This window comes from Arthrobacter sp. UYCo732 (genome assembly GCF_040547265.1).
Lineage (GTDB): Bacteria > Actinomycetota > Actinomycetes > Actinomycetales > Micrococcaceae > Arthrobacter.
Window position 1 is genome coordinate 54,591 of sequence record NZ_JBEPPJ010000013.1, and the last position, 53,958, is coordinate 108,548.

Here is a 53,958-nt window from a genome sequence, read left to right on the forward strand (position 1 = left end):
TGGAGTGAAGCGCATCGGATTCCTGTCCTTCGGCCATTGGACCGACCACCCAGAGTCCGGCACGCGTAACGCGTCGGACGCGCTGTTGCAGGCGATAGACCTAGCGGTCGCGGCCGAGGAGCTGGGGGCGGACGGCGCCTACTTCCGCGTCCACCACTTCGCGCAACAGTATGCCGCCCCGTTCCCGCTGCTCGCTGCGATCGGGGCACGGACCAGCCGCATAGAGATCGGTACCGGCGTGATCGACATGCGCTACGAAAATCCGCTCTACATGGCGGAGGACGCCGGCGCGGCCGACCTGATCTCGGGCGGCCGACTGCAGCTGGGCATCAGCAGGGGTTCGCCCGAGCAGGTCATCGACGGGTGGCGCCACTTCGGCTTCGCCCCCGCCGAGGGCGAGTCGGACGCCGACATGGGCCGCAGACATACCGAGCGTCTGCTCGAAGTGCTCACCGGCGAGGGCTTCGCGGCGCCCAGCCCGCGCCCGATGTTCCCGAACCCTCCGGGCCTGCTACGCGTTGAGCCGCCCTCGGAGGGCCTGCGCGAGCGCATCTGGTGGGGTTCCGGCTCGAACGCTACGGCCATCTGGGCGGCGAAGCTCGGCATGAACCTGCAGAGCTCCACGCTGAAGGACGACGAGAGCGGCAAGCCCTTCCACGTCCAGCAGGCGGAGCAAATCGACCTGTACCGGCAAGCCTGGAAGGAGGCCGGGCACGAACGTGAGCCGCGCGTCTCGGTCAGCCGCAGCATCTTCCCACTGACGGACGAGCGCGACTGGCAATACTTCGGCCGCGACCGCCACAGCTCCGACCAGGTGGGCAATATCGACGAGAAAACGCGCGTGGTCTTTGGTCGGTCCTACGCGGGCGCCCCGGAGGAGCTGGCCGCGACGCTGGCCGACGACGAGGCGATCGCCGCGGCAGACACCCTGCTGCTCACGGTCCCGAACCAGCTCGGTGTCGACTACAACGCCCACGTCATCGAATCGATCCTCAAACACGTGGCGCCGCAGCTCGGCTGGCGCTGACCCCTGGTGGCATTCCCCACCGAAAGGCACAACATGAATCGAAGTTATCGGAGCAGCCGGCAAGGCAGGGCACGCCGTCGTCACAGAGGCCTTCTCGCGCGGCCACGAAGCCATCGCGATTGTCCGCGACCATGCCAGGGCCACCGAAGTGCTCGGCCCGGACATCCCCGTCCTGCTCCGGGACGCCTTCGACTTGAGCGTCGAGGACCTGACAGGATTCGATGCTGTCGTCAATGCCTTCGGTACGGCACCCGACCACGCGCCCCAGCACGTCGACCTTGCCCGCCACCTGGTGGAAGGCTTCCGCGGCAGGTCCTCCCCCGGCTGGTCTTCATCCTCGGAGCCGGCAGCCTGACCATCAGCGACGATCACCATCTCTTCGTAGAGGACATCCGCAATATGCCCGGCGCGGAGGCCTGGATCTCTATCCCGGAGAACCAGCTCAAGGAACTCGAATACCTGCGTGCCGTGGACGACGTCGACCGGGTCGGGCTCTCCCCGTCAGCAGTTTTCGCGCCCGGCGAGGCCCGCTAGGTAGTCCTGGGCAAGGATGAACTCCTCGTCTCCGAAGATGGCAGCTCGCACACCACCTCGGGCACCATGGCCGTAGCCATCCTGGACGAGATCGAGCAGCCCGCGCACCGCAACCAGCGCTTTACCGTCGGCGACCGCTGATCCACCCGCTTCGCCAAGATGCCGGCAGACTGCCCCGGGAGCTGCCGGTGAATGAGCCGCTCGGACGGTTGATGTCCATCGAGCTGAGCGGTGTATGGAATATGCTACTGCTCCCAAACGCGTCGCTACGCTACGGATGGGTAGTAGAGGGGGCTGTGGGGGAAGGGCCGGTGAAAATCCACGGGCAGCCACTGCAGCCTTGTTGCCGGGTGCCTTTCAGGTGTTTTCCGGACTTATGGGCGTCAACTCGCCGCCGAAGGCGGAGCCGGCTTGTCTGGAAAAACGGGCAGCGAGGGATGGCCACTCTTTCAAGACTGCAGTTGATTCGTTGAGACAATGACATAACCTCGGATAGCGCCTCCGGTGAACCTCTGGTGGTGCAATCAAGTCGCCTTGTCAGCATGGGAATCGCTGGGCGGGCTCGGCTGTCTGGTGCCCCCGGCCTGACATGCGCGGGGATTCCAGCACGTTCCCACGGCCAGGGGATAGGGTTGGGAACAACAGAAGGGGAAGTGTCTGATGGAATACCAGAACCCACAACCCGAGGCGGGGGTCGAGCGCCAGCTTGGTACGAGCCAGCTTGCTGCCAGCCACATGCGCGTGCCCGGGCACGGCCGCACCGTAATCGCTGAAACTGCCGTGGCAAAGGTCGCCGGGATTGCTGCCCGCGCGGTGCCCGGCGTCTATTCCCTGGGCTCCGTTCCGTCCCGCGCGCTGGGGGCCATCCGGGATGCGGTGGGCAGCTCGGACCATGCTGCCGGTGTCCGTGCCGAGGTGGGCGAAACCCAGGTGGCCGTGGACATCAGCCTCGTGGCCTCCTATGGCACACCACTACATTCCCTCGCTGACCAGGTCAGGTCATCCGTTTACCGCGCCGTCGAGGAACTCGTGGGCCTGCAGGTCATCGAAGTGAATGTCGAAATAACCGATGTCTTCGTGGCGCCGCCCCCGAAATCGGCTCCTCCCGCGGGCACCGAGAGAGAGGCGCTGCTGTGAACCTGACTGTTGTGGGCATTGCCGTGGGTGCGTTCGTGGCCTTCATGTCCTTCCAATTCGGGCTGTGGGGCTTCCTGATTTCGCTCCTCTTTATGGCCATCGGTGCCCTGCTGGGCCGCGCTGCAGAAGGGAAACTGGACTTGCGCGGCGTCCTGGACGCCATCATCGGCCGGCGCTCCTCATCGTGACCGCAGCCGCACCCCTCCTTCCGGCACAAGTGCAGAACGGTCACAACCGCATCAGCACCAAGGCCCTGACCAGCCTTGCCAAGGCAGCGGCCGCCGACGCCCTCGGAGTGGAGGCCCATGATGTCCGCGCGGACTGGTCGGACGACGACGGCCTGCTCGCTTTGGCCCTCGTCTCACCGATCAGGATTCCGCCACTGGCAGTCGTGCTCAGGGACCCCGGCAGGGTCGCTGCCTTCGGCGGATCCATCTGGGACAGGACAGTGGAGGCCAAACGCAGGATCCTGTCCACCGTCACAGCCCTGAGCGGCGCGCGCCTGAGCAGAGTGGACATCCGGATCAGCGGAGTCAAGCCAAGCGAGGGAGGCAGAGTCCAATGAACCACAAGTTAGTTGATGAGGACCACGCAGGCCCGACGGAAACAGGCCCGGCGCCCACCGGGCGTCAGCCGGACATGCGCCGGGTGGTGTACCGGGAGACGCATTCATCGCGTGCCGCTGTGGCGGTTGTGGCGGCCGTCCTGGTGATGTTACTTGCTGGTTATGGGCTTCTCGAATCGGCCGTGCACGCCATCGGGCAACCGGCTTGGCTGATCGAACCCCAGCTGGCGGCGGAGCGAATCGTTGCCCTTCCGGCTGGCCTGCCGCCCCTGTTGCTGGGTGCCGGTGGTGCTGTGATTGCGATGGTTGGCCTGGTCTTCGTGCTTAACGCCGTGCTGCCCGGCCGGCGCGCACGGCACGTGCTCAACGGTGGCGGTTCTTCGACGGTTGTGGTGGTGGATGACGAGGTCATCGCGTCGGCCCTGGCTCGCAGTGCCCGGCTTGCCGCCAACGTCACTCCGGAACAGGTCATGGTGGTGGTGTCCCAGCGCCAAGTCATCGTTAATGTCCGTCCTACCTCGGGTGTTCCTTTGACCGAAAACGCGGTGCTGGCCGCCGTCCAGGACGAGCTCCATGAGATGTCGCTGGACCCGTTGCCGGAAGTCCGCGTGAACATATCCACTGCCGGGGTGATTGGCGCGTGACCAGCACACCGTCGCTCCTAAACCGGATCCTGATCGGGCTCCTTGGATTCAAGCTGCTCGCTGGGGGCATCGTTCTGGTTCTCTTGGCCACGGTTCCCGCTGTCGCAACCTGGTGGCACGGGTGGTCGGGGGCCGCCTGGGCTGGTATGAACCAGGCCTTTAACGGCACCCGCTTTCCCGGCCGCCCCGAAAGCTGGTTGTGGATTGTGGCGGCGCTTGCACTGGTGGTGCTCATCGGGCTCATGGTCGCCTGGATCGCCCAGCAGGGCAAAGGCCGGAGCAACCTCTTGGTGGCCGAATTCGATCCGGGTACCGTGCCCGGAGACGTGCGGATCAGCGGCGGCGTCGCCGAGCAGGCCTTGAAGCATGCGTTGGCCGAACGGCCGGATCTGGCCGGGGCCACGGTGGCAACTTATGACGTTCAGGGCAGCCCCGCCCTAAAAATCAGGCTCCAGCCTCGCCAAGGCGTGGCGCCGCACCTTCTGGCGGCAGAAGTCGCGGCCCTGGTGACGGGCCTCGACGCGGTGGTGGGGAAACGGACGCCTGTCCTGATCCACATCGGCGCCGGGGCCCGGACACGGTTCAGCCGCGCCGAACGCGTGCGCTAGCGTGCAGGCCCGCACTTCCGTCTCGCCCAAAGGACGCCGCGACCCCTAGAGATCGGGCGTCCTTTGGTTTCGGCGAAGTTGAACACGCCGGCTGACGACACTGCCGCGGAGGTTGGGAGTCAGGTAGGCCGCACTGTTCGGCGGTATCTCGACCACAGCCTCGCTGGGCCCTGGCCCGCTCGTGAGAGCCACCGTAAATTCGGCGGGGACCGACACCGCCGAAGAACCCATATTGCTGAGGACCAAGACGCTGCCGTTGTTGAAAGCCAGTACACCGTTGGCCGGTTGATGAAGGTCGGCCCATTGGAACGTTCCGGACCCTAGGCCGTTGGCGGAGCGGAAGGCGAGAGCCGAGCGGTACAGCTCCAGGGTGGAACCGGCGACGCCGTCCTGCCGGTCCGCAGCAAGGTCCCTGAAGGACTCTGGCTGGGGCAGCCACGGCGCGGCCGGACCGACGGCGTCACGCCCGCCTTCACGAGTGAAAGCCCCCGCGAACCCATAACCGATTTCCTCTGAGTTCCAGGGAAGAGGAACCCGGCAGCCGTCGCGGCCGACTTCCACGCCGTTGGTACGGAAGAAAGTGGGATCCTGCCGGGCTTCGTCGGGCAGCGAGGTGTGCTCAGGGAGGCCCAGCTCCTCGCCTTGGTAGATGTAGGCGGAACCCGGCAACGCAAGGGAAACCAGCGTAGCCGCGCGGGCGCGTGCCAGTCCTAAGACCGCGTCCGGCTGCTCATCCGCGGCGGCAATGCCCTTCGGGAAGGTGGTGGGATCCTTCAGACCGAACCGGGTGCTGTGGCGGACGGTGTCGTGGTTACTCAGCACCCAGGTGGAGGGCGCTCCGACAGAGGCGTCGGCACGGAGGGAATCTTCGATTGCTTCGGCCATGCGTTCCGCGTCCCACCCGGCGAGGAGGAAATCGAAGTTGAAGGCCTGCTGCATTTCGTCCTTGCGGACATACCGGGCCAACCGTTCCGCCGGTTCCACCCATGCCTCGGCAACCATCATCCGATCGCCGTCATAGGCGGCCAGTACACGGTTCCAGTCGCGGTATATGTCATGCACCCCGTCCTGGTCGAAGAACGGTGAGGGAGGGTACTGCGGCGACACGGCGCGGTGGGGTTCCTGAGCTTCTGTATGCCCGCCCGGGGCGTCGCCCGGCGGCATATGTCGCTTGTCTGAGGCCTCCCCGGCGCCTTCCACCATGGCGGCTATGCCGTCCCAGTCCGGTAATCCAGCGTCCTTAACCAGTCCATGGGCAACATCCACACGGAAGCCGGCCACACCACGATCCAGCCAGAAACGCAGCACAGAACGCATCTCTTCCTTGACCTCGGTGTTGTCCCAATTCAGATCCGGTTGCCTGGTATCAAAAAGGTGCAGGTACCATTCGCCCGGGCCGCCGTTGGCTTCGGTAATCCTGGTCCATGCGGGTCCGCCAAAGATTGATCTCCAGTTGTTCGGGGCCAGGTTTCCGTCGCCGGCGCCCAGGACTTCATCGCGACCCTTCCGAAACATGTACCGGTCCCGCTCGTCGGATCCGGGAGGTGCGGCGAGTGCTTCGCGGAACCACTCGTGTTCGTCGGACGTGTGATTGGGCACCAGGTCAACGATGACTTTCAAGTCCAAGTTGGCTGCTGCCCGGAGCATTGCGTCGAAGTCGGCCAGCGTCCCGAAGAGCGGGTCCACCTGACGGTAGTCCGCGACGTCGTAGCCGGCATCCGCTTGGGGAGACTTGTAGAACGGTGACAGCCAGATGGCATCTACACCGAGCCGTTGGAGATACGGCAGTCGAGTCGTCACCCCCCTGAGGTCACCCATTCCATCGCCGTTCGCGTCGGCGAAAGAGCGGGGGTAAATCTGGTAGATGACGGCACTCGTCCACCAAGTCATAGGGGACGAGCCTGCATGGGAGGCGGAACTATTTGCCAAGATATCCTTTCCGTAAACATTGTGTGTAAACGCTTGCATTTCTCACAGTAACCTTACTAGTGTGATGCACACCACTTCAATTGCACCACCGATTTGCTCGAAACTCAGCGAGGAGTCTCCTACATGAAATCCCCTAAGTTCCTTCTGCCCGCCGCAGCGGCCGGCATCCTGGCATTAACCCTCTCCGCCTGTGGCGGGGGCGGTAGCACCGGCGGTGGAGGCGGCGGCGGCGACGCCGAGCAGGGCCTCGACGGCCGCGGCCCCATCACCTACGTACAAGGCAAGGACAACAGCAACGTGGTCCGCCCCTTGGTCGAAAAGTGGAACGCCGCGCACCCGAACGAGAAGGTCACCTTCAAAGAGCAGACCGACCAGGCCGACCAGCAGCATGACGACATCGTGCAGCACTTCCAGGCGAAAGACGCTGGCTATGACGTCGTCGATGTCGACGTGGTCTGGACAGCCGAGTTCGCTGCCAAGGGGTGGCTGCAGCCCCTCAAGGACAAGATGGCGATCGACACCAGTGCCATGCTCAAACCGACAGTCGAGAGCGCGACCTATAAGGGAACGCTGTATGCGGCCCCACAGACCTCCGACGGAGCCATTCTCTACTACCGCAAGGATCTGGTTCCCACCCCACCGAAAACCTGGGACGAAATGATGGGCATGTGCTCCATCGCCAAGGCAAACAACATTGGCTGCTTTGCGGGCCAGTTCAGCAAGTACGAGGGTCTGACAGTCAACGCTTCGGAAGCCATCAACTCCTCGGGTGGCTCCGTGCTGGACAAGGACGGCAAACCCAGCCTGAACACCAGTGAAGCCAAGACGGGGTTGGAAAACCTTGCTAAGGCATATGCCGACGGCAACATACCGAAGGAAGCCATCACCTACAAGGAAGAGGAGAGCCGGCAGGCATTCCAGGACGGCAAGCTCCTGTTCCTGCGCAACTGGCCCTACGTCTACAACCTGGCCGTCACCGAAGGATCCTCCAAGGTGAAGGACGTCCTGGGCATGGCTGCTCTCCCGGGCAAGAACGGTCCGGGTGCCTCGTCGCTCGGCGGCCACAACATGGCTGTCAGCGTCTACTCGAAGAACAAGGCCACCGCCCTCGACTTCCTGAAGTTCATGACCTCCGAAGAAACTGAAAAGTTCTACGCCACCCAGGGCTCGCTGGCCCCCGTTCTGGGTTCGCTGTACGACGACCAGGCCCTCGTCGCCAAGCTTCCGTACCTTCCAGTATTGAAGACTTCCATCGAGAATGCCGTGCCGCGTCCGGTGACGCCTTTCTACCCGGCGGTCACCAAGGCCATCCAGGAAAATGCCTACTCTGCCATCAAGGGGGAGAAATCCGTGGAAACTGCTTTGTCAGACATGCAAAAGTCCATCGAATCCGCTAGCGCGGGACAGTAGTCAGTCATGGCAACCGAATTGGGCCCGACGCCGGTAAAGTCACCGGCGTCGGGCGGTACCCCCGTCCATCGCGGACTTAAAGGGGTTGGGGAGGACAACAAGATCCTGAGCCAGGGAAAGTGGGCTACCTGGCTTCTTGCTCCGACCATCATCGCCTTGGCCGTCGTGATTGTTTACCCGATCATCAGCGCAATTGTGATGTCCTTCCAAAACGATGCCGGGCTCGATCCGGTTACTGGACTGTTCACCGCCGGCGGCCCGGCAGGTTTCCAAAACTACGTCAACTGGCTTGCCCAGCAGTGCGCGGCTCCCGGTGGCGGAACAGTTGCATGCCCGCCTGGAACCCTCGGTGGCCAGTTCTGGTCGGCCACGGCCACAACGTTCTTCTTCACGATTGTGACCGTAACGCTTGAGACGATACTCGGTTTCTGGATGGCTCTCATCATGGCGAGGACATTCCGTGGCCGCAGCCTGGTCCGGGCAGCAGTCCTGGTTCCTTGGGCGATTCCCACTGCGGTTACTGCCAAGCTGTGGCTGTTCATCTTTGCTTTCGAAGGCATCGCCAACAAGCTGTTCAACACCACCATCCTTTGGACAGGCAGTGAATGGCCAGCCAAATGGGCTGTAGTCATCGCAGACGTCTGGAAGACCACGCCCTTCATGGCGCTGCTCATCCTTGCCGGCCTGCAAATGATTCCCGCCGATGTTTATGAAGCCGCCAAGGTTGATGGTGCCACCACCTGGCAGAGGTTCCGGATGATCACTCTTCCGCTGGTAAAACCGGCGCTCATGGTTGCTGTCCTCTTCCGCACACTGGATGCTTTGCGGATGTTCGACCTTCCGTACATCCTTACGGGAGGAGCCAACAACACCACCACGCTGTCCATCCTGGTCATTAACCAGATCAGGCAAGGGTTCAACGCGGCGGCAGCATTGTCCACGATCACCTTCATCATCATTTTCCTGGTTGCGTTCATCTTTGTGCGCTTCCTGGGGGCGAACGTCGTGGAACAAAGCGGCGCCACGGGTAAGGGGAAGAAATGAGCGCCGCGACAGCCGCGACCGACCTCCGGGCGCAGCAGGACAGAGGCCGGAAGGCTGCCCAGAACAAGGAAAAGTGGGCACAGGGCCGCACATACATCAGCGCCGTCGTCGTCCTGATCTGGTGCCTGGCGCCGGCATATTGGATGGTGGTCACGGCCTTCCGCGACGTGGGCTTCACCTACGACACCTCGATCCTGCCGACGCATGTCACGCTGGACAACTTCAACACCGCTTTCGACACGTCCTTCGGCAACCACTTCGGGCAGGCACTGCTCAACAGCGTCTTCATTGGCGGCGTGGTCACGGTGGTGTCCCTGCTGATCGGTGTATTCGCCGCCTACGCATTGGCCCGCCTGAACTTCCGGTTCAAGTTCCTGGTGCTCGGCTTTATCCTGGGTGCGTCCATGTTCCCGGGCGTCGCCCTCATCACCCCGCTGTTCCAGCTCTTCACCAACATCGGCTGGATGGGCACCTACCAGGCGCTGATCATCCCGAACATTTCCTTCGTTCTGCCTCTGACCGTCTACACCATGACCTCCTTCTTCCGCGAAATGCCGTGGGAGCTCGAGGAGTCCGCACGAGTGGACGGCTGCACCCAGGGCCAGGCGTTCCGGAAGGTGATCCTGCCCTTGGCCGCGCCGGCTATCTTCACCACGGCAATCCTGGCGTTCATTTCCTCCTGGAATGAATTCCTGATCGCCAGCCAGTTGTCCAGTGATGCCACCCAGCCGGTAACGGTTGCCATCGCAAGCTTCGCTGGCGCCCAACCGAACCAGATCCCTTACACGGCCATCATGGCCGCGGGAACGATCGTTACTATTCCGTTGGTGATTCTGGTGCTGGTCTTTCAGCGCAAGATCGTTGCCGGCCTCACCGCGGGTGCCGTCAAATGAAAGGTGCGGCTGCGGACGGCGAGCAGAATCACGGGCTTTTTCGCAGCGAACACCGGCGGGCCCGTTCCGGAGAGGATTTCGACATCATTATCGGATTCCTGGGCTTCTGGGCGGTGGTCTTGCTGGTGTTAACCGTCTGGATGGAGGTCACCGCCCAGCCGGCCCTCGGCTGGGCGTTGGGCCTGCTGGCTTTGCTGGTGGCACTTTATGGAATGGTCCGGCTCCGCCGACGCCTGCCCTCGAGAACCGCCACGCGTAAGAAATAAGGGCTGATCGAGGGCTCAGGGCTGGACAGAATAAACTGTCTTGCTGCAGGCGTAACAGCAGGCAGCAAGGATCTGGCAACGCTGGCGAGGGGGGTACCGTGGCACGCATTACGGAGAGGGCGCAACGTGGCGGCCACAACGGCGTTAGCATCGAGGACGTAGCAGCAGCCGCCGGGGTATCCACGGCCACAGTGTCCCGGGCCGTGCGCGGGCTGCCAAGGGTCTCGCCCGCCACCCGGGAAAAGATCCTCGACGTGGCGGAGGCCCTGGGCTACGTGGCGTCCTCGTCGGCGTCCGGATTGGCCACCGGCCGCACTAGGACCATGGGCGTCCTGGCTCCTTTTGTGAGCCGGTGGTTCTTTTCCAAAGCCATTGAAGGTGCGGACCGCGAACTTCACGCCAGGCAGTACAACCTGTCGCTCTTCAACCTGGGCGGGCACGGCAGCAACCGAGAGCGTCTTTTCAGCAAGACCATGGTCTACAAACAGATCGACGCCCTGCTGGTCCTCTGTATGGCCCTCACGCCCGATGAGTTGGACCACCTGCAGAAAATCGACATCCCGCTGATTGTGGTGGGCGGCCACGTGGAGGAGTGCGCGTATATAGGGATCGACGACTATGCTGCGTCGTCCACGGCCGTGCGGCACCTGATCGACCTCGGCCACCGGGACATTGCGTTGCTGCACGGTGACGACGAAACGGATCTCAACTTCGACGCACCCCGTGTGCGGATCCTGGCCTTCAAGGAAGTGATGGCCGCCGCGGGGCTCCCCGTCCGGCCCGAGTGGGATGAGTGGGGAGACTTCACACTCCGCAGCGGCCAGGAGGCATTCCGGCGCCTGTGGACCCGGCCCGGCCCCAAACCCACCGCCATCTTCTGCGCCTCCGACGAGATGGCCATGGGCGTCATCTTTGAAGCCGCCCGCGCAGGAGTCCGGGTGCCCGAGGACCTTTCGGTGGTGGGAATCGATGATCACGATTTCGCCGAGGCGATGGGCCTGACCACCGTGGGGCAGCGGCCCGACGAACAGGCCGAGCTGGCCACTAAAATGCTCCTCGACGAACTGAACGGTACGCCCGGCGCGGTACGCTCCGCCGTCGCACCCCACAAGCTCATCGTCAGGCGCACGACGGCGCCGCCCCCTTCCTGAGGAAGCTCACCCCGGCCGCGTTGAGGAAAGTTGTGGTCAGGAGGCGCGGGCGAGTTGCCGGATGGGAATCCAGCGGGAAGCCAGCCGCCGGTAAGCTGCGGCGGCACCGGTCATGTCGCCCTCGGCGAGGCATTCGATGCCCAGCCGGATGTCCATCGGTGACTCGTCCGGGTAGACCTTGTCCGCGACGGCGCCGTAGTCGAGTTCAACCATGGAATTGACGTGGAACAACTCGAGCCACTCGGTCAGTTGGGCGAGATCGTCCAGCATGTCCAGGTCAGGTGCGGCCAGGGCCAGGTTGGCCACAGCGTAGCGTGCCCGCTCCATGGCATCCGTGATGGAGGCCCACACCCTGACGGTGAGAATACGGCCCCCGGATTCCACCACATCCTTATGGTCACCCTCGGCGAAAAGCGAGAACCAGCTGAACGGAATGCCCCATGTGGAGGCGCGGCTATGGACCCGGACACTGCCGTCGCGGGCCTTGACCTGGTCGATCCGTTCCTGGTGTTTGTCCCGCTGCTCCTCAGGAATCAGCATTTCAGCCAGGGGCCCGTGGATGCCCTCCATCAGCGCGTTGGCGGCGAGTCCGGCGCGCAGGACCAGCTGGCTGGGGCAGTAGAGCAAAACACGCCCCGGGCCAGCACCTGCGCCGGCGGCGGCAGCACCGGCGTCGGACGCTCCAGCCTGCGCGGCGCCGCGGGGCGGGATGCCGGGAGCGCTGGTGACGCGGACCAGGTCAGTCCGCCCGGTCGGAAACGGGTCCCCGCCCGCGCGGGTGATCCGCCCAAGCGAAGCCAGCAGCTCGGCGTTTTCGACGGCGGCCCGTGAGGAAGGGCGCGCGCCGGCCGCCCGGATGGCCTCCCGATGTCCCTCGGGGAAGGCAGTCAGTGGCTCGTAGACCCGGAGCGTGGAGGAAAATGGCAGGCCGGCCTGGCCCCGGTAGAGGTTTCCCGTCATGACAGTCTCCCTTCCGGGGCCCCGGCGGCGGCCATCAGTCAGCCAGCTCCACCAAAACGGGCGCGTGGTCCGAAGCGCCCTTCCCCTTGCGCTCCTCACGGTCGATGGAGGCTCCGGTGACCCGGGCGGCCAGGGCGGGGGAGCCCAGCACGAAGTCGATGCGCATGCCCTCCTTCTTGGGGAACCGCAGCTGCGTGTAGTCCCAGTACGTGTAGACGCCAGGCCCGGGCGTGTACTGGCGCGCCAAGTCCGTAAACCCGGCGTCGGCGAACGCGTGGAAGGCCTCGCGCTCCGGCGGGCTGACGTGGGTGTAGCCCTGGGAGAGGAACAGGTCGATGTCCCACACGTCCTCATCCAGCGGGGCGATGTTCCAGTCGCCCATCAGGGCAACCTGCGCATTCGGGTCTGCTGAAACCACGCCCTGGGCATGGGTTTTCAGGGATTCAAGCCACTTGAGCTTGTAGGGCATGTGTTCGTCGTCCAACGAACGGCCATTGGGCACGTAGAGGCTCCAGACGCGGACGCCGCCGCACGTGGCAGCCATCGCGCGGGCCTCCTGCACGGGGTCCTTGCCTGCCTTGCCGAACGCGGGTTGGTCCAGGAATGTGCGCTCCACGTCCGCCAGGCCAACCCGGGACGCGATGGCTACGCCGTTCCACTGGCTGACGCCGAAATGGGCCACCTCGTAGCCCATGCGTTCGAACAGCTCCCACGGAAAGTTCTCGTCCTTGCATTTGGTTTCCTGGATGGCCAGGACGTCGCAGTCGCTGCGTTGCAGCCAGGCCTCGACACGGTCGGCGCGGGCACGGAGGGAGTTCACATTCCAGGTAGCAATCTTCACAGTCCCTAACTTACCTTGGCTCTGCCGGTGCGGGGAAAGCCCAGGTGCACGGTCCGCGCGGCCGAACGTCAGTCCTTCAGTCCGGGGAAATCAGCCTCGGAATACTCGATTCCGAAGCCGGTGGCAGGCTTTCCTGCAGCCGCCTTGACGCCGGTGCCGTGCCTGGCTTCCTCGCGGTGCCGCAGTTCCACGCGGCGGATCTTGCCCGAGATGGTCTTGGGCAGCGCCGCGAACTCCAGTCTGCGGATGCGCTTGAACGGTGCCAGGTGTTCACGGCAGTACCGCAGGATGTCCTCGGCCAGCTCCGGCCCCGGCTCAAGCCCGGCCACCAGGACCACATAGGCCTTCGGTAGGGAGAGTTTGAGCGCGTCCGGTGAGGGTACTACGGCCGCCTCGGCCACCGCCGGGTGCTCCAGGAGCACGCTCTCCAGCTCGAACGGTGAGAGCCGGTAGTCCGAGGATTTGAAGACGTCATCGTCCCGGCCCACGTAGGTGATGATTCCCCGCTTGTCCCGGCTGGCCATGTCACCCGTGTGGTAGTAGCCGCCACGGAACGCTTCGGCGGTCCTCTTTGCGTCCCCGTAGTAGGACTTCATTAGCCCCACGGGCCGGTGGTCCAGGCGCAGGCACAGCTCGCCGTCGTCCGCTTCCTCCCCGGTATTCGGATCCACCAGCACCACGTCGTAGCCGGGAAGCGGCTGCCCCATGGCGCCGATGGTGACGGGCTGGCCCGGCGTGTTGGCCACCTGGACAGTGCTTTCGGTCTGCCCGAAGCCGTCACGGATGGTCTGGCCCCAGGCGCGCTTCACCTGGTCGATCACCTCGGCGTTCAGCGGCTCACCGGCCGAGACCACTTTGGTAGGCGGGGTCTTCAGCAGCTTCAGGTCCGCCTGGATCAGCATCCGCCAAACCGTGGGCGGGGCGCAGAAGCTGGTGACGGCCTCGCGGTCCATCTGCTCCATCAGGGCGCGGGCGTCGAACCGTTCATAGTTGTAGACAAAGACGCACGCCTCCGCGATCCAGGGGGCAAAGAAGTTGGACCACGCGTGTTTGCCCCAGCCTGGCGAGGCGACATTCAGGTGCACGTCGCCGGGTTCCAGCCCAATCCAGTACATCGTGGACAGGTGCCCCACCGGGTAGGACGTGTGCGTGTGCTCCACGAGTTTGGCCTTGGACGTGGTCCCGGACGTGAAGTACAGCAGGAGGGTCTCGTCCGCCCTGGTGGGGGCGCCGGGCGTGAAGGTCACCGGCGCCGTTGTCGAATCCGCGTACTGGAGGGCTACAGTGCTACGGCTTGGTGCGGCGGCGGCGCGACCGCCGCCGATTTCAATCAGGCGGTAGGCGCCGGGTACGTCGGCAAACTTCCCGATGTTGGAATGCCCGACGGCGGCCCAGCCCGCCTCGCCGCGCTCCACCCGTTCGGCCAGGTCTGCGGGCCCCATCAGGGTGGTGGTGGGGATTAGGACGATGCCGAGCTTGATGCCGGCAAGCATCAGTTCCCAGAGTTCCACCTGATTGCCCAGCATGACGATCATGCGGTCGCCGCGGCGCACGCCCTGGCTCTGCAGCCAGTTGGCAACCTGGTTGGAACGCGAGGCGAGGTCGGCGAAACTCCTGCGGGTGTCCGAGCCGTCCTGCTCCACGATCAGCAGCGCCGGGTTGTTGGCTTTCGAGGGGTCGGCGGCGATCTGGTCAAACCAGTCGAGGGCGAAGTTGAACTCCGTGAATCGCGGCCACTGGAATTCGCGGCGGGCCCGGTGGTAGTCGGAGCGGAGGGCGAGCAGGTGGTCCCGCGCCGCCCGGAAATCATCGGTCACTGACATGAGGGACACCTTTCACCGCGTGATGCACATCACTGATAGCCAGCCATGTGCAATATACTAGGACATCCAAGGGTTTGGAAGACTGAAGGGACGCAGACTGTGCAGTCGCAAGGACGTGAGCATGACGTGACAGGCCCCCCGCCATTTCCCGATGCCGATCTGATGTACATCGTGGACCTCCTTCCGGCCGTCGAACGCGAGCGGTACCTGGACATCCGGTCGTTCCTGCAGTCTATGGTGCGGCCGGCGTCCATCGACTACTGGAACCGCGAGGAATTCCCTTTTGGGCTGCTGGCGGAGATGGGCAAGCGTGGGCTCGGGATTTTGCAGACCGATGGCACGTCGAAGCTCTTCAAGGGCTTGATGTATGTCGAAGTGGCCAGAGCCGATGTATCGCTGTCCGCCCTCGTGGGAATCCACAATGAACTGATTGTGGGCATGATTGACGCCCTGGGCTCTGAGGAACAGAAGCAGCGGTGGCTGCCCGGCCTGGCCGCGTTCAACCAATTGGGCGCCTTTGCCCTGACGGAACCGGAGCACGGCTCGGACATCGCCGGCGGGCTTGAAACCTCCGCGCGGCTGGACGGCGGCGAGTGGGTGATCAACGGCGCCAAACGCTGGATCGGTGCCGGCACCATCGCGGACTTTGCGCTGGTGTGGGCCCGCGACCAGGCGGACGGGCAGATCAAGGGCTTCATTGTGGAGACTGAGCGGCCCGGTTACCGGGCCACCAAGATTGCCAATAAGATCGGCCTGCGGATCATGCAGAACGCCGACATTGTGCTGGACAACGTCAGGATTCCGGCGTCCAACATGCTGCCGGGCGCCACGGACTTCGCTAAAGCCAACGACCTCCTGCGGGATTCCCGCGCCTGGGTGGGATGGCAAGGTGCTGGTATCCAGCTGGCCGCGTTCGACATCGCCCGTGCCTACTCACTGGAACGCCGGCAATTCGGCAAGGAGCTGGCGCGCTTCCAGCTGGTCCAGCAGCAGTTGGCGGAAATCCTGGGCAACGCGTCCGCTTCACTGGCACTGATGGCGCAGCTCGCCCGGATCCAAACGGACGGAAAGCTGGAAATGGTGCAGGCTGCCATGGCGAAATCCACCTGCACCCGACTGGCTCGTTCCTCGGTGGCCATGGGCAGGTCGCTGCTGGGCGGCAACGGGATCAGCGCGGATTACGAAATGGGCAAGCTGTTTGGCGACGCGGAAATACTTTATACCTATGAGGGCAGCTACGAAATCAATTCGCTGATTGTGGGCCGGGCAGTAACCGGGAAATCGGCATTCGTCTGACGGCCGCTTCCGATCTCATCAAAGTGATGGAAAGTCGCTTAACAAAAAACTGCCCTGACCGTGCTTCGCAGCACGGTCAGGGCAGTTAATCAGAACCTTAAAGCGGGCGGATGTTCTCTGCCTGCGGGCCCTTGGGACCTTGGGTCACATCGAATTCGACCTTCTGGTTCTCATCCAGCGAGCGGTAGCCGCTGCTGGCGATTGCGGAATAGTGCGCGAAAACATCGGCGGACCCGTCGTCCGGAGCGATGAAGCCAAAGCCCTTTTCAGCGTTGAACCATTTAACTGTGCCTGTTGCCATTGCTAACTTCCTTTGTAACCCTTTTCTGGTCCTGCTCGGACGGCAGGCAGACGCGGAGCCTGTGGTCCGCTCTCTCAAACCTAGGGGGTGAGAGGTGGGCGTGCAATAGCTGCGGTCACTAACTATTCCGGCTGTAACGTGCGGAAACGCAACTGACGGCCGTGAAAGCAGCTTGACGGCGGGGCGTTGGTCCATCTTTTTGGCGCGCATATCTGGTCTTCAAGGCATGGTTGACCGGCACTTTGACTGCAACGCGGGGTCAGATACGGCCCATTAATCCGTCCGGAAACGGCCTTATCTGACCCCGCGTTGCTTTTTAGACGGTCTCGAGGACGCTGACGTAGTTGGCGATGCCGACGCCGCCCATGTTTTGCACTGCGGCGCGGCGGGGGTTGGCGAGTTGCATGTCGCCTGCGGTGCCGGTGAGCTGCATGGCGGCGATGACGTGCTGGGAGACTCCGGTGGCGCCTACGGGGTGGCCTTTGGCTTTGAGTCCGCCGGAGACATTGATGGGCAGCTTGCCGTCCTTGAACACCCAGCCCTCGGTCACGGCATTTGCGCCCTGGCCGGGTTTGGTCAGGCCCATCGCCTCATACATCAGCAGCTCGGCGATGGTGAAGCAGTCGTGGACTTCGGCGAAATCGAGGTCTTCGAGCCCGACGCCGGCCATCGCCAGTGCGCGCTGCCAGGACGCGCGGGTGGCCGCGAAAGCCGTGGGGTCCCGGCGTTCGGCAGGAAAAAAGTCATTCGCGTGGCCGAAGCCGGCGAGCCGGACCGGCGCTGTGGCCCCGCCGGTTGGTGAGCTGGAGAGCACGACGGCGGCGGCGCCGTCGGACACGGGGGAGCAGTCGGTGCGGCGCAGGGGATCGGCGACCATGGGGTTCTTGTCCGAGACGGTGCGGCAGAATTCCTCGCCGAGGTCCTTGCGGAGCTGGGCGTAGGGGTTGTCCACGCCGTTGCGGTGGTTCTTTGCCGCGATGGTGCCGAGGACGTCGGAGACTGATCCGTAGCGCTTTTCGTAGTGCCTGGCGACGTCGGCGAACAGGCCCGTGAAACCGGTGGTGGATCTCTGGCCGGCCATGTCGTAGTCGGCACCCAGCAGGGCAGCGCCCACCACGTCGGCGCCGGCATGGGTCATCTTCTCTGCCCCGATCACCAGGACCGTCTTGGCCGTACCGGCGAGGAGGGATTTGGTGCCCTGCTGGAACGCGGCGGATCCGGAGGCGCACGCGTTTTCCACCCGGGTGGCCGGGACGTTGGCCAGGTCCGGGCAGACCTGCAGGGCCAGGGAGGACGGGAACGCCAGGGGCATCATGCCGGAGTTGAACTGCCCCAGGTAGATCTCGTCGATCTGGCCCGCCTCGATCCCGGCGTTGCTGATGGCTTCGGTGGCCACCAGGACGATCAGGGACTCGAGGGTCTCGTCCGTGAGTTTGCCGAACCGGCTGTGGCCCCAGCCGGTGAGCAGGACATCCTTGCCGAACTGCTCCTGCAGGCTCATGCCGTGGCTCCTTCGAGGGCAGTTTCTTCGATGCCGGGTTCGTCCAGGGCCACCGTAAAGGCTGCCTCCGTCTTTTCCCGGATCTCTGCCACGGTGACTCCCGGGGCGACGCGGGTGAGTCTAAGCTGCCGCCCAGCGCCGGATGCCCCGCCGCCTGCTTCGGGTTCGTGCTTCACCAGGTCAAACACAGCGAGGTCGCTGATGATCCGGTCCACGCAGTTCAGCCCGGTGAGCGGCAGCGTGCACTCGGTGACGATCTTGGCGGTGCCGTCCTTGGCGTTGTGTTCGGTCAGCACCACCACGCGCGGGGTACCGGCGACGAGGTCCATGGCGCCACCCATGCCCTTGACTATCTTGCCGGGGATGGTCCAGTTGGCGAGGTCGCCGTTGCCGGAGACCTGCATGGCGCCGAGGATGGCCACCTTGACGTGGCCGCCGCGGATCATCCCGAAGGACGTGGCGGAGTCGAAGATGCTGCCGCCATCGAGCACGGTGACGGTCTGCTTGCCGGCGTTGATGAGGTCGGCGTCTTCCTCGCCCTCATACGGGAAAGGACCCATGCCGAGCAGGCCGTTTTCGCTTTGCAGGACTACGCGGACGCCGTCGGGCAGGTTGTTGGCCACCAGTGTGGGGATGCCGATGCCCAGGTTCACGTAGTCGCCGTCGTTCAGTTCCTCGGCCGCGATCGCAGCCATTTCATCCCTGGTCCAGGCCATGGGTTTCTCCTTGGGGTTTCAAAGTGTGCGTGCTTGGTGTGGTTCGCGGAGGCGCAGAAAGCGCGGTTCAGCGCCAGGGGTTCAGACGGGGGCTGCTGCCGCGGCGCGGGAGCGGACGGTGCGCTGTTCGATGTCCTTGACCCGGTCGCTCGCCTGGACCAAGTGCTGGACGTAGACGCCCGGGGTGACGATGTGGTTGGGTTCGAGTTCGCCCGGCGCCAGGATGACTTCCGCCTCCGCGATGGTCACGGCGCCGGCGGTGGCCACCACGGGGTTGAAGTTGCGGGCCGTGTAGCGGTAGATCAGGTTCCCGTCCGTATCCGCGGTGTGCGCGTGGACCAGTGCGACGTCGGCGCGGATGGCGCGCTCCTGGACGTACGTTTCGCCGTCGAACTCCGCCAGCGGCTTGCCTTCAGCCACAAGGGTGCCCACACCGGTTTTGGTGTAGAACGCGGGGATGCCAGCGCCGCCGGCGCGGAGGCGCTCGGCGAGGGTGCCCTGTGGGGTGAACTCCACCTTGAGTTTCCCGGCGAGGTACTGCTCGGCGAAGAGTTTGTTCTCACCGACGTAGGAAGCAATGACCTTGCGGACCTGGCCGGCCTCGATCAGGATGCCTAGGCCTTTGCCGTCCACGCCCATATTGTTGGATACGACCGTCAGGTCCTTAACGCCGGAATCGCGGACGGCCTCGATGAGGTCCGCAGGGATACCGCTCAGGCCGAAGCCGCCGACGGCGAGGGTCATGCCGTCCCGAAGCAGATCCTGCAGGGCAGCGGCGGCATTGGATTTCAGCTTGGACATTCCATCTCCTCGTCATCGAGCGGTCAGAGCCGGTGAGTTATCCACTTTGTGGACAGCGGGCCTGATGAAGGAGCCTAAGGGGCTCTCAGCGTAGGGTCAATGGTCCGCTCATCGGGGCCACGCATATGTTTCACAGCGTGGACGCTAGGCTTTAGGGTGTCCACATTGTGGAGGATTTCTTCTCTGGAGGCCAAAATGACAAATCCAGTCCAAGGGGCGCAGGTGGTGGGCCGGGTGGCATCGCTGCTGCGGCTTGTCGGCCGGAAGCCGGAGGGCAGTTCCATTGCCGGGCTGGTTCGGGAGTCCGGGCTGACCAGGCCCACCGTTCACCGGCTGCTGGCATCCCTTGCCGCAGAGGGCCTCCTTGACCACGATGCCCGGACCGGCAATTGGATCCTCGGCCCGGAGATTTTCCTTTTGGGATCGGTGGCAGCGGCAAGGTTCCCGTTTGAGGACATCGCCCGGCCCAGCCTGCGCCGCTTGGCTGAGGAGACCGGGGAGAGTGCCTTCTATTCCATCCGCCGCGGCCAGGAAACGGTCTGCGTGATGCGGGAAGAAGGCAGCTTCCCGGTGCGCTCTTTCGTCCTGCACGAAGGAGTCCGCTTCCCGCTCGGCGTGGCCTCGGCCGGGACCGCGATTATGTCGTTCCTGCCGGAGGAGGAACAGGAGGCCATCCTTTCCGGCTGGGATCAGCACGCCGGAATGTTCGCAACAGGACACCGCGAGGACGTGGTCCGCAGCAACCTTGGGCGGACCAGGCTGCATGGCTTTGCCGTGAACCCGGGTCTGGTCCTGGAGGGCAGCTGGGGAATGGGGGCCGCCGTGTTCGATCAACTGGGCCGGCCGGTGGGAGCCCTGTCGCTCACCGGAATCGAGCCGAGGTTCCGTCCGGAACGGCAGGAACTCCTGGGCAAACTGCTCATGGAGGAAGCCCACCGGATGAGCGCCAGGCTGCCGGCCGAGCGGGCAACCTCGCCCGTTTGATGCCGGGAACATCGGCAAGGACGCCCCTAGAAATTAGTAGGAAGTCCGAGTAGATTCGGGTTCAGGGATGACCACAGGCAAAGGAGCATTCGATGGTGCACGAGCTTTCACACTACGTCGGCGGCCAGCGGGTTGATGGCACATCCGGGCGGTTCAGCGATGTCTTCGACCCCTGCACGGGCAAGGTGCAGGCCAGGCTGCCGCTGGCCAGCAAGGAAGAGGTGGCCAACGCCGTCGCGAATGCCGAGAAAGGCCAGCTTGAGTGGGCGGCCATGAACCCGCAGCGCCGGGGCCGGATCCTGCTCAAGTTTGTGGACCTCGTCAATGAGAACATGGACGAACTGGCCACGCTGCTTTCCTCGGAGCATGGCAAGACCTTCCCGGATGCCAAGGGTGATATCCAGCGTGGCGTCGAAGTGGTGGAGTTTTCGGCCAACGCCCCGCACCTCCTCAAAGGCGAGTTTTCGGACAGCGCCGGGCAGGGCATCGACGTCCATTCGCTGCGCCAGCCACTGGGCGTGGTGGCCGGCATCACACCGTTCAACTTCCCGGCCATGATCCCGCTGTGGAAGTCCGGCCCGGCGCTCGCCGCCGGCAACGCCTTTATCCTCAAACCGTCGGAGCGCGACCCTTCGGTGCCGCTCCGGCTCGCCGAACTGTACAGCGAAGCCGGCCTTCCCGACGGCGTCTTCAACGTGGTCAACGGGGACAAGGAAGCCGTTGATGCACTGCTCGAGGACCCCAGGGTGAAGGCCATCGGCTTTGTGGGCTCCACCCCGATAGCCCAGTACATCTATGCCACTGCGGCGGCGCACGGGAAGCGCGCCCAATGTTTCGGCGGCGCGAAGAACCACATGGTGATCATGCCCGACGCCGACCTCGAGATGGCGGCCGATGCCCTGATCGGTGCCGGGTACGGCTCCGCCGGCGAACGCTGCATGGCCATCTCCGTCGCAGTGCCGGTCGGCCAGGAGACGGCGGACGCCCTGGTGGCCAAGCTGACGGAGCGCGTCAAGGGCCTGAGGGTAGGCCACAGCCTGGACAAGGATTCAGACTTCGGGCCCGTGGTGGCCGCATCCGCCAAGGACAGGATCGAAGGCTACATCCAGTCCGGCGTGGACGAAGGCGCAACGCTCGTGGCTGATGGACGCGGCCTCGCCGTGGACGGCTACGATGGCGGCTTCTGGATTGGCCCGACGCTCTTCGACAACGTCACGAAGGACATGAAGATCTACCGGGAGGAGATCTTCGGACCGGTGTTGAGCGTGCTCCGCGCCGAAGACTACGACGAGGCCCTGAGTCTCTGTTCCGAGCACGAATTCGGCAACGGCGTGGCGATCTTCACCCGCGACGGAGATGCCGCCCGTGACTTCGCCAGCTGCGTGGAAGTGGGCATGGTGGGCATCAACGTCCCCATCCCGGTGCCGATCGCGTATTACACGTTTGGCGGCTGGAAAGCCTCCGGCTTCGGGGACCTCAACCAGCACGGCGCGGACGCGTTCCGCTTCTACACCAAGACCAAAACGGTCACCACCCGCTGGCCCTCGGGCATCCGTTCCGGCAGCAGCTTCATCATGCCGGAAGGAAGCTGATGGCGGCGCAGGGGATACCGGAGAACACCGAGTCCGCCACAGAGGTCCTGTTCGAGCGCCGCGGGCACCTTGGGATCGTCATCCTGAACCGGCCCAAGGCTGTCAACGCGCTCACGGCGGGCATGGCCTCCGCCATGCTGGACCAGCTCACGCAGTGGGCCGACGACGACGCCGTCGCCGCGGTGCTGGTCCGCGGCGCGGGCGAGCGTGGCCTGTGCGCCGGCGGCGACATCGTTGCCATCTACCGGGACATGCTCGACGGAGGCCAGGCCACGGCCGAGTTCTGGGCGGAGGAGTACCGGCTGAACCTGCTGATCTCCGAGTACCCGAAGCCATATGTTGCGTTTATGGACGGACTGGTCCTCGGCGGCGGCGTGGGGATTTCCGCGCACGGTTCGGTCCGGGTCGTCACCGAACGTACCCGGATGGGCATGCCCGAAACCACCATCGGTTTTGTGCCCGACGTCGGCGGCACCCTCCTGCTGTCCCGGTCACCGGGGGAGTCGGGCACGCACGCGGCCCTCACCGGCGCCCACCTGAGCGGCGCTGACGCCCTGTTCCTGGGGCTCGCGGACCGCTTTGTGCCGTCCGAAAACCTCCCCGCGCTGGCGGAAGCGCTGGAAAGCTCGACGGCGGATGCCGCCGTCGGGCGCTTTGTGCAGGAGCCGCCGGCCTCGACGCTGGAGGCGCAGCGCGGGTGGATTGATGCCGCCTATGCCGCCGACGACGCGGAAGAGATTCTCCGCCGCCTCCGGTCCGCCGACGGGGAAGCGGCGGACGCTGCCGCCACCATCGAGGCAAAGTCGCCAACCGCCGTAAAGCTCACGCTCGCATCGCTGCGGCGCGTGCGCGGACATTCGCTTGAGGAAGCGCTGGCGCAGGAGTACCGGGTGGGGCTGCGCTCCCTGGCAGGGGCGGACTTCCGCGAAGGCATCCGCGCCCAGGTGGTGGACAAGGACCGCAACCCGCAGTGGAAGCCCGCTTCCCTCGCGGAAGTGACCGCGGCCGACGTCGAGCGCTACTTCGAGCCGCTGGGCGACCGTGAACTCCACCTTCCCTCAAAGGAGTCAGACCATGTCTGAGAACGCAGCCGCCGGTGCCATCGCCTTCCTGGGGCTGGGCCACATGGGCGGTCCCATGGCGGCCAACCTGATCAAGGCCGGGCATGGTGTGGTGGGGTTTGATCCCGTGCCGGCGGCCGTTGAGGCGGCCAAAGCACAGGGCGTTCCCATGGCCGGTTCCGCGGCGGAAGCGCTGGCTGGCGCCGCAGTGGTACTCACCATGCTGCCGAGCGGACAGCACGTCCTGGACGCCTACCGCGGTGTGGACGGCAAGCCCGGACTGTTGTCGGTGGCGGCACCCGACACCCTGTTCCTGGACTGCTCCACCATCAACGTGGAGGAGGCCCGCGAGGCCGCCGCGATCGCGGTCGAGGCCGGGCACCGCTCTGTGGATGCGCCCGTTTCGGGCGGAGTGGTGGGCGCCGAGGCCGGCACACTGACGTTTATGGTGGGCGCCTTGCCCGAAGACTTCGAAGCCGTGAAACCCCTCCTCGAGCTGATGGGAAAGCGCGTGGTTCACTGCGGGGACCACGGCGCAGGCCAGGCTGCCAAGGTCTGCAACAACATGATCCTGGGCGTCTCCATGATCGCTGTTAGCGAGGCGTTTGTGCTGGGCGAGAAGCTCGGCCTGACGCACCAGGCGCTGTTCGACGTGGCCGCCAACGCCTCTGGCCAGTGCTGGGCGCTGACCACCAACTGTCCCGTTCCCGGGCCCGTGCCCACCAGCCCAGCCAACCGCAATTACCAGCCGGGCTTCGCGGGCGCGCTGATGGCCAAGGACCTGCGGCTCGCCCTCAACGCGCTGGAAGGCACCGGCGTCGCGGCCCAGCTGGGGCCGCTGGCGTCGAAGATTTACGACGAATTCGCCGCGGGCGGCGGCGCGGGACGGGATTTCTCGGGCATCATCACTGACATCCGGGACAAATCGGTAACGTAGCGTTGGCACTTCTACCCACTTCACCTACACATAAAAGGGGCACGGCTTGGCGCAGCAGTACGAAAATATTCTGGTGGAACATCGTGGCCGGGTGGGTCTGGTGACCCTCAACCGGCCGCAGGCACTCAATGCCCTGAACAAGGCCACCATGGAGGAGGTTGTGGCAGCCACCACCGCCATGGACGCCGACCCCGCGGTGGGCGCCGTGGTGATCACGGGCTCGGAGAAGGCCTTCGCCGCCGGAGCGGACATCAAGGAAATGTCCTCCAAGGGCTACATGGATATGTACGCGGAGGACTGGTTCCGCGGCTGGGAAAACCTCACGCGGCTGCGGATCCCGGTGGTGGCCGCGGTGTCCGGCTTCGCCCTGGGCGGTGGCTGCGAGCTGGCCATGATGTGCGATGTCATCATCGCCGGGGACAATGCGAAGTTCGGCCAGCCGGAGATCAACCTCGGCGTCATCCCGGGCATGGGCGGTTCGCAGCGGCTAACCCGCGCCGTTGGCAAGGCCAAGGCCATGGACATGGTGCTCACCGGGCGGATGATGGATGCTGCCGAGGCGGAGCGGGCGGGACTCGTCTCACGCGTGGTGCCCGCAGCCTCCGTGGTGGAGGAGGCCCTGAAAGTCGCCGAGGTGATCGCTGCCAAGTCGAAGCCGGCCGCCATGATGGCCAAGGAAGCCGTGAACGCCGCCTTTGAGCTGGGCCTGACGCAGGGCGTCCAGTTAGAACGCCGGCTGTTCCACTCCTTGTTCGCCACGGAGGACCAGAAGGAAGGCATGGCCGCGTTCACCGAGAAGCGCCAGCCGGACTTCAAGCACCGCTGACCACCGTTTAGTCGGTGAAGTCGCCGGCGGCCTTGCGGAAATCGCCCAGGACCCGGAGCAGGTGCTCCACGTCGTCGTCCGCGAAACCGGACTTGCCGAACACCTCGGCGTTAAGCGCCGCCGTTGCGCGTTTCGCCAGGGTGCGGCCCTCAGCGGTGAGCTCGATCAGGGTGGTCCGTCCGTCCGTGGGGTGCGGGGACCGGGCCACGAGCCCGGCATGCTCCAGGCGGTCTACGGCGTTTGTCACCGAGGTGGGGTGCACCTGCAGCAGCGCGCTGGCCTTGTTCATGGGCAGCGCGCCGCTGCGGGCGAAGCTCAGCAGCGCCAGCAGCTCGTAGCGTGCGAACGTCAGGCCGAGTGGCTTGAGGACTGTTTCAATCCTCGCCAGCAGGATCTGCTGGGTCCGCATGATCGCCGTGATGGCGGCCATGGGAGCAGCGACGTCGCCCCAGCCGTGGCGTTCCCAGTTGTGCCGTGCCTCGGCGATCGGGTCGCGAGGAAGCGGGCTGCCCACGGTGCCTCCTGACATTGCTGAGGCCAACAACGGCCCTATGATCTGTCCCACCCTGCAATATACTAGGACTTCCAAGGGTACGGAAGGTCGGGCCAGACGTGGGTGTCCGGATGGGCTACCCCCGTCGAGGGCTCACGTCGCAGGAGGCGTCCGCCTAGCCCTCGCACTCGATGCAATATGAGTTGCCGCTGCTCTCTCGCGCGAGTTGGGACCGGTGCCGTACCAAGAAACAGGAATAGCAGGTGAACTCGTCCGCGGCCTGGGGAATGACCTGAACGATGAGCTCCTCAGTGACAATTTCTCCCCCCGGGGTCAGGCCCTCATCAAGGGCGTCGGCCGCATCCAGCTCGCTGACCACGCTGCGGGCATCCGGCGCGTTCGCAGACTGCAATGCCTCCAAGGAACGGTCCTGGGATTCCTTAACGTCGGAACGGACTTCGTCGTAGTCGGTTGCCACTTTGGTGATTCTCATTTCTGTTTTTTGATGTTCGTAGCTGACGAGATTGCAACGTACACCAGTGCGCCGTTGTTCCCGTATCCGGGAACCGGAATGATGTCCTTCGGCGCTTTCGGGACTGGTTTATAAGGGCGTCAAAGTCTGGCACCAGGGGACGGGCATCTGCGACCAGCCCAGCATCAACCGGTGGCTTGAGGACGATTCGCGCACCTGGACAGGCTGCATCTTTGACCGCGGCCTCACCAACACCCTCGAAGTGCGCGTCTCCACCGCGGACGTTTCCTAGGCAGGAACCGACGAGGACGTGTCGATCACGCTCGCCGGCCGCGTCTGGAACCTGGCTAACGCCTGGCACGACGACTTTGAGCGGGGCCATATGGACGTGGACCGGTTCGCTCTGAACCTCAGCGAAAAGGGTGCCGGCCGACGGCAGGGATTCGGCGCGTTGGGAGTTCTGCCTACTTCCACCACGTGTCGAAGATGGTCACCGGGACGGTGCGCTTGTGGCGGGTGCGGACGTACTTCTGCTCGATCAGCGCGGCCGAGGCTTCGGGGATGTCCCTGCCTTCGAGGTAGTCGTCGATCTGGTCATAGCTCAGGCCGAGTTCGTCCTCGTCGGTGCGTCCCGGCTTGCCATCCAGGAGGTCCGCGGTGGGCACCTTCTCCCAGACACGGGCGGGGGCACCCAGCTCGGCCAGGAGCTCCCGGTTTTGCCGCTTGTTCAGGCCGAACAGCGGCAGGATGTCCGCGCCGCCGTCGCCGAACTTGGTGAAGAACCCCGTGACGGACTCTGCGCCGTGGTCCGTGCCGATCACCAGGTAATTGTGTTCACCGGCCAGGGCGTACTGGGCGATCATCCTCGTGCGGGCTTTGGTGTTTCCCTTATGGAAATCGGAGATTTCGGCGCCCACGGTCTTCTCGAACTCGTCCTCGAAGCCATCTACGGCGGCGGAAATGTTGAACGTCCACTCGGTCTTGGCCTGGATGAAGTCCATTGCAGCCTGCGCGTCGTCTTCGTCATGCTGGACGCCGTACGGAAGGCGGACGGCAACAAAATTTGCGTCCATGCCCTCGGCCTCGAGTTCCTCCACGGCCAGTTGTGCCAGCCGTCCGGCGAGGGAGGAGTCCAGTCCGCCCGAGATACCCAGGACATAGCCCTTGGTCTGGGTTGCCCGGAGGTAATCCTTAAGGAAATCCACGCGTTTGCGCACCTCCCCTAGGGGGTCGATCCGGGGCTGCACGCCCATTTCTTCGATGATGGTGGCCTGGAGTTCGCGCATGTGATCCAGCCTAGCCAGCGGTGTCAACAACGCTCAACTGTGTCCCTCCGGAGACGGCGCGTGTCTGCCGGGCGATGACGCACAGAGCTTTCGGCCCGCAGAGCGATAGGACTCACTAAGCGCCTCGCCTCACGAAGCGGTAGGTGCCGGTCCGGTGGACCCGCGGACCGTGAGGTGCGTGGGCATCAGGGAGCGGCTGCGGCTGCCGCCGCCGGCCAGCGGGTTGAGCTGGGCCAGCAGCATGGACACGGCCACGCGGCCGGCCTGCTCGATCGGGGACGCCATGGTAGTCAGCGGAGGGTTGCAGAAGTCCGCACCAAAGATGTCGTCGCACCCCACCACGCTCATGTCCTCCGGGACCCGGATGCTGCGCTCGCGCAGCCGCTGGAGCATGCCGATGGCGATCAGGTCGTTGAAGGCAATGCAGGCGGTCACGCCGGAGTGCACGGCCGCGTCAGCTGCGGCGGCACCGGATTGCTTCTTGGGGGCGAACGGGCCCAGCCTGCGCACCTCCACGCCGCGGTCTTCGGCCGCCGCCGCCAGCGCATTCCAGCGCAGGGTACTCGACTGTGAAGTGAGGGGCCCGGCCATGTAAGCGATGTGCGTATGGCCGAGCGAAATCAGGTGGTCCAGCGCCTGGCTGGTGGCCGACGGAGTGTCGATCACCACGGCGGGCACACCGGCGACGTCGCGATTGATGGTGACAATCGGAATCTTCGCAGCTGCTGCGAGCAACGCCTCGTCGCTGAGCCTGGACGCCGTGACGATGATGCCGTCAGCGCTCTTGCGCAGCTGCTCCATGCTGCTGGCCTCAACCTCGTCCGATTCTTCCGTGTCTACAAGCAACTGGGTGTAGCCGGCTGCCTTCAGCTGAAGCTGTGTTCCCCTGATCAGGTCAAAGTAGAACGGGTTGGTAATGTCAGGAACGAGGACGCCCACGGCACCGGTGCGGCCCGAACTCAGGGCCTTGGCCTGGCTGTTCGGGGTGTAATTCAGCTCGGCGGCCGCTGCTTCGATGCGTGCACGGGTGCGGATGTTGACCCGGTCCGGAGTGGACAGCGCACGGGAAACGGTGGACGCGGCCACCCCGCACATGGCGGCGATGTCATGGATTGTGGCAGGACGCTCTGTTCCGGCTGCTTGCATCGCCATAGCGTTCCTCTCTGAACGGGACAATACGGGCACTGTGCGGATAGCCACAGCCCTGATGCTCCTAGGTTGCCACAAGATGTCAACATTTGGCAATCGGTTGTCATCGTTTCTGCGGACATCTAGACTTAGTGCAGAACTTTGTGAAGTACGTCACCCGCGCGCCGGAGCGGCACCAAGGCTGTCCCGTCGCGGGCAAACCCTAAGGAGATCCCCGTGACCGAAACGGCTACTGACGCAACGAAAACCGTCTGGCAACTTTCAGGCTTCGGCGACGAAGTGGATCCGGACCCGGCAGTGCAGGCCGCCGTCATGCTGGCCCTGGGCGCGAGCTACATCGAGGTCCGCAGTGCGTGGGGCGTGAACGTCTCTGAGCTGACCCCGGATCAGGTGTCCGAACTCAAGGGAATCCTCGATGCGAAGGGCCTGAGTGTCTCGGCCGTGGCAAGCCCCATCGGCAAGGTGGACATCACTCTGCCACTGGAGCACGAGGTGGAGCGCCTCCGTCAGATCATCTCCGTGGCCAAGGGCCTGGATACCAAGTACATCCGAATCTTCTCCTTCTACCGGAGTGAAGCGCAGACCCCGGAAGATATCCGCGACGACGTTATTACCCGCATGCGGGCACTGGCCGCCGAAGCCGAAAGCGCCGGCGTCGTACTGCTGCACGAAAACGAAAAGGATATCTACGGCGATACTCCGCAGCGCGTCCTGGACATCATGGAGTCCGTTGATTCCCCGGCCCTGCGCGCCGCGTGGGACAACGCCAACTTCGTTCAGGTGGGCGTCCGGCCCTATACCGAGGGCTACGCCATGCTCCGCCCCTACCTCGAATACCTGCAGGTCAAGGACGCCATCATGGCCACGGGCGAGGTTGTGCCCTCCGGCGAAGGTGACGGCGAACTGGATGCCACCATCGCCGCGCTGAAGGCTGACGGCTATGCAGGCTTCGCTTCCCTCGAACCGCACCTGGCCAGCCACCACGAACTCGGCGGCTTCTCCGGCCCGGTTGCCTTCGGCACCGCCGCCCGTGCCTTTGCGTCGCTTGCGGCCAAGAACGGAATTGAACTCTCGTGACGGGACTCAAGGCCGCGGTCATTGGCTGCGGCGACGTCTCGGCTGTCCACTTCGAGGCCATCGGAAAGCTCGACGGCGCCCGGCTGGCCGGGGTCTGTGACACGGACCCCGGCCGCCTGGCAGCCGCCGTGGCCGCCTTTGGTGTTCCGGGGTTCGCGGACCACGCCAGCCTCATCGAAGCCATCGGTCCGGACGTAGTCCACATCACCACGCCACACAACACGCATGCTTCGATTGCGGCGGACTGCCTTGAGCGTGGCGTGAACGTCATTGTGGAAAAGCCGCTGGCGCACACCTTGGAGGAGGGTCGCCGGTTGGTGGAAGCTGCAAAAGCCTCCACTGCGAAGATCGCCGTCTGCTTTCAGAACCGCTACAACTCCACCGCCCAGGCCATGCACGCACTGCTGTCCTCCCGTGAGCTGGGCGCGGTAATGGGGGCTTCGGCCACTGTGGTGTGGCACCGCGATGCTGACTACTACCGCAGCCGGCCCTGGCGTGGCACCTGGGCGGGCGGTGGCGGCGGGCTCATGATGAACCAGGCCATCCACACCGTTGACCTGCTGCAATGGCTGGTGGGGGACGTCGTGTCGTTGTCCGGCAACGCGGCCACTAGGTTCCTGGGCGAAACCATTGAGGTGGAAGACACTGCGGAATTCGTGGCGGAGCACGCTAACGGGGTTCGCAGCGCTTTTTACGCCACCCTGGCCAATGCAGTGAACGCGCCGGTGACCCTGGACATCATCACGGAGAAAGCCGCGCTTAGCCTGCGGGGCGACTTGACCGTCACGTATGCGGATGGCCGCGTGGAAGTGGTGCCCGAGCGTGTGGTGGAGTCCGGCGGGCGAGCCTACTGGGGCGTCTCGCATGAGCTGCTCATCGGCGACTTCTATGCCCGGCTTGGCGATTCCGGAGCCTTCTGGATAGACGCCGCCGAGGCGGAGAAATCGTTGCGGATCGTCAAGGAAATCTACCGGCAGAGCTACCAGAGTGCCGTGGAATCGGTTTCTTAAACAAACAGGGCAACCGGTTGTAGGCGTTTGAACGGTTCATTCATGAACGTCTGAATCTAATGTTGCAAAGATTTTGACAATCGGTTGCCAAAGTTGGCAATCATGCGTACTCTGATTCTCGCAAGGTCGGTGTGGCGCACGCCACACCGGTCGGATTCGTATTTCTCACGTTCCACAGATTCAGGAGCCAACAATGAAGTTAGGTCCCAAGGCGGCAGCAGCCGCCCTTATCCTCAGCGCTTCGCTCGCGCTGACTGCTTGCGGTGGCGGCACTACCGCTGGCAGCACCGGCGGGGCTGCTTCCGGCCCCACCAGCCTCACCCTGGGCAGCGTCGCTGACTTGAAGTCGTTCGACCCCATCGATGCCCACATTGGCCACACGATGCCGTTCTACCAGTCGGCCTATGACACGCTGATTCAGCGGGCACCGGACGGAAAGCTCTCCCCGATGCTGGCCACCAAGTGGGAATACAACGCGGACAACACCGTGCTGACCCTGGGCCTGCGCACGGACGTCACCTTTAGTGATGGCACCAAGTTCGACGCCGCAGCGGCCAAAGCCAACCTGGATCACTTCAAGGACGCCAAGGGCCAGGATGCCTACCAGGCCGCCTCGCTGAAGAGCGTTGCCGTGGTGGATCCGGCCACGGTGGCCATCACGCTCACCGCACCTGACCCGGCATTCACCTATTACCTGACACAGGCCGCTGGTCTGGTAGCCAGCCCGAAGGCGATCGGCACGGACGGCATCAAGACCGGCCCCGTAGGGTCCGGACCCTACGTGCTGGACACGAAGAACACTGTCAAGGGTTCCCAGTACGTGTTCACGAAGCGTGAGGGTTACTGGAACAAAGACCTGCAGAAGTTCGACAAGATCACCATCAAATATCTTGTGGACCTGACGGCCCGCACCAACGCGCTTGTCTCCGGCCAGATCGACGGCGCACTTTTGGATCCCAAGACGGGCAAGCAGGCCGAGGGTTCAGGGATGGTGCTGAACAAGAGCCAGGTTGACTGGGAGGGCATCCTGCTTCTCGACCGCGACGGCAGCATCAACCCGGAGCTGGCCAACGTCAAGGTCCGCCAGGCCATCAACTACGCCTTTGACCGCAAAACCGTCCTGGAGCAGCAGCTCCTGGGCCAGGGCACCGTGACCAACCAGGTCTTTGGCCCGGAAAGCGGCGCCTATGTGCCGGCTCTGGACAATATGTACCCCTACGACCCGGCCAAGGCCAAGTCCCTACTGGCCGAGGCCGGCTTCGCAAATGGCTTCACCCTGAAGATTCCGTCCGTCTCCGCCTTTGAGGGGATCAACGCAGTCTTTAAGCAGCAGCTGGCCGACATCGGCATCACCCTGGTGCCCGAAACAGTTCCGCCGGCCAATTTCGTGTCCGATATCGCCAGCGGTAAGTACGCCGGAACCACGTTCCAGCTCTACCAGGGCGAGCCGTGGGTTGCCATCAACCAGATGATCTCCACCACCGCGCTGTACAACCCGTTCAAGTCCCAAACCCCTGAACTGTCCGCGATGATCAAGGACGTCCAGAACGGTGGCGCCAACAGCACCGAGCTGGCCAAGAAGGTCAACCAGTACGTTACCGAAAATGCCTGGTTCGTCCCGATGTTCCGCCTCAACCAGATGTACTACACCAACAAGAAGATCACCGTGACGCCTCAGCTGCAGCAGGCCATACCGTCCATCTACAACTACGCACCGGCGAAGTAGCCACGCGATCCGCCGGGGAGCGGGCCTCCTGCTCCCCGGCTGTCCCACTTTTCTGACGTACTCCCACTGGAGCGAGTAATGGTTACGTTCATTCTTCGAAAAATTGCCGCAGGCATTGTTGTGCTGGCCGCCATTTCCTTCCTCACATACTTCCTGCTCTACTTTTCGTCTGCGAACATAGCCCGCAACATTCTGGGCGAATTCGCCAGCCAGGAGCAGGTGCAGGCCAAAGAGATCGAGCTGGGCCTCGACCAGCCGCTCTTGCCGCGCTTCTTCGCCTGGGCTTCCCATGCCATCGCCGGCGACCTCGGCACCTCGTGGTTTACGTCGGAGGGCGTGGGCCAGGCCATTTCGACGCGACTTCCTCTCACCCTGACCCTGATGATGGTGGCCATTGTGCTGATCGCCGTCTTCGCCACCGTCCTGGGTATGGCGGCCGCCGTCAAGCGCGGTTGGATTGACCGCGTGGTCCAAACGGCCGCCGTCGTTGGCGATGCCATCCCCGGCTTCGTACTGGCCATCATCCTGGTCACCATCTTTGCCATCCAGCTCAAACTGTTCCCTGCCACCAGCTCCATCGCACCGGATGCCGGCTCCTCGGCTTGGGTCGCATCCCTGACACTGCCGGTGATCGCGCTGCTGATCAATGGCGTGACGGGAGGCGCACAACAGATCCGCAGCGCCGTGATCAAGCAGCTGGAAAAGGATTATGTGCGTACCTTGCGCAGCCGCGGCATCAGCGAACGCGAAATCCTCTTTAGACACGTGCTGCGCAGCGCTGCCCCCGCTGGCCTGACTGTGCTGAGCCTGCAGTTCATCGGCATGCTCGGCGGTGTGGTCATCATCGAGCAGATCTTCGCCCTGCCCGGCATGGGTGCCCTGGCCGTCCAATCGACCACCACCGGAGATATTCCGCTGGTCATGGGTGTTGTCCTCTACACCGTCGTTATCGTCGTCATCGTCAATCTGCTGGTGGACCTCATCAACGGTTGGCTCAATCCCAAGGTGCGTGTCTCATGAGCGAGCCAATCCAACTGACGCCGGCTTTGACCGGGCAGACCGGCACGGTGGTCCGTTCCCACCCCATCAAGCGCGTGCTCAAGAACCCGATGGGCATCGTGGCAGTTGCCGTCTTGGCTGTCGTGGTCCTGTTGGCGGTGCTGGCCAATGTGCTGGCTCCCTTCGAACAGAATCTTGCCAACATCGGCAAGACCCTGGCCCAGCCCGACGCCGTCAACCTCCTGGGTACCGACAGTGTGGGCCGTGATGTGTGGAGCAGGCTCGTCTTTGGCGCCCGCACCACACTGCTCTCCGCACTCCTCTGCGCCGCCGTCGCGGTGGGCATTGGCCTCCCCGCCGGATTGATTGCCGGTTACTACGGCGGCAAGTTCGACTCCACGGCGAACTGGGTGGTCAACATTTTGATGAGCCTTCCCGGCATCATCGTCCTGCTCACGGTCCGGGCCGCCTTCGGCCCGTCGGTCTGGATCTCCATGATTTCCTTCGGCATCCTGATCAGCCCCGGCTACTACCGCCTGACCCGGACCTCAGTCCACGCGGTCCGCAACGAGCTCTATGTTGACGCTGCACGGGTTGCAGGCCTCAGCGACGCTGCCATCATCTCCCGCCACATTTTCTCGGTAATCCGTGCGCCGATCATCATTCAGACGTCCATGGTGTGCGGTGTTGCCATTGCCATCCAATCGGGCCTGGAATTCTTGGGCTTGGGCGATCCTTCGGTAGCCACCTGGGGCGTAATGCTCAATGAAGGCTTCAAAAACGTCTACCTTAATCCCATGCTTTTGCTCTGGCCCGCGCTGGCTATCGGCCTGACCATTGGTGCGTTGGTCCTGCTGGGCAACGCGGTCCGGGACGCATTGGAAGATGCTGCCAAGGTCAAGGCCCCCAGGAAGCTGCCGGCGGCAGCTGGCACAGCAACGGACCGCACGACGGCGGTGCCCGCCACCCGCGCCAACCGCAAGTCAGTCGCTGCTGTGGAATTGGGCACCGAACATCATCTGGTCAAGGTTTCGCACCTGGGCGTTGGCTACCCGCAGGCCGACGGTTCCATCAAGAAGGTCGTGGACGACGTCTCCTTCCACGTGGACCGGGGCGAAGTCCTGGGCATCGTGGGCGAATCCGGCTCGGGCAAGTCCCAGACGGCCTTCTCCATCCTTGGCCTGCTGCCGGGCAACGCCCGCATTGTGGGCGGCAGCATCCAGTTCGACGGCAACTACACCGTGGCTCCCGGCGATGAGCGGGTCAACCAGGGCAGGCTGTCGCCGCTGCGCGGGAAGCGCATCTCCTACATTCCGCAAGAGCCGATGTCCAACCTGGATCCGGCCTTCACCATAGGCTCCCAGTTGGTAACCCCGATGGTGCGCGTGCTGGGCATCTCCAAGGCAGAGGCCACCAAGCGGGCCATGAAGCTGCTCGCCGACGTTGGAATTCTGAACCCGGACCGGACGTTCAAGGCCTACCCGCACGAAGTCTCCGGTGGCATGGCCCAGCGCGTCCTCATTGCCGGCGCCATCAGCTGTGAGCCTGACCTGATCATTGCGGACGAGCCCACCACGGCCCTGGACGTCACTGTCCAGGCGGATGTCCTGGACCTCATCCGCGATCTGCAGCGCAGGCTTAACGTTGGCGTCATCCTGGTGACGCACAACTTCGGTGTTGTCTCGGACCTCTGCGACCGCGTGGTGGTCATGCAGAACGGCCGCCTGGTCGAAGAGGGAACGGTGCGCGATATCCTGCGCAATCCGTCCGACCCCTACACACAGAAACTCCTGGGCTCCATGCTGGAGGGCAAGGAACCCCTGACTATGCTCGTCAAATCGGGCACGGAGGCAGCACAGTGAGCACAGCCCAGAACCGCCGGGGAGCGGCAAAGCCGGCGCAGAACACCGACGGCAACCTGCTGACAGTGGACTCACTTGTGGTTGAGTACCCGAGCAAGAAGTTCCGGGCCAAGCCTTTCCGTGCCCTGACGGACATCAACATTTCCATCAAGCCCGGGGAGACCCTGGGACTGGTGGGGGAGTCCGGCTCGGGCAAGACGACGCTGGGCCGGGCCGTGCTGGGGCTTGCTCCGGTTACCGAAGGCGTCATCACCTTTGATGGCAAGGACATCAGCCACGCCAACCGCAAGGAACGCCGGGCACTCAGCCGTGATCTGCAGGTTGTCTTCCAGGACCCCTACACCTCCCTGAACCCTTCCCTGGAGATCGGCGATATCCTCGCTGAACCCCTGGGGGTCCAGGGCATGGAGCAGGCAGCGGCAAAGAAGCGTGTTAAGGAACTGCTCGACCAGGTGGGCCTGCCTGCAGACGCCATCACCCGTCTGCCGCGCGAGTTCAGCGGTGGCCAGCGCCAACGCGTGGCCATTGCCCGGGCCCTGGCCCTCTCACCGAAGCTGATTGTCTGCGATGAGCCGGTCAGTGCGCTGGACCTCTCCACCCAGGCCGTGGTGCTGGATCTCTTCCTGCAGATCCAGAAGGACACCGGCGTCTCCTACTTGTTTGTCTCCCACGACCTGGACGTGGTCCGTCACATCAGCCACCGTGTGGCCGTGATGTACCGTGGAGAAATCGTGGAGCAGGGGCCGGCTGAGGTTGTCACCCGCAGCCCCGAACACCCCTACACCCAGCGGCTGCTCCTTGCTTCACCGGTCCCGGACCCGGACCGCCAGGAGAAGCGCCGCGCCGACCGCCACCGCCTGCTCGAAGAGCAGCGGCAGATGGCTGAACAGGCCGGCGTTCCCGCCTAGGGCCCGCGCCTGGACTAATTCAACAGCAAAAACAACGGAGGAATTATCGTGGCCAAAATTGGCGTACAGGCAATGATGCTGAGGGACAGTTTCGCCGAAATCGGGGCGTTCGAAACGCTCCGTAAGGTCAGCAGCATCGGCTACAATGCTGTCGAGATCTCCCAGATCCCGATGACGCCGGAAAACGTCGCTGAACTGGACCGGTCCCGCAGCGAACTGGGCATGGACATTGCGGCTTTGTCCGTGGCCATGGAGACCCCCAAGGGCCGGCCCGGCGATTCGCTGGCGGAACACTTCGACAAGATCGTGGACGACGCCAAGAAGCTGGACTCGAAGCTGCTGCGCATCGGGATGCTGCCCTTTCCTGCCATGAAGTCGATTGGCGCCGTCATTGACTTCGCCAAGCAGGCAAACGAATACGCCGAACGGCTGCAGGAGCAGGGCCTGAGCCTGTATTACCACAACCACCACATCGAGTTCGCGAAGTTCGACGGCGAGTACATGCTGGACATTATCGCTGAGAACTCCCCGGCCATGGGCATGGAAATCGATGTGCACTGGGTACAGCGCGGCGGCCTGGACCCGGTCCGCACCCTGGAAAAGTACGCCGGCCGCACGGCCATGGTCCACCTGAAGGACTACCGGATCGGGACGCTGCCGGAAGAGGCATTCGGTCTGCTGGACAGTGGGGACTTCGTGGGCTTCATGCGGGAATTCAAGGACGTGGTCCAGTTCGCTGAAGTGGGCGAAGGCAACCTGGACTTCGCGTCCATCATCCCGGCAGCGCAGGCTGCGGGGGCCGGGTACCTCCTGGTGGAGCAGGACGAGCTCTACGGCCGGACGGTCTGGGAAGCGCTGCAGACCTCCTACGACAACCTGGTTGCCCTGGGCCAGTCCGAGCTCTTTTAGAAACTTCCAAGACTCAGCACAGAATACGGAGATTCATTCATGAGCAAGAAAGTACGCCTCGGCATTATCGGCCTGGGCCAGCAGGGCGGCGCCTACGCAAAGTTCATCACGGACGGGCAGGTTCCCAACATGGAAATCGGCGCCATCTGCGACATCGATCCGGCCAAGAAGGAAGTTGCCTCGGCCACATACCCGGACGTCCCCTTCTATGACGAGTACATCGCCATGCTGGAAAGCGGCGACGTCGACGCCGTAGTGACCTGTGTACCGCACTTCCTGCACCCTGAAATGGGCATCGAAACCCTCAAGCGCAACATCCACGCCCTGGTGGAGAAGCCGGCAGGCGTCTACACCAAGCAGGTTAAGGAACTGAACGAGTTTGCTGCCAGCAAGCCGGAGCTTTCCTTTGGCATCATGTTCAACCAGCGCAACAACCCGCTGTATAAGAAGCTCAAAGAGGTCGTCGAAAATGGCGAGATCGGCAAGATCCGCCGCAGCAACTGGATCATCACCAACTGGTGGCGTCCGCAGGGCTACTACAACTCCAGCGAATGGCGCGCAACCTGGGGCGGCGAGGGCGGCGGCGTCCTGGTTAATCAGGCACCACACCAGCTGGACCTGTGGCAGTGGATCTGCGGCGTGCCGAAGTCCGTCTACTCCAAGGTTGCCTTCGGCTTCCGCCGCGACATCGCCGTTGAAGACGAAGTGACTGCTGTGGTGGACTACGGCGACGGTGTCACCGGCGTCTTCGTCACCGCCACCCACGATCTGATCGGGACCGATCGCTTCGAAATCCTGGGCGACCAGGGCAAGATCGTCGTCGAAGGCAGCAAGACCGCCACGGTCACCCGTCTGCACAAGCCCGAGCGCGAGCTCAGCGACGGCATGGACATGGACGATGTCCGCAAGCTCTTTATGGGCGAGCTCAACCCGGAGGAGTACTACACCACCGAGGTCATTGAGTTCGAGTCCGCCTGGGGTGCCCAGCACTCCGGCGTGCTGGAGAACTTCGCCGCCAACATCCTGGATGGCACCCCGCTGCTCGCTCCGGGCTCGGACGGCATCAATGGCGTGCGCCTGGCCAACGCCATCCACCTTTCCGCCTGGACCGGCAAGGAAGTTGGGCTGGACTTCGATGAGGACGAGTTCCTCGCGGAGCTGAACAAGCGCATCTCCGAAGAGGGCAAGTTCCCGCAGCGCGCCTAACCTCCTGAATAAGTAGCCGTACTGCGTCGCAGCTGTGGCCGTTTTGGACCTCAAAACGGCCACAGCTGCACGCGTGGTTAAGCGCTTTCATCGCTAAGATGGGCCAGTGACTGAACCCAAAACGCCGGATGCTGCCCCGCCTGCCGGTCCGTCCAAGAAACATGGCCGGGATGGAAAATCCAGCGCCACCATCTACGACGTCGCCAGGGTTGCAGGCGTCAACGCGTCCACGGTTTCCCGGGCGCTCAGCAAGCCCGGCCGGGTCAGCCCCAAAACCCAGAAGCTCATCGAGGATGCCGCCGCTGAGCTGAACTACCAGGTGAATCCGTTCGCCCGGGCGCTGCCCACCGGCAAGACCAACACCTTCGGCCTGATCGTCGCGGACATCACCAACCCGACCTTCTTCGACATCATCCGCGGTGCCCAGACCACCGCGACTGACCGCGATTACACCCTGGTGCTCGCCGAATCGGCGGAGTCCCCGGCAACCGAACTGATTGCGGCCCGCCGGCTGATGGCCACAGTGGACGGACTCATTCTGGCCAGCCCCCGCATGGACGACGACAACATCCGCGCCCTCGCCCGGGACAAACCCGTGGTGGTCATCAACCGGGAAGTTGAGGGCGTGCCGTGCGTTGTTCCGGACGTCCACAAGGGGATCAGCGAGGCGGTCCGCAGCCTGGCCGCCAACGGGCACCAGAAGGTTGCGTACGTGGCCGGCCCGCCGGAATCGTGGATGTCGGAACGCCGCTGGGAGGGTGTGCAGGCAGCCTGCGACTGGGCCCGGCTCGAGTCCGTGCGGCTCGAATCGAGCAAGCCAACGGTCGACGGCGGCCGCCAGACGGCGCGTGAAGTCCGCGCCAGCGGTGCCACCGCGGTGCTGACCTATAACGACCTCCTTGCCATTGGACTGATGCGGGAGCTCCAGGCAGCCGGCATTGCGGTGCCTGACCAGATCAGCATCGTTGGCTTTGATGACATCTTCGGTGCGGACTTCACGACGCCGCCGCTCACCACGGTGCGTTCACCGCTGGGGGAGTGCGGCGCGGGGGCCGCAACACGCCTCCTGGACCTCCTGCACGGGCGGGGCGAACCGGCCGGCACGCTGAGCGTGGAGACCGAGCTGGTGCTGCGCGGTTCCAGCGGCCGGACTGTGCCCGTGCGGTAGGTCCGGGGCGGCCAATCCGGGAACTTGGCAATTTATGGCAACCGGTTGACAAAACTAGGGGCCAAGCCGGATTATTGACCTATGTCACAGTCGATTGCTGCCAACCCAGACAGGCTCCTGCCCGCCGATCCAGGAACGCGCAGCATTGCGCGCGACCTCCTGCAGCGTGTTCAGGACCTCCCCATCATCTCTCCCCACGGGCACGTTGACGCTGCTGTCATCGAGCACAACACGCCTTTTCCTGATCCGGCAGCGTTGCTGGTCAGCCCGGACCACTACGTCACCCGCCTGATCCATGCCAATGGCGTGACGCTGGACAAGCTGCGCGCTGGCGGCGCCACCACGCCCGAGTCGCGTGACATCTGGCGAACTTTCGTGGAGGCATGGCCCCTCTTCGAGGGCACCGCATCCGGCTACTGGCTGCGCACCCAGTTCGACAACGTCTTCAAGCTCGGCGCAGACCTCGGTGAGATGTCCGCGGACACCAGCTACGACGCCATTGCGGCCAAGCTCGTTGAACCAGGCTTCCGTCCGCGCCAGCTCTTCAAGGACTTCAACATCGAGGTCCTGGCCACCACGGACGATCCCCTGGACAACCTCGCCAGCCACAAGGAAATCGCCGAGGATCCCACCTTTGGCGGCCGGGTCCTGCCGACCTTCCGACCGGACCAGTACCTGAACATTGCGCACCCCACCTGGAGCGCCAACGTGGACCGGCTGATCGGCGCCGCCGGTGACGGTGCCACCGGCTACGCCGCCTACATCACTGCACTGGAGAACCGCCGCCGCTACTTCGTGGAGCACGGCGCAGTCTCGGCAGACCACGGCGTGGCCACGCCGGCGACGCTGAAACTTGACCGCGCCGAAGCGGAGAGGCTCTTCGAACTCGCCCGCGCAGGCAAGGCAACGGCCGAGGACCGCAACACCTTCGAAGCGCACATGATGTACCAGATGGGCCGTATGTCGGTGGAGGACGGGCTGGTCATGACCATCCACCCGGGCTCGTTCCGCAACCACCACACACCCACGTTCGAGGCCTTCGGCGCCGACACCGGCCACGACATTCCGTTCGCCGTGAGTTACACCGAGGGTGTCCGCGCCCTGCTGCAGGACTTCGGCACGGCCAAGGACTTCCACCTGGTGCTCTTCACTATGGACGAAACCGTGTTCTCCCGCGAACTGGCACCGCTGGCCGGCTTCTACCCGTCGGTCTACCTTGGTGCGCCCTGGTGGTTCCTGGACGCCCCGGATGCGATGCTGCGGTTCCGTTCCGCCGTCACAGAGACCACCGGGTTCTCCCGCTCCTCGGGCTTCATCGACGACACCCGCGCCTTCTGCTCCATCCCTGCCCGCCACGACGCCTCCCGCCGGATCGAGGCCTCCTTCCTGGCCCGCATGGTGGCCGAGCACCGTGTCAGTGAAGAACGCGCCCATGAACTCATCGTGGATATCGTCGATTCGTCCCCACGAAGGGTTTTCAAACTGTGACCACCGAAAAGACAAGCGCCGTACAGACCGACTCAGGCTCTGCTTCCGAAGCGCTTCCGCAGCTCAACCGAACCCTGCACGCGGCCGCCAAGCCGCCGGTCCGGATCGTCCACCTCGGACTCGGCGCCTTCCACCGTTCACACCAGGCCTGGTTCACCAGCCACGCCAGTGACGCTGCGGAGTGGGGCATTGCGGCTTTCACCGGACGCCGCCCGGACGCAGCCCTGGCGCTTGCCGAGCAGGACGGACTCTTCACCGTCGTGGAACGCGCTGACGGCGGCGACTCGTTCGCCGTCGTCGGAAGCATTGTTGAAGCAGTGGACGGCGCGGACGTGCAGCGGCTCGCGGAGCTCGTGGCAGCGCCCGCTACCGCCATCGTCACGCTGACGGTCACCGAAGCTGCGTACCGGCTCGGTGCCGACGGGCAGCTGGATACGAACGCGTCCGACGTCGCCGCGGACCTCGCGCTGCTGGCTTCCGGCAGCGGCAACCCGTCGACGCCGCTGGGCCGGCTGGTTTTTGCCCTCGCCGCCCGGCGGGCTGCTGGGGCCGGACCGATCGCCGTGGTCTGCTGCGACAACCTCGCCAACAACGGCACTGTGGCACGCAACGCCGTGACCGGGCTGGCCGCTGCCTGGGATGCGGACCTCGCAGCCTGGGTTGAGGCCAATGCCAGCTTTGTCAGCACCTCCGTGGACCGCATCACGCCGCGCACCACGGAAGCGGACATTGCCGCCGTGGAGGCTGCCTGCGGCTACCGGGACAACTCGCCGGTAGTAGCCGAACCATTCACCAACTGGGTGCTCAGCGGCGACTTCCCCGCGGGACGTCCGCGCTGGGAAGATGCCGGCGCTGTGTTCGTGGACCACATCGAGCCTTTCGAGAACCGCAAGCTGTGGCTCCTGAACGGCGCGCACTCCCTGCTGGCCTACGCCGGCCAGCTCCGCGGACGCACAACGGTGGCGGAAGCCCTCGCGGACCCGGAATGCCGCACAGCCGTGGAAAGCTTTTGGGACGAGGCGGAAGCCAACCTGACCGGTGCGGCTGCCAGCGGCGCTGACCTTCAGATCCCGGCATACCGTGAAGCCTTGCTGGCCCGTTTCAGCAACGCACGCATCGCCCACCACCTGGCCCAGATCGCCATGGACGGCAGCACCAAACTGCGCATGCGCGCCGTACCGGTCCTGCTCGCCGAACGAGCCCAGGGCAGGTCCGGGGTTGCTGCTGCGCGGATGATCGCCGCCTGGATTAATTTCAGTGCGTCCGCCGAGACGTTCCATGATCCGCTCGCAGCCGAGGTGTCCGAAGCCAACAAGCTCGAAGGCACAGAGCGGGTGCGGACAGTGCTGGCCCTGGTTGATCCGGCCGTTGCAGCCGACGACGCAGTGGTGGACCTGGTGGCCGGGCTGCTGGGAACTTCCACGACAGGCGCCTAGGCTCACCCTGGGCGCGACGTTCAGAACGGCACTTGTCTCAGTAGCACTGCCCGGTCCAGCCTTGGACTGGGCAGTGCTATTTGCATGAGCTGCAGATTCATGGACTTCAACAGAAATTCATGGCAACCGCTTGCCATTTTATTGCCAAGTGACTAGGATTACAGGCAACGAGTTACACCCTGGGGTACGCCCGCCAGACGCGGATTTCGCCGGTTTCGGGCCTAGCCAAAGATTCGCCGCTGCATAGCATTTCAATATTTCGCCGGCCTCCAAGGCGGCAAGGGTGAAGGAGCCCAATCATGAAAAAGCTAAACAAGCTCAGCATCATCGGCTATGGCGCTGGCGATGCCGCCAACAATCTCGCTTTCACTACCGCCACGATGTTCCTGCTGGTGTATTACACGGACGTCGCCGGCATCTCCGCGGCGGCCGCCGGAACCCTGTTGCTCGTGGTCAGGTTGTTCGACGCCTTCGCCGACGTTTTCGCCGGACGCATGGTGGACCGCGCGTACAGCAAGCGCTTCGGTAAGTTTCGTCCCTTCATCATGTTCGGCTCCATTCCCCTGCTCCTGCTGAGCGTGGCCGTGTTCTCCGTTCCGCAGCTCGGCGAATCCGGGATGCTGCTGTACGCCTATGTCACCTACGCCGCCCTTGGCCTGGCCTACAGCCTCGTGAACATACCGTACGGCTCGCTGGCCGGCGCCATGACGCAGGACCCGGGCGAGCGTGCCAAGCTTGGCTCGGCCCGCCTTGTGGGCGCCCTGACTGTGAGCTCCGCCTTGGGTATTTTCGTCGCCCCGCTGATCAAACCCGGTGCGGACCTCCAGCAGACGTTCACTACCATCACCCTGATCTTTGTGGTTATCGGAACGGCCCTCTACTTCTTCACGGCACTGACGGCCAAGGAACGCGTGCACCGCGCAGTCCCCAAAGTGACGATGAAGCAGAGCCTTGAAACACTTAAGACCAACAAGCCCCTGATGATGCTGTGCCTGAGTTCCTTCTTTTTCCTCACCGGCTATCTGGCCCTGACCTCGGTGCAGCTGTACTACCTGCGTGATGTCCTCGGCCGCTTGGACCTCTACCCGGTACTCTCCATCATCCAGCTCGCTTTGACGTTTGTGCTCGCGGCTTTTATGTCCCGCCTGGTCCGCACCGTAGGCAAGAAGAACGTCTACATCTACTCCTCGCTGGGGACAGTCATCGGCGGCGTAATAATTTTCTTCACCCCGGCCAGCCAGGTGTGGATCGGTTTTTCCGGCCTCGTCATCAGCCTGATCGGCGTCCTCGCCGTCAACATCGGGGTGTGGGCACTGGAAGCGGACACCGTGGAGTACGGCGAATGGAAAACCGGTGTCCGCACCGAGGGCATCACCTACGCGCTGTTCTCCTTCACGCGTAAATCAGGCCAGGCAGTGGGCGGCGCGCTTGCCGCCTTCGCCCTCGCTCTTGGCGGCTACAAGTCGGGCGGCGGTGCCCAGACTCCTGACGCCATTTTCGGCATCCAGGTGGCAGCCGGCGCACTCCCCGCCGTCATGGTGATTATTGCGGTATTGGTCATGTCCAAGTACAAGTTGACTGATGCCACGCACGCGGAGATCCTCAAGGAAATCCAGGCCCGCCGGACCAAGACGGCCTACGCAGGCCCGGTAGAGGCCAACACCGCCGACGGCACCACCTCCACTGACGGCACTACCCTCGCTGCCAGCGCCAGCACCTCCGCTGGCCTCAGCGCGCCTGCTGAAGCCCGCAACCCCGCAGGCCAATAATTCAAAGCACCACTACCTGACCTGAAGTCCCCCGAAAGGATCTGCCGTGAAAATCATTGCCGCTGAAGTGTTCGTGACGAGCCCGTCCCGTAACTTCGTGACCCTGCGCATCACAACGGACGATGGGGTCACCGGCATCGGTGACGCCACGCTTAATGGCCGCGAACTGGCTGTCGCCGCATACCTCAAAGAGCATGTTGCACAGCTTCTGATCGGCAAGGATCCGCACAAGATCGAGGACACCTGGCAGTTCCTGTACCGCAGCTCATACTGGCGTCGCGGCCCGGTCACCATGGCGGCCATCGCCGCCGTCGACATGGCACTGTGGGACATCAAGGGCAAGATGGCCGGCATGCCGGTCTACCAGCTTCTGGGCGGTGCTTCACGCAACGGCCTGCGCGCCTACGGCCACGCTTCCGGCGCGGACATCGAGTCGCTGTTCGATTCCGTCCGCGAGCACCTGGAACTGGGCTACAAGTCAGTCCGCATTCAGACAGCTGTTCCGGGCATCAAGGCCGTTTACGGCGTGGCTGCCCAGGCCCAGGCCTCGGGCGAGCGTTACGACTACGAACCCGCCGGCCGCGGCGCGTTCCCTGTGGAGGAGGACTGGGATACCCGCGCCTACCTGCGCCACCTGCCCACCGTCTTCGAAGCCGTGCGCAACGAGTTCGGTCCCGAACTGCCGCTGCTGCACGACGGCCACCACCGCATGACCCCCATCCAGGCGGCCAAGCTCGGCAAGGCGCTGGAACCGTACGACCTCTTCTGGCTTGAGGACTGCACCCCGGCCGAAAACCAGGAAGCCCTGCGTCTGGTCCGCCAGCACACCACCACCCCGCTGGCCATCGGTGAAATCTTCAACACTGTGTACGACTACCAGACCATCATCAAGGAACAGCTGATCGACTACGTGCGCGCAGCCTCCACCCACTTCGGCGGCATCTCCCCGCTGAAGAAGGTCATGGACTTCGCCGCCCAGTACCAGATCAAGTCCGGCTTCCACGGCCCCACCGACATCTCCCCGGTGGGCTTCGCGGCCCAGCTGCACGTGGGCCTGGCCATCCACAACTATGGCATCCAGGAATACATGCAGCACTCCGACAAGACCAACGAGGTCTTCGAGCAGTCCATGACGTTCGTAGACGGCTACCTGCACCCGGGCGACAAGCCTGGCATCGGCGTCGAGTTCAACGAAGAAGCCGCGGCTGCCTACCCGTACCAGCAGGCTTACCTGCCGTACAACCGCCTTGTTGATGGAACGGTGCACGACTGGTGATCACCAACCAAACAGACTCCTCCACCAAGGGCCGGCCCGGGCCGCGCGTCATGGTCATGGGCGTCTCGGGCTGCGGCAAGACCACCATCGGTGACCTTGTGGCCCGCGAACTTGGCGTGCCGTTCCTCGACGGCGACTCCCTGCACCCGGTGGAGAACGTCGCCAAAATGGCCGCCGGCCTGCCGCTGACCGACGAGGACCGCTGGCCGTGGCTCGCCACGGTTGGTTCGGAACTTGCTGCCGCCGGCAACGGCGGCCTGGTCCTTGCCTGCTCGGCGCTTCGCCGCAGCTACCGGGACGCCATCCGAGCCAAGGCGCCGGACACCGTGTTCCTGCACCTGCACGGCAGCAAGGAAGTACTCGGATCGCGGCTGGAAGGCCGTTCGGGGCACTTCATGCCGGCAGCCCTGCTCGAATCGCAGCTGGCCACCCTCGAACCGCTGGAAGCGGATGAGACAGGCATCGTGGTGGACATCGCTGGCCCAGTGGCCCAGGTGATGATCGACGCGTTGGCGGGAATTTCCGCTGCCGCCAGGGCCGCCGCCGGAAGCTCCGCCGCCGCGACCGCCGCCGCGACGTCTGCAAGTGACGCCTCCGGTGCCGCCGGCACCCAGGGCCGCCAGTTCGACGTCGACCTCAAGGCCGCGCCGTTCAACCTCGATGACGCAGCGGTTGACTGGGTGAATTCCACCCTGGAATCGATGACGCTTGAGGAAAAGATCGGCCAGCTTTTCATCAACCACAACAACGATTACTCCCCGGAGTATCTCGACGGCGTGCTGGAGACGTACCACGTGGGCGGCATGCGCTACCGGCCGGGCCCCTCGGGCGCCGTCCAGGAGCACATCCGCTACGCGCAGTCGAAGTCCAAGGTGCCGCTGCTGGTGGCGTCCAACCCGGAAATGGGCGGCGCCGGAAGCTGCGACGACGGCACGTTTGTCTCCACGCACCTGCAGGCAGGATCGCACCCCGACAAGTCCATCGCACGCCAGATGGGCCAGGTGGCCGGCATCGAGACTGCAGCCCTGGGCTGTAACTGGGCCTTCGCCCCGATCGTGGACATCCACTACAACTGGCGGAACACGGTCATCTCCACCCGGTCCTTCGGTAACACGCCGGAAATCGTGGTGGAGCGTGCCAAGGAATACTTCGACGGCATCAGCGAGTCACCCACTGCCTGCGCCATGAAGCACTTCCCGGGTGACGGTGTGGACGAGCGCGACCAGCACGTGGTCACGTCCTACAACACCTTCGGCTACGACGAGTGGAACCGGACCTACGGCCACGTGTACCGCGAAATGATCGGGCACGGCGTGCAGTCGATCATGATCGGGCACATCGGCGCCCCGGAGCTTTCCCGGCATTTCCGTCCGGGCCTGGCGGACAAGGACGTCCTTCCCGCCACGCTGGCACCGGAACTGCTGCAGGACCTGCTCCGCGGCGAGCTCGGCTTCAACGGGCTGATCCTCACGGACGCCTCGCAGATGATCGGGCTCACCCAGGCCATGAAGCGCAAGGACCTGGTCCCTGCCACCATCGCGGCCGGCTGCGATATGTTCCTGTTCTTCCGCAACCCGGCCGAGGACTTCGGCTACATGCTGGACGGCTACAAGTCCGGCATCATCACCGCGCAGCGCCTGCACGACGCGCTGCGCCGTATCCTGGCGCTGAAGGCCTCGCTGGGACTGCACCGCAAGGAACGCAGTGAGCTGGTTCCGCCGGCGGAGGACCTGGCCAAGATTGGCAGCGCGGAGCACCGTGCCGTTGCCGCCGAGGTTGCGGACAAGACGGTCACCCTGGTCAAGGACACCGCCAACAACCTGCCCATCAGGCCGGAAACGCACAAGCGGATCCGCCTGTACGGCATCTCCGGCGGCTCGGACTTCACCCGGGCGGACCCGCTCGCCTACCTTGACAAGGTCAAGGACGAGCTGGAAAGGGCCGGCTTCGAGGTGCACGTGTTCAAGACGGCCGCCCAGCGCGAAGCTGCGGGGGAGACTGGCATCAACTTCATGTCCGTCATCTCGGAGGAAGCCACCGGCGACTACGCGGACAAGTACGACGCCGCGTTTGTCTTCGCCAACGTCAAGGGCTTTGCCCAGGAAGCGGCCATCCGGATCAAGTGGTCCACTCCCATGGCGGCGGAAATCCCGTGGTATGTCACCGAGGTTCCCACGGTGCTGGTGTCGCTGAACCAGCCCAACCACCTCATTGACGTGCCGATGGTCAAGACCGCCATCCACACGCACGCCGATTCCGTGGAGGCCATCCGGGCCACCATCGAGAAGATCATGGGCAAGTCGGAGTTCCAGGGGACGTTCAACGACAACGTCTTCTGCGATTCCTTCGACACGAGGCTCTAGCCCGGTACCTAGGACGCGCAAACCGCCTCTGGACGCGCAAACGGCGTGGGGATATCCGAATTCGGGTGTCCCCACGCCGTTTCTGCGTCGCCCGGCCGTTGCCGTGTCCCGGGAGCCAGTTCCGGCGTAGCGTTGGTCCATGGAGCGAACGGGGTGTGCTGTTGCCGGCGGAGGGCCGGCAGGCATGATGCTTGGACTGCTGCTGGCCCGGGCTGGCGTGCAGGTCACCGTCCTCGAAAAACACAGCGACTTCCTGCGGGATTTCCGCGGCGACACCGTGCACGCATCCACCATCCGGCTGCTTGACGAACTGGGACTGGGCGATGGATTCCGCCAGCTTCCGCAGAGCCGGCTGGATACCGTTGCCCTCCCCATCCCGGGCGCCGGCCTGATCACCTTCGGCGATTTCGAGTCCTTGAAGCCCCCGTACAACTACATTGCCATGATGCCGCAGTGGGACTTCCTGAACTTCCTGGCCACCGAGGCCGCGCGCGAACCCACGTTCACGCTCCGCATGGAACATGCGGTCACATCTTTAATGTTCGACGGCGGTCGCGTCGCCGGCGTCCGCTACAGGACGCCTGCCGGCAGTGAAGGCGAACTCCGCGCGGACCTCGTGGTGGCCACCGACGGACGCCATTCCGTGCTGCGCCGGGCCGCCGGACTGCAGCCGAAGGACTACCCGGTCCCGTTCGACACGTGGTGGTTCAGGCTTCCGCGCCATGCTTCCGAAAAGGGGGCGGTGGCGGGCATTGTTCCGGCGTTCCGGGACCGGGAAGCCATGATTGCCCTGTTCCGTGACGACTACTACCAGATGGGGTATCTCGGCCCGAAGGGCGAGGATGCCCGGATCCGGGCTGAGGGAGTGGAACGGTTCAGGGAGCGGGTTGCCGGGCTGCGTCCTGACCTTGCTGACCGCGTGGATTCGATCCGGTCGATCGAGGACCTCCACTGGCTGGATGTGCGGCTGGACCGGCTGCGGCGCTGGTACGTGGACGGTCTGTTATGCCTCGGCGATGCTGCCCACGCCATGTCCCCGGTGGGCGGCGTGGGCATCAACCTGGCCATCCAGGATGCCGTGGCCGCAGCGGCCCGGCTGGCTAGGCCACTTCTCCGGGGGCAGTTGAGCGTGACGGATCTCGCCGCTGTGGAACGGAGGCGCAGGATGCCCACCGTTGTTATCCAGACGGTGCAGCGAATCCTGCACCGGGCAGTATTCGTACCGTTGTTCGCCGGACGGCGGACCGGGGTGCCGCCGGCCCTGCTATTTGTGCTCCGGCATGCCCCTATGGTGCGGCGGCTGATGCCGCGGCTCATCGCGTTCGGGCCCCGGCCGGAACATGCCCCGTCCTTCGCCCGCCGGGTTCCGCCGCGATCCCCTGTGGAAGCAGCGAAGACGCTCAGGCGGGCGCGCCGTCACCAACCCGGGAACCACTAAACTTGAACCCATGACTTCTCCCAGTGACCTTGCAGCCGACGCCGCTGCCGCACGTGCCCGCCTGCTGGAACTGATCAAGGAACTCGCCGTGGTCCGCGGCAAGGTCATCCTTTCCAGCGGTGCCGAGGCCGACTACTACATCGACCTGCGCCGCATCACGCTGCACCATGAGGCTTCCAAGCTGGTGGGCCAGGTCATGCTGGCACTGGCGGACGACGCCGGGATCGACTTTGAGTGCGCCGGTGGCCTGACCATGGGTGCTGATCCCGTGGGCACCGCGTTGATGCACGCTGCGGTGGACGCCGGCCGGCCGGTTGATGCTTTTGTGGTCCGTAAGGCGCAGAAGTCCTACGGCATGGGCCGACAGGTTGAAGGGCCCACTGTTGAGGGCCGCAAGGTGCTGGTGCTGGAGGACACGTCCACCACCGGTGGCTCCGCGCTGACTGCCGTTGAGGGAGTCCGCAAGGCCGGCGGCAAGGTGGTGGCTGTGGCCGTCATTGTGGACCGGGACACCGGCGCCAAGGAAAAGATCGAAGCCGAGACTGGCGTTCCCTACCTGTTCGCTTTCGGCAAGGATGAACTGGGCCTTTACTAGCAGGCCAGGCTTCGGAGCAACGGGCCATATCATATTCACAGGCCTTTTCGCACCAAATGGAGAACGCGCACTATGCCCGCATCGGAATCACCCTTCAACACCACCGAACAGGTCCAGAACCTCATCCTGGACAGTGCGGACTTTGAGCATTTCCTCAACGAGCTGGCCCGCTTTTCGGCGCACCAGATGGCAGACGAAGGTGATGACGCCCTGTGCGGCATCACTCTCCTCCGCGACCGCAAGGCTGCCACCATCGGCTGGAGCAGCGACGATGCGCGCAAAGTGGACGAAATCCAATACTCGCTGTCGCAGGGCCCCTGCCTGACGGCGGCCGAGGAGCAGCGCGAAGTGAATGTGCCAGACCTTTTCGAGGAGGGCCGGTGGGGTCCGGTCTACGCCGATGCCGTGGCGTCCCACGGGCTGCGTTCGGTACTTTCGCTGCCCTTTAACCTTCAGGGTGAGGCCCGGGCTGCCCTGAACCTATATGCGGATGTGCCGAATAAATTCGACGAACGTGCCGTGGCGAAAGCCAGGGGCTTTACCAGGGAGATCTCCCAGGCCCTGCGGTTGGCTGTCAGGTCCGCCCTCCACAGCGACAACGCCACCAATCTCCGGGCCACCTTGGAGTCCCGCACCACCATCGATATTGCGATTGGAGTTGTGATGGCACAAAACCGGTGCAGCCAGGACGCAGCGGTGCAGATCCTGACTGACGCCTCAAGCAACAGCAACACCAAACTGCGCGATATCGCCACGGCCTTGGTGGACTCCGTTGGCGGGTCCGGTACCCGCACCCACTATCAACAGCCCTGCCAGGCCCAAGCGGGCTGACGCCTGTCCCGCGCGCTTTGGTTGGGCTTGTTTGTGCCGGGCACCTCCGGACGCTAAGCTTGCTGAGGTTGAGCCGTCGGCCATAGAAACCCCCTTATTTGGAGTACCTATGGACCATTCTTTTGACGCCGTCACCAGTTTAGACGCCACCACCAGCCGTGACGATCTTGCAACCACCGTCCGGATTGACGTCCTCGGGAGCCTCAACCAGACGTCGCGCCCTTCCCTGGTCCACATGATTCATGAGCTTCGCAGCACGGGAATCCAGTCCCATGTCAGCGTGGACCTCTCCCGGGCCGCCCTGGTGGAATCGACGGCGCTGGCCGGTCTCCGCAAGGACTTGAACGCCATGGAGGATACGCCCGGAACGGCCGGAGGCGGCGTCTCCTTGATGCTCACCGGGGAAACGGCCGCCCAGCACCCCGGGGACCCCGTCAGCGCCGGGCCACCCGAGATCTCTGACGTGCTTGACGCCGAAGCCGCGGCCACGTTCCAGACAGGCAGCCAAGGGGTCAGCGAGCCGTCTTTCGTGGCGCTGCCCGCCGTGCCCCTGATGGAATACTCCGACGACGAGCTTTTCGCGGCCAGCGACGCAGTCTTTTCGCTTCTTGACGATCCCGGGACGGTTGGCGGCTCGGACCTGCTTGGCCGGTACAACGACATCGGTCAGGAAATTGTCCGGCGGTTCCCGCTCAGTGGGCTTTCTGACTCAGCAAGGGAGCAGCAGGCCACAAGCTGACGCAGCCTGGCTTCGCCCGGCCGCTCCAGCCGAGGGCAGCCAGCAGGGTTGCAGTGGCGGCGTCTCCTATGGCTACGGTAGAGACGTGCCGTACAGGGAGGAAGCAGAACCGCTGGACCAGCCCGGAACCCACCAAGCCCGGCTGCTTGCCGACGCCGCTGCCCTCAAGCGATTCTCCCGCCGCGGGTTCCTGGCCGGCGCGGGTGCCTCCACCGTGTTGGCCGCTGACATGCTCTTCACGCGCCGCGTCCAGGCGGAGCGGCGGGTCAACAGGATCCTGCAGGTTCCGGATGACTTCGCTGACGCCTACTACCCGAATGCCAGCTGGTTCCTCTTCCCGGGCTACAAGACCAGCTGGGAAGAGGCGCAGTGGATCCTGAACGCTCTGCGCGGTGCGCTGAACAAGCGCGGCCAACTCGCCGCCGTCGGGTATTCCAACCAGGGGCTGGACATCGACCAGGTGGTAACCGCCGTCATCGAGCACGTCCGCGCAAAAAAGCTCACCAAGCTCTACTTCTACGGCCACAGCTTCGGCGGCATGGTGGCCACCCAGGTGGCCGCGCGGCTCCGGGAACTCCACGGTGTGGAGGTGGAGTTCATCCTGCTGGACTCCAGCCCCTTCAGCCGGAGCGACGTGCTGGACGAGAGCTGGTTCGACGGCGTGGTGTTCCTCTACGAGCGCGGCTTCCGGGTTCCCTCGGTGCTGCGGGGCAGCTACGAGTTGGGGGAGCGCGTGGTCCACAAGGACGAGCGGACCTGGCGCCAGATCCTCGACCAGACCATGGAGCAGCTGTCACCGATCGCGCCGTCCAGTGTGCTGGTCCAGTCCGAATCCGCCTACATCTACCACTTTGACGGAAACCGTTTTGTCGACCAGCTTGGCAGCACGAGGATGGCGTACATCGGCAACCCCAAAGACCGCACGGTCCAGTACCAGACGGCCCGGGACGCGTGGGCGGCCGCGTTCGCGCCACACATGGTTTCCATGGATCTGCAAACGGACGGTGCCCTGCCGGCGCACGCGAGCCCGGGCTGGAGTCCGCTCGTTTACCGGCCCATCGTGGAGGGCCTGATGGACGACTTTTTCCCGCTGCCCCGCGGTGGATCGAAGGTCAGCGTCTTCTAGATCTGGTTCTTCAGATCCGCCACGGAGTTCAGCACCTGGTTGGGCCGGAACGGGAAGGCGGCTATGTCCTCGCGCTGGGTGATGCCGGTGAGTACCAGGACCGTGTGCAGGCCTGCCTCCATCCCGGCAACGATGTCCGTGTCCATCCGGTCCCCGATCATGGCGGTGGTTTCGGAGTGCGCGTCGATCTGATTCATGGCAGAACGGAACATCATGGGATTCGGTTTGCCTACGATGTACGGTTCCCGGCCGGTGGCTTTCGTGATCAGAGCCGCGATGGCACCCGTGGCGGGCATGGGCCCGTCCTTGGACGGCCCGGTGGCGTCCGGGTTGGTGGCGATGAAGCGGGCCCCGGCCAGGATCAGCCGGATGGCCATGGTGATGGCCTCAAACGAGTAGGTGCGGGTTTCGCCGAGCACCACAAAGTCCGGGTCCTGGTCGGTGAGGATGAAGCCTGCCTCGTGCAGCGCCGTCGTCAGCCCCGCCTCACCGATGGTGTAGGCGCGGTTCCCGGAGCCGGAACCCCGAACCTGGTCCTTGAGGAACTGGGCGGTGGCCAGCGCGGACGTCCAGATGTTCTCCTCGGGGATCTCCAGGCCGGAGGCACGTAGGCGGGCGGCCAGATCCCGCGGGGTAAAAATGGAGTTGTTGGTGAGCACCAGGAAGCGCCGGGACGTGTCCACCCAGCGCTGGATCAGCTCGGCAGCGCCCGGGACGGCGTGGTTTTCGTGGACCAGTACCCCGTCCATGTCCGTCAGCCAGCATTCGATCTCCTGGCCGCTGCGGTATACCGCCGGATTTCCCACTACCTGGTCTGCGTCTGCCACGTTTACCTCCACCGGTGATAAATGCTCCAGTGGTCCAGTCTAGTGTTGAGGGGTGAATCAAACGCCAGGGAAACCCGCCGAAACCGAGCCAGTACCAGCGGAGCAGCCGGCGGAGCCCACGGCGGAGGTCGGCGTCGGGCCCTGGGACGGCCAGTGGCCGCAAGGCGGCCACTGGGACCACGAACTGCTGGCCGACGGCGACCGGCGCAACGTGGTGGACCAGTACCGGTACTGGAAGCACGACGCGATCGTGGCAGACCTCGATTCCAAGCGGCACAACTTCCACATCGCCATCGAAAACTGGCAACACGATCTCAACATCGGCACCGTGGTGCGCACCGCCAACGCCTTTCTCGCCAAGGAAGTGCACATTATCGGACGACGCCGGTGGAACCGCCGCGGGGCCATGGTCACCGACCGCTACCAGCACGTCCGCCACCACCCCACCGTTGAGGACTTTGTGGCCTGGGCGCAGGGGGAAGGGCTGGCCATCATCGGCATCGATATCTTCCCGGACTCCGTGCCGCTGGAAACCTACGAACTGCCCAAGGACTGCGTGCTGGTGTTCGGCCAGGAGGGCCCTGGTCTGACCCCTGAAGTCCATGATGCCGCGCTGGCTACGCTCTCCATCGAGCAGTTCGGCAGTACCCGCTCTATTAACGCGGCGTCGGCGGCTGCGATCGCCATGCACGCCTGGATCCGCCGGCACGTGTTCAACCAGCACGTGTCTTAGCGCGAAGTGCCATCCCGGCGCGGGGTGTGAACGTAAGTGTTACCCGCCCGCGTGACCGGAAACACTGCCCCTGCAGAGAAATGGCTAGGATGGTGGCTAGTCATAAGAGGTCTACTCCAGGGTCACAACCCATAGACGAAAACTCAGCATAGGAGTCAGCATGCCCATTGCAACCCCAGAGATCTACTCCGAGATGATTGACCGTGCCAAGGCCGGCGGCTATGC

At 64.3% G+C, this 53,958-nt stretch carries 52 protein-coding genes (1 of these 52 cut by a window edge); 39 read left to right on the forward strand and 13 right to left on the reverse strand.

Going from position 1 to position 53,958, the window contains the following annotated elements; all coding sequences use genetic code 11:
• The 8 genes from ABIB45_RS15635 to ABIB45_RS15670 form a co-directional block, all read left to right on the forward strand.
• Positions 1-1,027, forward strand: the 3' portion of a protein-coding gene (locus ABIB45_RS15635; protein WP_502914539.1) for an LLM class flavin-dependent oxidoreductase. 11 nt of this gene lie to the left of the window's left edge; 1,027 of the gene's 1,038 nt are visible here — the last part of the coding sequence; the start codon falls outside the window, past its left edge; it ends in the stop codon at positions 1,025-1,027.
• A 46-nt stretch (positions 1,028-1,073) separates the two neighbouring features.
• Positions 1,074-1,382 (forward strand): NAD(P)H-binding protein, encoded by a 309-nt coding sequence (locus tag ABIB45_RS15640; protein WP_354216807.1) that lies wholly within the window; start codon positions 1,074-1,076, stop codon positions 1,380-1,382.
• Between the two features lie 44 nt (positions 1,383-1,426).
• Positions 1,427-1,561 carry a hypothetical protein gene (locus ABIB45_RS15645; protein ID WP_354216753.1) on the forward strand — a complete coding sequence of 45 codons (135 nt, stop codon included), beginning with the start codon at positions 1,427-1,429 and terminating at the stop codon, positions 1,559-1,561.
• Positions 1,562-2,221: 660 nt separating this feature from the next.
• Positions 2,222-2,698 carry an Asp23/Gls24 family envelope stress response protein gene (locus ABIB45_RS15650; RefSeq protein ID WP_354216754.1) on the forward strand — a complete coding sequence of 159 codons (477 nt, stop codon included), beginning with the start codon at positions 2,222-2,224 and terminating at the stop codon, positions 2,696-2,698.
• Positions 2,695-2,886: a hypothetical protein gene (locus tag ABIB45_RS15655; RefSeq protein WP_190989538.1), complete on the forward strand. Its 192-nt coding sequence runs from the start codon at positions 2,695-2,697 to the stop codon at positions 2,884-2,886. Before ABIB45_RS15650 ends, ABIB45_RS15655 begins: the two co-directional genes overlap by 4 nt.
• Positions 2,883-3,263, forward strand: a complete 381-nt coding sequence (locus ABIB45_RS15660) for a hypothetical protein (protein ID WP_354216755.1) — start codon at positions 2,883-2,885, stop codon at positions 3,261-3,263. Before ABIB45_RS15655 ends, ABIB45_RS15660 begins: the two co-directional genes overlap by 4 nt.
• Positions 3,260-3,907, forward strand: a complete 648-nt coding sequence (locus ABIB45_RS15665) for a hypothetical protein (protein ID WP_502914538.1) — start codon at positions 3,260-3,262, stop codon at positions 3,905-3,907. Before ABIB45_RS15660 ends, ABIB45_RS15665 begins: the two co-directional genes overlap by 4 nt.
• Complete coding sequence (locus ABIB45_RS15670) at positions 3,904-4,515, forward strand: hypothetical protein (RefSeq protein WP_354216756.1); 612 nt, start codon at positions 3,904-3,906, stop codon at positions 4,513-4,515. The genes ABIB45_RS15665 and ABIB45_RS15670 overlap by 4 nt, the downstream gene beginning before the upstream one ends.
• A gap of 45 nt (positions 4,516-4,560) precedes the next feature.
• Here ABIB45_RS15670 and ABIB45_RS15675 read toward each other — a convergent pair whose 3' ends face one another.
• Positions 4,561-6,405, reverse strand: a complete 1,845-nt coding sequence (locus tag ABIB45_RS15675) for a glycoside hydrolase family 13 protein (RefSeq protein ID WP_354216757.1) — start codon at positions 6,403-6,405, stop codon at positions 4,561-4,563.
• A 162-nt stretch (positions 6,406-6,567) separates the two neighbouring features.
• Here ABIB45_RS15675 and ABIB45_RS15680 point away from each other — a divergent pair, with 162 nt between their 5' ends.
• From ABIB45_RS15680 to ABIB45_RS15700, 5 genes are all read left to right on the forward strand, one after another.
• On the forward strand, positions 6,568-7,854 hold the full coding sequence (locus ABIB45_RS15680; protein WP_354216758.1) for an ABC transporter substrate-binding protein: 1,287 nt from the start codon (positions 6,568-6,570) through the stop codon (positions 7,852-7,854).
• A 6-nt stretch (positions 7,855-7,860) separates the two neighbouring features.
• Positions 7,861-8,898: a carbohydrate ABC transporter permease gene (locus tag ABIB45_RS15685; protein ID WP_354216759.1), complete on the forward strand. Its 1,038-nt coding sequence runs from the start codon at positions 7,861-7,863 to the stop codon at positions 8,896-8,898.
• A complete protein-coding gene (locus ABIB45_RS15690) occupies positions 8,895-9,791 on the forward strand; it encodes a carbohydrate ABC transporter permease (RefSeq protein WP_354216760.1) in 897 nt (298 codons plus the stop codon). Before ABIB45_RS15685 ends, ABIB45_RS15690 begins: the two co-directional genes overlap by 4 nt.
• Positions 9,788-10,057 (forward strand): hypothetical protein, encoded by a 270-nt coding sequence (locus ABIB45_RS15695; RefSeq protein ID WP_354216761.1) that lies wholly within the window; start codon positions 9,788-9,790, stop codon positions 10,055-10,057. Before ABIB45_RS15690 ends, ABIB45_RS15695 begins: the two co-directional genes overlap by 4 nt.
• Positions 10,058-10,155: 98 nt before the next feature.
• Positions 10,156-11,208, forward strand: coding sequence for a LacI family DNA-binding transcriptional regulator (locus ABIB45_RS15700; protein WP_354216762.1), 1,053 nt, complete (start codon positions 10,156-10,158; stop codon positions 11,206-11,208).
• A 36-nt stretch (positions 11,209-11,244) separates the two neighbouring features.
• On the opposite strand, the gene ABIB45_RS15705 is transcribed toward ABIB45_RS15700, so the two are convergent.
• The 3 genes from ABIB45_RS15705 to ABIB45_RS15715 form a co-directional block, all read right to left on the reverse strand.
• Positions 11,245-12,168 (reverse strand): DUF8083 family protein, encoded by a 924-nt coding sequence (locus tag ABIB45_RS15705; RefSeq protein ID WP_354216763.1) that lies wholly within the window; start codon positions 12,166-12,168, stop codon positions 11,245-11,247.
• Positions 12,169-12,202: 34 nt separating this feature from the next.
• A complete protein-coding gene (locus ABIB45_RS15710) occupies positions 12,203-13,009 on the reverse strand; it encodes an exodeoxyribonuclease III (RefSeq protein ID WP_354216764.1) in 807 nt (268 codons plus the stop codon).
• A gap of 68 nt (positions 13,010-13,077) precedes the next feature.
• The gene (locus ABIB45_RS15715) at positions 13,078-14,832 is read right to left on the reverse strand and encodes an AMP-binding protein (RefSeq protein WP_354216765.1); all 1,755 of its coding nucleotides are present in this window, start codon (positions 14,830-14,832) and stop codon (positions 13,078-13,080) included.
• Between the two features lie 162 nt (positions 14,833-14,994).
• Here ABIB45_RS15715 and ABIB45_RS15720 point away from each other — a divergent pair, with 162 nt between their 5' ends.
• Complete coding sequence (locus ABIB45_RS15720) at positions 14,995-16,128, forward strand: acyl-CoA dehydrogenase family protein (protein ID WP_354216809.1); 1,134 nt, start codon at positions 14,995-14,997, stop codon at positions 16,126-16,128.
• Positions 16,129-16,225: 97 nt separating this feature from the next.
• On the opposite strand, the gene ABIB45_RS15725 is transcribed toward ABIB45_RS15720, so the two are convergent.
• The 4 genes from ABIB45_RS15725 to ABIB45_RS15740 all read right to left on the reverse strand — a co-directional run bounded on the left by ABIB45_RS15725 (position 16,226) and on the right by ABIB45_RS15740 (position 19,447).
• The gene (locus tag ABIB45_RS15725) at positions 16,226-16,429 is read right to left on the reverse strand and encodes a cold-shock protein (protein WP_013599688.1); all 204 of its coding nucleotides are present in this window, start codon (positions 16,427-16,429) and stop codon (positions 16,226-16,228) included.
• A gap of 316 nt (positions 16,430-16,745) precedes the next feature.
• Positions 16,746-17,930 (reverse strand): acetyl-CoA acetyltransferase, encoded by a 1,185-nt coding sequence (locus tag ABIB45_RS15730; RefSeq protein WP_354216766.1) that lies wholly within the window; start codon positions 17,928-17,930, stop codon positions 16,746-16,748.
• A complete protein-coding gene (locus ABIB45_RS15735) occupies positions 17,927-18,646 on the reverse strand; it encodes a 3-oxoacid CoA-transferase subunit B (protein WP_354216767.1) in 720 nt (239 codons plus the stop codon). Before ABIB45_RS15735 ends, ABIB45_RS15730 begins: the two co-directional genes overlap by 4 nt.
• 81 nt (positions 18,647-18,727) lie before the next feature.
• Positions 18,728-19,447: a CoA transferase subunit A gene (locus ABIB45_RS15740; RefSeq protein WP_354216768.1), complete on the reverse strand. Its 720-nt coding sequence runs from the start codon at positions 19,445-19,447 to the stop codon at positions 18,728-18,730.
• Positions 19,448-19,642: 195 nt separating this feature from the next.
• Between ABIB45_RS15740 and ABIB45_RS15745 the strand changes: the two genes are divergently transcribed.
• From ABIB45_RS15745 to ABIB45_RS15765, 5 genes are all read left to right on the forward strand, one after another.
• The gene (locus ABIB45_RS15745) at positions 19,643-20,431 is read left to right on the forward strand and encodes an IclR family transcriptional regulator (RefSeq protein WP_354216769.1); all 789 of its coding nucleotides are present in this window, start codon (positions 19,643-19,645) and stop codon (positions 20,429-20,431) included.
• A 92-nt stretch (positions 20,432-20,523) separates the two neighbouring features.
• Entirely contained in the window at positions 20,524-22,023 is a 1,500-nt protein-coding gene (locus ABIB45_RS15750; RefSeq protein WP_354216770.1) for a CoA-acylating methylmalonate-semialdehyde dehydrogenase, read from the forward strand.
• Entirely contained in the window at positions 22,023-23,105 is a 1,083-nt protein-coding gene (locus ABIB45_RS15755) for an enoyl-CoA hydratase/isomerase family protein (RefSeq protein WP_354216771.1), read from the forward strand. The genes ABIB45_RS15750 and ABIB45_RS15755 overlap by 1 nt, the downstream gene beginning before the upstream one ends.
• Complete coding sequence (mmsB, locus tag ABIB45_RS15760) at positions 23,098-24,021, forward strand: 3-hydroxyisobutyrate dehydrogenase (protein ID WP_354216772.1); 924 nt, start codon at positions 23,098-23,100, stop codon at positions 24,019-24,021. The genes ABIB45_RS15755 and mmsB overlap by 8 nt, the downstream gene beginning before the upstream one ends.
• Positions 24,022-24,067: 46 nt before the next feature.
• A complete protein-coding gene (locus ABIB45_RS15765; RefSeq protein WP_354216773.1) occupies positions 24,068-24,847 on the forward strand; it encodes an enoyl-CoA hydratase in 780 nt (259 codons plus the stop codon).
• 7 nt (positions 24,848-24,854) lie between these two features.
• Here ABIB45_RS15765 and ABIB45_RS15770 read toward each other — a convergent pair whose 3' ends face one another.
• The 4 genes from ABIB45_RS15770 to ABIB45_RS15785 all read right to left on the reverse strand — a co-directional run bounded on the left by ABIB45_RS15770 (position 24,855) and on the right by ABIB45_RS15785 (position 28,244).
• Positions 24,855-25,361: a MarR family winged helix-turn-helix transcriptional regulator gene (locus tag ABIB45_RS15770; protein ID WP_354216774.1), complete on the reverse strand. Its 507-nt coding sequence runs from the start codon at positions 25,359-25,361 to the stop codon at positions 24,855-24,857.
• Positions 25,362-25,515: 154 nt separating this feature from the next.
• Positions 25,516-25,818 carry a DUF4193 domain-containing protein gene (locus ABIB45_RS15775; protein WP_354216810.1) on the reverse strand — a complete coding sequence of 101 codons (303 nt, stop codon included), beginning with the start codon at positions 25,816-25,818 and terminating at the stop codon, positions 25,516-25,518.
• 458 nt (positions 25,819-26,276) lie between these two features.
• Entirely contained in the window at positions 26,277-27,098 is an 822-nt protein-coding gene (nadE, locus tag ABIB45_RS15780) for an NAD(+) synthase (protein WP_354216775.1), read from the reverse strand.
• A 129-nt stretch (positions 27,099-27,227) separates the two neighbouring features.
• The gene (locus tag ABIB45_RS15785) at positions 27,228-28,244 is read right to left on the reverse strand and encodes a LacI family DNA-binding transcriptional regulator (RefSeq protein ID WP_354216811.1); all 1,017 of its coding nucleotides are present in this window, start codon (positions 28,242-28,244) and stop codon (positions 27,228-27,230) included.
• Between the two features lie 219 nt (positions 28,245-28,463).
• Between ABIB45_RS15785 and ABIB45_RS15790 the strand changes: the two genes are divergently transcribed.
• From ABIB45_RS15790 to ABIB45_RS15880, 19 genes are all read left to right on the forward strand, one after another.
• On the forward strand, positions 28,464-29,324 hold the full coding sequence (locus ABIB45_RS15790; protein WP_354216776.1) for a sugar phosphate isomerase/epimerase family protein: 861 nt from the start codon (positions 28,464-28,466) through the stop codon (positions 29,322-29,324).
• The gene (locus ABIB45_RS15795) at positions 29,321-30,334 is read left to right on the forward strand and encodes a Gfo/Idh/MocA family protein (RefSeq protein WP_354216777.1); all 1,014 of its coding nucleotides are present in this window, start codon (positions 29,321-29,323) and stop codon (positions 30,332-30,334) included. The genes ABIB45_RS15790 and ABIB45_RS15795 overlap by 4 nt, the downstream gene beginning before the upstream one ends.
• A 193-nt stretch (positions 30,335-30,527) precedes the next feature.
• On the forward strand, positions 30,528-32,060 hold the full coding sequence (locus tag ABIB45_RS15800; RefSeq protein ID WP_354216778.1) for an ABC transporter substrate-binding protein: 1,533 nt from the start codon (positions 30,528-30,530) through the stop codon (positions 32,058-32,060).
• A 78-nt stretch (positions 32,061-32,138) separates the two neighbouring features.
• Positions 32,139-33,080: an ABC transporter permease gene (locus tag ABIB45_RS15805; RefSeq protein WP_354216779.1), complete on the forward strand. Its 942-nt coding sequence runs from the start codon at positions 32,139-32,141 to the stop codon at positions 33,078-33,080.
• The gene (locus tag ABIB45_RS15810) at positions 33,077-34,921 is read left to right on the forward strand and encodes a dipeptide/oligopeptide/nickel ABC transporter permease/ATP-binding protein (RefSeq protein ID WP_354216780.1); all 1,845 of its coding nucleotides are present in this window, start codon (positions 33,077-33,079) and stop codon (positions 34,919-34,921) included. Before ABIB45_RS15805 ends, ABIB45_RS15810 begins: the two co-directional genes overlap by 4 nt.
• The gene (locus tag ABIB45_RS15815; protein WP_354216781.1) at positions 34,918-35,829 is read left to right on the forward strand and encodes an ATP-binding cassette domain-containing protein; all 912 of its coding nucleotides are present in this window, start codon (positions 34,918-34,920) and stop codon (positions 35,827-35,829) included. The genes ABIB45_RS15810 and ABIB45_RS15815 overlap by 4 nt, the downstream gene beginning before the upstream one ends.
• 48 nt (positions 35,830-35,877) lie before the next feature.
• Positions 35,878-36,738: a sugar phosphate isomerase/epimerase family protein gene (locus tag ABIB45_RS15820; RefSeq protein WP_354216782.1), complete on the forward strand. Its 861-nt coding sequence runs from the start codon at positions 35,878-35,880 to the stop codon at positions 36,736-36,738.
• A 39-nt stretch (positions 36,739-36,777) separates the two neighbouring features.
• Positions 36,778-37,944 carry a Gfo/Idh/MocA family protein gene (locus tag ABIB45_RS15825; RefSeq protein ID WP_354216783.1) on the forward strand — a complete coding sequence of 389 codons (1,167 nt, stop codon included), beginning with the start codon at positions 36,778-36,780 and terminating at the stop codon, positions 37,942-37,944.
• Between the two features lie 106 nt (positions 37,945-38,050).
• Positions 38,051-39,112 (forward strand): LacI family DNA-binding transcriptional regulator, encoded by a 1,062-nt coding sequence (locus ABIB45_RS15830; protein ID WP_354216785.1) that lies wholly within the window; start codon positions 38,051-38,053, stop codon positions 39,110-39,112.
• An 81-nt stretch (positions 39,113-39,193) separates the two neighbouring features.
• Positions 39,194-40,600, forward strand: a complete 1,407-nt coding sequence (gene uxaC / locus ABIB45_RS15835; protein ID WP_354216786.1) for a glucuronate isomerase — start codon at positions 39,194-39,196, stop codon at positions 40,598-40,600.
• Positions 40,597-42,036 carry a mannitol dehydrogenase family protein gene (locus tag ABIB45_RS15840; protein WP_354216787.1) on the forward strand — a complete coding sequence of 480 codons (1,440 nt, stop codon included), beginning with the start codon at positions 40,597-40,599 and terminating at the stop codon, positions 42,034-42,036. Before uxaC ends, ABIB45_RS15840 begins: the two co-directional genes overlap by 4 nt.
• 299 nt (positions 42,037-42,335) lie before the next feature.
• Positions 42,336-43,805: a glucuronide transporter gene (gene uidB, locus ABIB45_RS15845; RefSeq protein ID WP_354216788.1), complete on the forward strand. Its 1,470-nt coding sequence runs from the start codon at positions 42,336-42,338 to the stop codon at positions 43,803-43,805.
• A gap of 46 nt (positions 43,806-43,851) precedes the next feature.
• Positions 43,852-45,081: a D-mannonate dehydratase ManD gene (gene manD, locus ABIB45_RS15850; protein ID WP_354216789.1), complete on the forward strand. Its 1,230-nt coding sequence runs from the start codon at positions 43,852-43,854 to the stop codon at positions 45,079-45,081.
• 50 nt (positions 45,082-45,131) lie between these two features.
• The gene (locus ABIB45_RS15855) at positions 45,132-47,444 is read left to right on the forward strand and encodes a gluconokinase, GntK/IdnK-type (protein ID WP_354216812.1); all 2,313 of its coding nucleotides are present in this window, start codon (positions 45,132-45,134) and stop codon (positions 47,442-47,444) included.
• Positions 47,445-47,583: 139 nt separating this feature from the next.
• Entirely contained in the window at positions 47,584-48,882 is a 1,299-nt protein-coding gene (locus tag ABIB45_RS15860; RefSeq protein ID WP_354216790.1) for an FAD-dependent oxidoreductase, read from the forward strand.
• 10 nt (positions 48,883-48,892) lie between these two features.
• Positions 48,893-49,477, forward strand: coding sequence for an orotate phosphoribosyltransferase (gene pyrE, locus ABIB45_RS15865; RefSeq protein WP_354216791.1), 585 nt, complete (start codon positions 48,893-48,895; stop codon positions 49,475-49,477).
• 72 nt (positions 49,478-49,549) lie between these two features.
• Positions 49,550-50,308 (forward strand): GAF and ANTAR domain-containing protein, encoded by a 759-nt coding sequence (locus ABIB45_RS15870; protein WP_354216792.1) that lies wholly within the window; start codon positions 49,550-49,552, stop codon positions 50,306-50,308.
• Positions 50,309-50,417: 109 nt separating this feature from the next.
• Positions 50,418-51,047 (forward strand): hypothetical protein, encoded by a 630-nt coding sequence (locus ABIB45_RS15875; RefSeq protein ID WP_354216793.1) that lies wholly within the window; start codon positions 50,418-50,420, stop codon positions 51,045-51,047.
• Between the two features lie 85 nt (positions 51,048-51,132).
• Positions 51,133-52,173: an alpha/beta fold hydrolase gene (locus ABIB45_RS15880; protein WP_354216794.1), complete on the forward strand. Its 1,041-nt coding sequence runs from the start codon at positions 51,133-51,135 to the stop codon at positions 52,171-52,173.
• Here ABIB45_RS15880 and ABIB45_RS15885 read toward each other — a convergent pair.
• Entirely contained in the window at positions 52,170-53,000 is an 831-nt protein-coding gene (locus tag ABIB45_RS15885; RefSeq protein WP_354216795.1) for an HAD-IIA family hydrolase, read from the reverse strand. The genes ABIB45_RS15880 and ABIB45_RS15885 overlap by 4 nt on opposite strands.
• 52 nt (positions 53,001-53,052) lie before the next feature.
• Between ABIB45_RS15885 and ABIB45_RS15890 the strand changes: the two genes are divergently transcribed.
• Positions 53,053-53,733 (forward strand): TrmH family RNA methyltransferase, encoded by a 681-nt coding sequence (locus ABIB45_RS15890; RefSeq protein WP_354216796.1) that lies wholly within the window; start codon positions 53,053-53,055, stop codon positions 53,731-53,733.
• Positions 53,734-53,958 lie beyond the last annotated feature (225 nt).

Excerpts from the sequence above, each read along its gene's own strand:
- ABIB45_RS15645 (WP_354216753.1), top strand. The coding sequence starts at position 1,427 with ATGCCCGGCGCGGAGGCCTGGATCTCTATCCCGGAGAACCAGCTCAAG.
- ABIB45_RS15650 (WP_354216754.1), top strand. The coding sequence starts at position 2,222 with ATGGAATACCAGAACCCACAACCCGAGGCGGGGGTCGAGCGCCAGCTT.
- ABIB45_RS15665 (WP_502914538.1), top strand. The coding sequence starts at position 3,260 with ATGAACCACAAGTTAGTTGATGAGGACCACGCAGGCCCGACGGAAACA.
- ABIB45_RS15675 (WP_354216757.1), bottom strand. The coding sequence starts at position 6,405 with ATGACTTGGTGGACGAGTGCCGTCATCTACCAGATTTACCCCCGCTCT.
- ABIB45_RS15680 (WP_354216758.1), top strand. The coding sequence starts at position 6,568 with ATGAAATCCCCTAAGTTCCTTCTGCCCGCCGCAGCGGCCGGCATCCTG.
- ABIB45_RS15685 (WP_354216759.1), top strand. The coding sequence starts at position 7,861 with ATGGCAACCGAATTGGGCCCGACGCCGGTAAAGTCACCGGCGTCGGGC.
- ABIB45_RS15690 (WP_354216760.1), top strand. The coding sequence starts at position 8,895 with ATGAGCGCCGCGACAGCCGCGACCGACCTCCGGGCGCAGCAGGACAGA.
- ABIB45_RS15695 (WP_354216761.1), top strand. The coding sequence starts at position 9,788 with ATGAAAGGTGCGGCTGCGGACGGCGAGCAGAATCACGGGCTTTTTCGC.
- ABIB45_RS15705 (WP_354216763.1), bottom strand. The coding sequence starts at position 12,168 with ATGACGGGAAACCTCTACCGGGGCCAGGCCGGCCTGCCATTTTCCTCC.
- ABIB45_RS15715 (WP_354216765.1), bottom strand. The coding sequence starts at position 14,832 with ATGTCAGTGACCGATGATTTCCGGGCGGCGCGGGACCACCTGCTCGCC.
- ABIB45_RS15720 (WP_354216809.1), top strand. The coding sequence starts at position 14,995 with ATGTACATCGTGGACCTCCTTCCGGCCGTCGAACGCGAGCGGTACCTG.
- ABIB45_RS15725 (WP_013599688.1), bottom strand. The coding sequence starts at position 16,429 with ATGGCAACAGGCACAGTTAAATGGTTCAACGCTGAAAAGGGCTTTGGC.
- ABIB45_RS15730 (WP_354216766.1), bottom strand. The coding sequence starts at position 17,930 with ATGAGCCTGCAGGAGCAGTTCGGCAAGGATGTCCTGCTCACCGGCTGG.
- ABIB45_RS15735 (WP_354216767.1), bottom strand. The coding sequence starts at position 18,646 with ATGGCCTGGACCAGGGATGAAATGGCTGCGATCGCGGCCGAGGAACTG.
- ABIB45_RS15740 (WP_354216768.1), bottom strand. The coding sequence starts at position 19,447 with ATGTCCAAGCTGAAATCCAATGCCGCCGCTGCCCTGCAGGATCTGCTT.
- ABIB45_RS15745 (WP_354216769.1), top strand. The coding sequence starts at position 19,643 with ATGACAAATCCAGTCCAAGGGGCGCAGGTGGTGGGCCGGGTGGCATCG.
- ABIB45_RS15750 (WP_354216770.1), top strand. The coding sequence starts at position 20,524 with ATGGTGCACGAGCTTTCACACTACGTCGGCGGCCAGCGGGTTGATGGC.
- ABIB45_RS15755 (WP_354216771.1), top strand. The coding sequence starts at position 22,023 with ATGGCGGCGCAGGGGATACCGGAGAACACCGAGTCCGCCACAGAGGTC.
- mmsB (WP_354216772.1), top strand. The coding sequence starts at position 23,098 with ATGTCTGAGAACGCAGCCGCCGGTGCCATCGCCTTCCTGGGGCTGGGC.
- nadE (WP_354216775.1), bottom strand. The coding sequence starts at position 27,098 with ATGCGCGAACTCCAGGCCACCATCATCGAAGAAATGGGCGTGCAGCCC.
- ABIB45_RS15785 (WP_354216811.1), bottom strand. The coding sequence starts at position 28,244 with ATGCAAGCAGCCGGAACAGAGCGTCCTGCCACAATCCATGACATCGCC.
- ABIB45_RS15800 (WP_354216778.1), top strand. The coding sequence starts at position 30,528 with ATGAAGTTAGGTCCCAAGGCGGCAGCAGCCGCCCTTATCCTCAGCGCT.
- ABIB45_RS15805 (WP_354216779.1), top strand. The coding sequence starts at position 32,139 with ATGGTTACGTTCATTCTTCGAAAAATTGCCGCAGGCATTGTTGTGCTG.
- ABIB45_RS15810 (WP_354216780.1), top strand. The coding sequence starts at position 33,077 with ATGAGCGAGCCAATCCAACTGACGCCGGCTTTGACCGGGCAGACCGGC.
- ABIB45_RS15825 (WP_354216783.1), top strand. The coding sequence starts at position 36,778 with ATGAGCAAGAAAGTACGCCTCGGCATTATCGGCCTGGGCCAGCAGGGC.
- uxaC (WP_354216786.1), top strand. The coding sequence starts at position 39,194 with ATGTCACAGTCGATTGCTGCCAACCCAGACAGGCTCCTGCCCGCCGAT.
- uidB (WP_354216788.1), top strand. The coding sequence starts at position 42,336 with ATGAAAAAGCTAAACAAGCTCAGCATCATCGGCTATGGCGCTGGCGAT.
- ABIB45_RS15855 (WP_354216812.1), top strand. The coding sequence starts at position 45,132 with ATGGTCATGGGCGTCTCGGGCTGCGGCAAGACCACCATCGGTGACCTT.
- ABIB45_RS15860 (WP_354216790.1), top strand. The coding sequence starts at position 47,584 with ATGGAGCGAACGGGGTGTGCTGTTGCCGGCGGAGGGCCGGCAGGCATG.
- pyrE (WP_354216791.1), top strand. The coding sequence starts at position 48,893 with ATGACTTCTCCCAGTGACCTTGCAGCCGACGCCGCTGCCGCACGTGCC.
- ABIB45_RS15870 (WP_354216792.1), top strand. The coding sequence starts at position 49,550 with ATGCCCGCATCGGAATCACCCTTCAACACCACCGAACAGGTCCAGAAC.
- ABIB45_RS15875 (WP_354216793.1), top strand. The coding sequence starts at position 50,418 with ATGGACCATTCTTTTGACGCCGTCACCAGTTTAGACGCCACCACCAGC.